Source organism: Chryseobacterium sp. DT-167 (assembly GCF_058310155.1).
In genome coordinates, this window is record NZ_JBZEEQ010000008.1 from 173015 (window position 1) to 229733 (window position 56719).

Consider the following 56719-nt stretch of genomic DNA (forward strand, 5'->3'; position numbering starts at 1 on the left):
CCTGAAATTTTCAACCGCTTTCAAGGCAGCTTTCTGGCTTAGTGAGTCTGCAATGCACTGTTCTTATTACAAAACGATGACAGAAGCTGATGACTGTAAGAAAATTATGATCAGCAGAAGTCAGTATAAAGAACTGGTGAAATTTATTGATGCTAAATTTGACAGAGATGAAAACGGTAATTTTATTTTAATTCCGACCGATGCTGTGTATAGTGATAATGATGCTTTTTACGATGCTCAGGGAAGATACAGCTTTCTCAACACGTGCAATACTTGGTCAAACAATGCTTTAAAAGCTGCCGGACAAAAAGCAGCATTATGGACTCCAACTGATTATGGGATTTTTCTACATTATAAATAGAGTAGTGAAAATTATTCATCTATTTTTCTTCATGATTATTTTTTCGTCTTGTAAATATGAATTGAAAAAAACTGGTAATACCATTATTTCTAACAATGAAATAGTCACAGAAATACAAAAGCCTGAATTAGGCATCACTAAAACAAAAAAGAAAGCGGAAGAAGCTTTGGAGTTTTGCAAAAACAAAAAGATGAATACTGATTTCTGTATCTTAATTGATATGAGTCTTCATTCCGGGGTGAATCGTTTTGTGGTTTGGGATTTTCAACAAAATAAAATTACAAAGAGATATCTGGTCGGTCATGGCTGCGGAACAAACTCGTGGAGTCGTGATGAATCAAAAGAAAATCCAGAATTTAGTAATGAAGACGGTAGTCATCTGTCTTCATTGGGAAAATATAAACTATCGGAACGAGGTCACAGTGATTGGGGAATCAATGTGAAATATCTGATGCAGGGTCTTGAAGAAACCAACAGTAATGCTTTGAAAAGGTTTATCGTTTTTCATTCGTGGGATTTAATGAGTGACGGAGAAGTTTTTCCAGATGGTTCACCGGAAGGATGGGGCTGTCCTACGATTTCCAACAATGCAATGCGGGAAATTGATCCGATGATTCAGAGATCTCAAAAGCCGGTTTTGATGTGGATTTATCAATAGTTCTGACAAATAAAAAAACCTTCTCAAAAAATGAGAAGGCTAAAAACACAAATGATGAAAAAAAATTATCTCGTATTGTTACGAATGACAAAAATAAAAAACTAAAACAGATATTAAATATGTTTTAAGTCATATATGTTATTTTCTTAGAAGAGTAAGTCAAACGACGATTGTAAATGTTTACATCACTTATGTAACAGAAACATCAGGCTAATTCAATAATTTATTTTTTTGTTTTGAGATTATAATAAATGATTATTCATAATATTCTTCCATCAGACTTTTTCTCACCTTAGTTTCGAGATCGATATAATCAAATTTTTTGTATTGACAGAATGATCCCATTTCTTTGTCACCATTAATGAAAACTGCCCCTACCAAAATCACGTATTTACAAGGATAATTGGTCTCTTTTACCAATACTTCTATTCTTTCATCAATAGCCTCATACATCACTTCTGTTGCTTCAAATATCTGATTGTCAGCATTCAGGATGCGGTTTTTCTGACGGAGGAAAATCTGCTCAATGGTATTCATCTGAAAGTCAAGAGAAGTTACATTTCCTTCAATAATTTGTCCTGCTGATAATTTGCCCAAAGCTCCTTTCGCTGCACCACAGCAAGCAGAATTTTCGCTTTGTCCTATTCTGTGAATTTCACCAATTATTCCATTTTTGGTAACGCCGATATGGGGAGCATAAAATATAATAACGGCTCCGTCCTCCGGAACGTGGTGTGCAAAGGCATTCATCCCCGTAATGCCTGCAAAAGGAAACCCGTCAAGACCTCCCAGATGAAAAGGTCCCAGCATTTCGTAAGCTCTTGGCGGATATTGTATCGCATTCACATCATCACAACACATACTGTCTGCGTGCATTAATTGGTTTGGTTTCAGACCTAAATGTTTTTCTATTGTGTCTAATAAGCGATTAACAGTATCGATAGAGGTCAATGCTTTCGGATACCATTTTTGAACTGTTTGTAAACTCATTTTTTTATTTTTAATTGTTTTTTGATTTTTATATAAATGTTTTCTAATGTATGTACAAATATTTTTAAGGTGATTGTAGTTTTATTTTGTACAATTTTATAAAACGACCGATAATATCGTGCATTGTGGCATATTTTATAAAACAATCCGTTTATAATTTAATTTTAATTCTCCAAAATTGATTATTAAAGCCAAATTGTTTTCTGATACTTTCAGGTAATTGATTGCCTGTGCTATATGTTCTTTTGCAATCTCTTTCGTTCCTTTTATTTCTAAAATAATTTCATCAAAAACTACAAAATCAGCATAAAATTTATGTGGAAGAATAATTCCTTTGTAATTTACAGGATATACCTTTTCTCGTTCATAAGTGATTCCTGCTTGTTGAAATTCAATTTCCAAAGCATCTTTATAAACGATTTCTGAGAAACCATGTCCTAAATAATTATGGACTCCCATACAGATACCGATAATTTGGTAAGCCTCTTCTTTGTAAATTAATTCCATATAAATTTTTGTGGTCAATAACTTTGTGGAGCGGATGTTTTTTGTAAAGTCTGTTCTGCCACGAATACTCTAATTTTTACTAATAATCTAATTGGTGCATTCGTGGTCAATAACTTTGTGGAGCGAATTTTTTTGCTAAAGTCTGTTCTGCCACGAATACTCTAATTTTTACGAATACTCTAATTGGTGCATTCGTGGTCAATAACTTTGTGGAGCGAATTTTTTTGCTAAAGTTTATTCTGCCATTAATACTCTAATTTTTACTAATAAATTTCATTAGCGCATTAGTGGCAATAATATCAACAATACACCCTCTACAACACAATATTATTCTGCGGCGCAATTGCCGATGGTACATCTTTCTCTCCCAGCATTTCTCTTAAATCAATTTCTATATTTCTGCTGATTTGTGTAATAGGAATATCGTTTGCGCTCCCCTCAAACGGATTTTCGGTGCTTTCACCAATTTGTTCCAGAACCAAAAATACCCAACCCAATATGATGCTGAAGGGAATAGTCAGCCAGACAATATTTTCGCTAAACTTTTCTGCCATTTTTGAAAATTCTCCCAAAAAGCCAAGTGGTAGCAGAATGCAAAATAAGTTGGTGAAATAAATATTAATACTGGAAAACTGTCGCGGATAAGGGAAATTTTTAATCCGTTCGCACTTGCCTTGCTGATCGTATAAATCTTTTAATTGGTTTTCCAGAGCTACATAATTATAATCAGAAATTACGTTTGTTTCATTCAATTTTTTAAATATGAATGATTGTTGGGCAATGATTTGAGTAGCTCTGTTTTTGGTCGATAAAATATATTGACGTTCTTTTTCGTTCAAAAACGGTTTTAATTCTTCATCTAAACTACTTTCCCATTCAGGAACTTTATAATAATTAAGATATTCCCGGTTGTAGCTTTTTGTTTTCACATTTTCCCAGCTTTTTGTTTCACGGAGTTGAAATCGCAATGCAGTAAGCCATGCAAAGTGTCGGTAAATGATTTCCTGATGCAGTTCTTTTTCGATACTTTTATCTTCTGAACGGATAAAATCTTTTACCATAATACCAAAAGCCCGGCTGTTGTTGATGATGGCACCATAAATTTGTCGGGCTTCCCAACTACGGTTGTAAGTTTGGGTATTTTTAAACCCCGAAATGAAAGCGGTTGCCGTACCCAACAACGCCACCGGGACCCACGGAATTGCTAACCATTTTATCTCTAAAAAATAAAATAATGCGGTTGGAACAATGCTCAATAAAAGCATTCTGTAAATCTTCGTTCTCGTCCACGGAATGAAGTGTAAGAGTTTGTAATGGCTTGATATATTCACGATTTTAATTTTTAATGATTAGTGTTTAAGCTTCTTGTTTTTTATTCCCAATAAAAGCAAAAGCCTGATTAAGCTGAATAGCAATAATGGCTACAATACTTAGATAAATATTGATAAAGCACAACAAAGCTCCGGCAAAATAAAGCACCTGCGACCAGATCATGCGTCTTTTTAAAGGGATGTATACTGTTTCTTTCATCTCTTCCGAAATAAAATTGTGCTTTCTGGCATATTCCCAATTGATGTATAGCATTGTTCCCAAAAGGAAAATATTTATCCAATACAAGAAGATTGAAAATTTAGAATAAATATAATCGCCTAAAAAAGCGGTGGAAAATGGCAAAACAGAGATGAAAAGCAGGAACAATAAATTAAACCAGGTGATATTCCTGTCGCTGTTTTTGATGTATTTAAATTGTGTTGCCTGACCCACCCAGAATATTCCGGCAGTAATAAAACTTAAAAAATAGACCAGAAATTTCGGCATCAAATCCAAAAAACCTGAAATCAGTTCTTTGTCGGTAATTTTTTCGTGAAACTCCGGCACTTTTATTTCCAGCACCAAAAGGGTCATCGCCACAGCAAAAACGGCATCGCTCAACGCTTCAATCCTACCTGTGCTTTGTCCTGCTAATTTATTGTACGATGTCATTTTTTGTAATTACTAATTGATTTAATCTACCTTGTTTGAAAATTTGCTTAAAAGGATACCCACCAAAATCACACTGTAAAACTGTCCGGCAATACCGATAAAAGAAGTGATGAGCTTAGTAATATGATTATTGGGTGTGATATCGCCAAAGCCAATACTGGTAAAGGTTATGGAACAGAAATAAACCAAATCTGTATAAATTGAAGCAGAAGAAGAGATATCCATTCCCTTAAAAGATTGCGGGTTTTGATACATAAAATATTGCAACAAGAAAACCGATATTTCGATTAATAAAAAATAACCGCAAACAGATGCCGAAATAATATCCGTATTAATGTATCCGGGTTTTAATAAAAAACGTAACAGTTCTATAAACAGAAAAGCAAAAAAAATAACATAATTGATATTCAGCAAAGTAAAATACCACGGAATATCTTTAAAAAACGGTATCCCGACAGGAAGTAAAAGCACTACGATAAACTGAATATTACGGAACCAATGCCTCCAACTGTGTTTTCCTGTAAACATAAAAATACTTCCCAATCCTAAAACCAACATATTGACGGGCCAGATTATTCGTGTATAAAAATCTAAATCAGTGACAAAAATGCCTACGAATAAATGCTGTGTCAATGCAAAAAGCAATAATTCGTACTTACGTTTTTGTAAAACAGCTATGGTTTTATTTACTTCATTCATTTGGTTTTTTTGTTTTTTTTTATGCCACGAATGCACTAATATTTTTTCTTAAATATTAATACAGTTTATTCGTGCATTCGTGGCAAATCTTTAGTTGGCTTGACCAATATCTAACTTGTCAAATTTTCCTTCGCTATTTTGATGGAATTTAAAAAAGACTGGAAAAGTGCCCCATTGTCCGGCTTTGAAGTTCCCTTTGATATCCTTACCTTCGTTTGTTACAGTGTCGATGGTTAAGAAAATTTCTTTTCCGCAGGCTTCTTTTACATAGCTTTGAAAATTTCTTGGGTTTCCGTCATCGGTCATTGTTGCATCTGCAGTAAATAATGATAAAAACGTTGTGTGGTCGCCACTTTGCCACGCATCAAATGCTTTTTTTACAGTTTCGTTTGTTAATTTACTTGTGTCCATTTTGTTGTTTTTTTGAATTGTTTTTGTTTCTGATTTTTGAGTTTTGTTTTGTCCGCAAGCTGTAAGCGATGAACAAATCAAGAATAAAATAATTGTTTTTAATTTCATTTTAGTAATGTTTTATATGCCACAAATGCACTAATAATTAATCTCTTAAGTATTAATTTTTCAGCGGATGCTGTAGGTAAATGATAACCATATTTAGCAATAGAAAAGGCAATTCGATTGCAACGCCTTTCAAATCCTTGTCCAGTAAATGAAGACAGATGATCAATAAAATTCCTGTTGCCATTAAGAAATTACCATAAACAAAGGTTTTAGGAAACAAAATTAAAATAGCTGAAATGATCGTGACTGCGCCGTTGATCATCAGTGCCGTTCTGGAAAAGTTCCATTTGCTGAACATTTCTACCATTTTAGGATCACCCGAAAGCATTGCATAGCCTTGTTTGAAGCCCATAAAAACGGCTACGAGAATTAATACGGAATTAATAATTTTTATCACCATAGTTTTGAATTTTATTGATTATGAGTTGTTTTTATTACATTAATGCTACGGATGCACGGATGTTTATAAAATCTAAAGTCTTGTTTAATCGTGACTAATTTTTTATTTTTTGCCACGGATGCACAGATGTTTATTAAATTTCATTCGTGCATCTGTGGCAATTTAATTACCCAAAAACACTTAAATTTTTAGCAATATCCTTTCCTTCATAAGGTGGAAAAACGTCTAATTCCAAATCCGGATTTCCTATCAGCATTGCTTTCGTATTGCTTAGCACATCAAAACCTGCTTTGCCATAATATTTCCCCATTCCGGCATAGCCAACTCCTCCAAAAGGCAGGCTGTCTATCCAGCAATGCAGATTTGTTTGATTGATGCAGCCACCTCCGAAAGAAACTGCATTGATGAAATAATCAATATTAGCTTGGTTTTTACTGAAAAAATAAGCTGCTAAAGATTTCGGTTTACGTTTGATGATTTCTACAATTTCTTTTAAATCGTTGTACACCAGAATCGGAAATACAGGTCCGAAAATTTCCTGCTGCATTGCAGGATCTTCCCAGGTACTCGGATATAGAATTGTAGGCTCTACATATCTTTCTTTCACATCATATCGTCCGCCCAAAACTACTTTTTCCGGAATGATATAGGATGCTACCCTTTCCGTGTCGTGTTCGCTTATCATCCTTGCAAAATCCGGGCTTTGGCTTGGATCTTCGCCGTACATTTTAACGGTTGCCTTTTTCAGTTTATCAAGAAATTCATCTGCGATGTTTTCGTGTACATATACATAGCCAGGAGCAATGCACCATTGTCCGGAAATTGCCATATGTCCCCAAAGAATGCGGTCTACTGCAATATCAAGATTGGCTGTTTCATCTACTACAGTCGGGTTTTGACCACCTAATTCTAAAACAATTGGCGTCAGATTTTCGGCAGCAGCACGCATTACTACTTTGCCTACGGCAGAACTTCCCGTGAAAAATATAAAGTCAAAAGGCAACTCCAGCAATGCGGTAATTTCCTCTCTTCCGCCGGTAACGATATTTACAGCTTCAGGTTCAAAATATTTTGGAATTAAATCCTGAAAAAGAGCCGCCACAGTAGGAGTGGTGTTTGCTGGTTTCAGAATAACCGGATTACCTGCTGCTAAAGCTGCAATTGCAGGGTCTAGCAACAGCAAAATAGGTGCGTTAAATGGTCCTATAACCAAGGTCACACCAAAAGGTTCTTTGTAGATAATGCCTTTGTTACCAGTTTCTTCCAAGCCTTTTGGGATTGCAACCTCTTCTGGAGCCATCAGTTTTTGCAGGTTTTCTTTGTAATATTTGATGTTGCCAAGCGGAACCGTTATTTCAAACAATTGCTCAAATGGCGGCTTGTTGAAATCGGTTTTTAAGGCCTGACAAAATGCTTCCTGATTTTCGGTAAGCATTTTTTCCAGCCTGTTCAACTGATCTATGCGCCATTCATAAGTTTTGGTGGTATCGGTATAAAAATATTCTTTTTGTATGTCGAAAATTGATTGGTACGTGTTCATAATGATATGTTTTTTGGTTGATATCCTAAAGTTTAGGTAACTTTTTGATTATTTAAAAATTCCGAAATTTTCTAACGGCACTGTCAATACCAGCCAGCCCAAAATTTTGTTGCCGGTTACTTTATCGTTTTGATACATACACATCACCTGCGGGGTGAGCCATTTAAAAAGCTTGATGTCACCACCCAAAATAATCCTGTTACGGGTAAGCTTTCCATTGTTATCAAAGCTTAAGTATACTTCATCTTGCAAAAAAATGCTTGCCTGCTTTTTAAAAACTTCGGTTTTATGGGTAATTCCCAATCGGTTTCTGTAAAATGATAAATCTTCCCCATTCCTGAAGCGATGGAAGTACATATTTCGATCGGCAAGAATCCAGTTCTTTGCTATTGGAAAAGCCAATGTCGCCATTGCAAGCAATTGATGTTCTTTAATTGTGCTTCCGTTATCCAGATCTACATTTACATAAGTATATCCGGGAGTAAGGGTCAGGTAATTATTTATCTTGAAGTTGGGCAACACCAAAAGAGCTTTTACCTTATCAGTAGGGCTAAAACCTGTGTAAATGAGCATTCTATTATTTTTCGGGATCTCCATACTTACTCCGGCTACTAAAAAAGAGCTGACGCCGTCGATGTCCTGAGCTTTCAAATGCTGTGTCAAAAAAACAAAAAGCATTATACAGAATGCCACTGTTTTAAATGGATTTAAATTTGTGTATAATTTCATTTTTAAATTGAGTTCTATGTACCACGAATGCACGAACTTTATTTTAATGAAAAACGATATTCATTTGCGCATTCTTGGCAATAAATTTTCATTCGCATAAACCATTTATGGCAAAATTTATTTCTAAACCAAAAAAGGAAAATAAAAAGCGGAAAAATCTCTGCTCTTTATTTTCCTTTAAAAATAGAACTATTACTTCGATAGTGCTTCTATTACCAGCTGAGAAGCCAGATAACTGCTGTGTTGCTGTTGTGCAGTAATTAAGTTACCATCCTTAATGGCAAAAGGTTCCAAGGCTCCTGCAACTTCAAAATTGGTATTGTTGTTTTTACGGGCTTCGGTTTCGATGGTATATTCGTTTACTTTTTTACCGAACATCTGGTTGATGATTTCTTCTTCGCTATCCGCAAATCCGGTCCAGGTTTTCCCATCAGCCAGAAGGCTTCCATTGCTTAATCTTGTCCACAAAAGCAGAGATGTTCCGTGGCAGATCAGACAGGTAATTTTTCCGGCTTCATAAAAATCTGCGATCAACTGATGCAGTTTTACATCATCCTTAAATGTAATTAATGGTGCGCCACCACCTGCTACACAAATAGCATCGTAATCGGCAACATTTATATCAGAAACAGGAATTGTATTTCCCATCCATTTGCCAAATGTCGTGTGATGCACAAAACCAATACTGATAAGGTCGTTTGGGTAAGCTCCGTTAGGATTTTCCGGATTGCTGTGTGCGTCAAAAACCACTGCGCCACCATTTGGTGATGCTACATCTACATCATAGCCGGCGTTGACAAAATCAAAAAAGGGTCTTGTCATTTCTTCAGCAAAAAAACCGACCTGCATACCTTCAAGCATTGCGGCATTTGAAACCAGACACAAAATTTTTTTCTTAGGATAGGTATGTTGTCCGTGTATTCTGGTTACATTTTGTTCACTCATATTTTTTGTTTTAATTAAATTGAAAATAAACCGCTATGATTTGAAATACATAGATTGGTTATAAAAGTCATTTTGCCATTAATACACGAATAAATGGTTTAGTATTTCTAAAATATTCGTACATTTTTGACGATTAATAAGTTAAATTGAAAAAAAATATAAAAGGGCAGCTAAACATTCTTAGCTGCCTTTTCAGGCTATTATTATCTGGTGGTATAGCCACCATTTGAGAAAATGGTCTGTCCTGTAATCCACCATCCATCTGTTACCAGGAAAGTAATTAATGGAACAATATCTTCAGGATCAGTGAGTCCAGTTTTACTGAAGCTACTTAGTGCAGCTGCCGATTTGTTGTAAGCAGCAGAATCATCAGTTTCCTGACCGTAGAAAAATGGTGTTTCCATTGGACCAGGACCAACGGCGGTCACAGAGATGCCTCTTGATCCAAATTCTTTTGAAGCTGCACGGGTGTAATGCTCAATAGGAGCTTTACTTCCCGGATAAATCGCGTAATCGTTGGTATAAGCTGCCAGCAAAGAACTGACGATCGTACAGATTTTACCATTGTCAGCTAGTTTTTTACCAGCTTCCTGTAAAAAGAAGAACGCAGCTTTTGAGTTCACGGCAAAGATCTTATCGTAATCTTCCTCAGTTACATTTACAATAGGTTTTTTAATCACCATACCTGTCGTATTTACAGCGATATCTACCTTTCCGTATTTTTCAATGGCAGCATCAAACAATTTTGTATTGTTTTCTACAATCGTCAGATCACCTTGAATAGCAAATGCTTCTCCACCTGCAGCGATAATGTCTGCAACAGTTTTGTCAGCATCGGCTTTAGTTTTATCACTGTTAAAATGCACTACTACTTTTGCCCCTTTACTTGCGAAATCAAGTGAAATTAGTCGGCCTAAATTTTTTGCACCTCCGCCAACTATGGCTACTTTGTCTTTTAAATCGTTTCTTGACATTTGTATAATTTTTTAATTATGTTTTATACAAAAGTCAGCAATGGAAATCATATTTGTATGGTGAACTTTTCTGCAGTTGTTAGAATTTCGGAATTTCTTTTGTTTTTGTTTGATTTTTATAGGTAGGAGAATTTGTTTAAATATATACTTTGATATTGTATTAATTAATTGATTGATTTCAAACTTTATTCGAATCAATTCAGCTTTATCTATATACATTTTTATTGCTAATTTTGAAATAATTAAAACTTTCAAATGAATAATAAAAGTATTTCTGACACTATAATAAGTTTGAAAAATGCCGATCTTGAGCTACGGGAGAAACTGATCTCATGCGGACGGCTTGGTGAGGGATATAACGAAGAAATGGCAACAATTCATACAAAAAATGCAGAGAAATTAAACCAAATTATCAGCACCATCGGATATCCTACTGTTAAAAAAGTTGGCAAAGAGGCAGCTTATGCAGCGTGGTTAGTTATTCAGCATTCTATAGGAAATCCTCACTTTATGAAAAAATGTGCTAAACTTTTAGATGAAGCGGTGACAAAGAATGAAGCAGATCCACGAAACTTGGCTTATTTAAATGACAGAATAGCGGTATTTGAAAACAGGCATCAAATGTATGGTACTCAATTTGACTGGGATGAAAATGGTAATTTAAGCCCGAATCCTATCGATGACCTAAATAAAACAAATGAAAGAAGAAAAGCAATCGGACTAAATACTCTTCAAGAGCAAACCGAAATTATAAGGAAACAGGCTGAAGATGAAAACCAGCAACCTCCTAAATATCTAGATTACAGGAAAAAAGAAATGGAAAAATGGAAAAAATCTGTAGGATGGATAAAATAATGGATTCATCAGAAGGCAAAAAATAATTTATTATTATAAAACCTTATACAAACTGTGATTTGTAATATAACCACAGTGAATAATACTGAAAATTTTTTAAAATTTTCATGGGAATTCGCCAAAATTATAAATCATTTTTACGGATGGAATTAGATAATTATTAACTAAAAACTGATATCTTAAGTTATTTTAATATTAATTTTTTTGTTATTCTTGTGCCTTCTGGAGTGATGATTACAATGATTACATTTTTAGATCCTTTTGCTGAATTACTGATGTTAAAAGATAGCTTATTATTACCTTGTGATACGGAAGCACTTTCAGCTTTTAAGAGCTTGCCATCCCAACCGTATAATTCAAATTTTGTGATTCCGGATTGAGAGGCTTTTAAAGAGATATGAATATTATCAACAACAGGATTCGGATAAAATTGTATAACAGGCTCATTTTTGACTTCATTATTAGCCAAAATAAGATTTGGAAGGTTAACAATCCAACCATATGCTACTACCGCCGGACCATCTTCAAAACCAGCTATATATTTGCCATTTGGCGAGATTGCATAAGCTGCACCCATAGAATTAGCCGTCGAGTTTACAGTAACTCCTAAATTGATAAGATAAGTTTTAAGATCAATAGGAGTTGTACCCAAAACAGGGTTATATATTATTGGATATCTGTTTGTATTAGATGGGGTATACCACATTCCTACAATAGTTCCGTCATTGGATATTCCTGCAAATGCACCTCCTGCGTAAAGTGACGGGTCAGGATTTGCAAATTCGGTATAAGAATCCGACACAGGATCATATATAAAAGGAAGACTGTCGAAGGTGCCTACTGCTTTACCACTTTCATTGATAGCACGGACTTCACTAGAAGTAGAGGTGGGTAAATTACCATTATGTGTAATATATTTAAACACACCAGTTTCACTAAACAATGTTGGGACACGTCTTGTAGAGGGTGTTGGAATATCCACCCATCCCGCTACTTTACCTTGATTGTTCACGGTATAGAAAGTTCCGTTTACAAAGTCACTGTTGCTGGCTCTGGTAGTTATACCGGTCTGTATATCGTGTACAAAGGGAATAACTTTGCTGGTATTTGTAATTTGATCCAGAACACCCATTTGTCCGGTTATATATCTGCCATTATCTGATATTTGGTATGGGACACTTTCTGTATATGTAGAGGTCGTAGTTGTATTAGGTGGAAAAGGAATATTTACCCAGGTGGTGGTGCCACTTAGTTTATAAGCAGGTAATCTAAAGCTTCCATTGGTTATACTGCCTACCAGATCTCCATTATTATTAGTTCCTCTAAGCCTGTAAACACTTGCTTCCTTTACAACATAAGTATTGGTTGACCAATTGTAAATAAGTCCAAATGAAACCGCAACACCATTGTCATTCACATCTTGGAAAGCCGAATTGTTAACTGCAAGTTTACGATATTCCTGCGCGCTTAAAAAATTAGAAATAAATACTAATACCGTAAATAGTTTATTTTTTTTCATAAGGAATAATATTTGGTTTGTTATCTACCAAAGTTGTGGTAATTAATTTGTTTATAAAATTTATCAGTGTGAGAAATTCCGAAATTATCTCTAGATAATGATGAAATTTATAACTCAGCTTCTTCTTTTTCACTTTTAATTTTTGATAAGAAAAAAGAGGGAGTAAATCCTGTTTCTTTCTTGAAAACAGTTGCAAATACTTCTCTGGATGCGAAACCGCAGACTTCTGCTAGATAGCTGATTTTGTATTCTCTGTATTTTGGATTTTTATAAAGCAATTCTATAATATAATGAATTCTAAGTCCATTAATATAACTGTTAAAGCTTTTCCCTTTATGTTGTTTGATTATTTCAGAAAGATATCTGGTATTGGTATTGAGAGAATTAGCGATATGACTAAGACTTATATCTTTTCTGATAAATTTCTGATCTGCCTCAAATTTGGATAATTTTTGCAATATAGCATTGGTAGTATCGTTTGCAATACCTATGTGTTTTTCTAAACTGTCTTTAGCAATTTCTGTTTTATTAATTTCATGTATGATCTTTACATCCTCTTTTTTGATAGATTCAATAATGTTTTTATATTTTTCGTGCAGTCTATGGTGGTTTCTATTCCAAAAGAAGCCTGCTATTATGATCAAACTTATCAGAATTGCTGAAACTGTTGTTAAAATATTTTTTACACTATTTGAATGAAGTACATTTTGTTCATCAATAATATGCTCTATAGGTGTATTTATGGTTTTTTTTTCTGCATTTACAAGACTGTCATTGAGTTTAGTATATAGATTCATATATTTTGAAGAAGCTTCTTTTCCTCCAGTTTCCACATAAGATTTAAACATCACTTCATAAACATCTCTCCTTATGTATGGCAGGCTGAGATGTTTTTCCAGTTGCTCAGCCTGTTTTGCAAAATCTATCGCTTTGTTATATTGTTTCTGATCAAAATATAGCCAGGCAAATTCGTTTAGCAGGGTAGTTTCAATATCTTTATTGATGTTATATTCTTTATTTTGACATATGTCCAAAGCTTTAGAAAAAAACATTTTTGCATTTTCGGCATGTTGTAATACAACGTTTGTCATTCCCAGATTAATATAATTTAGAGCCAATGTATTATATTTTTTGTCAATAAAATCTTTACTATTATCCAGTTTCTCTATTGTTTCCAGACTTTTCTTCTCATAATAAATTACAGAATCTATAGGAGCATTGATATGCGCAAAATAGGTAGCCAAACCTGTATAAATCATTGAAACCTGATAATTTCTGTAATTGTGGGATTTGATTTTTTGAGCAGCAGCCAGAGCTTTTAAAAATTCTTTATGGCTTTCATTGTTAAAACCCAATTCCGTATAAGAAGATGCTCTGAGTCTGTGAGTATTCGATAATATTTCATAGTCTCCTGTTTCCGTTGACAATTTTTCTGTCTCTTTACTTAGCTCAATAACCTTTTTATAATTTCCAATATCAAAATATTTTGCCATCAGAAGAGTATTACTTTCCAGCATACCTTTCTTATAATGTATGTTTTTAGAGTGTTTATAGATGTTTTTGGAAATTTCTATAGTCTTTTTAAGATCTTTTGCAGAAAGTTTTTTTGCAAGATCTATTTCTTGATTAATTTCAGATTCAGTATTTAAATGTTCAGGCTTTTGTGCGTGAGTAAATCCGAAAATTATGCAAAATAACAAGGGTATAAATTTTTTCATAAGTTGTGGTTTTAAAAGTTTGCAAATTAACTACTAATGTAGGAATTCATAGAAAATACTGTTGTTATATTTTCGTAATTCCTCACATTTAAAGTTAAGTATAATTTATTGATAATAAGCATGTTTGTAAACTTTATTATAATAGCTTTTGCATGCTTAATAAAAGTTATAAAAATGATCCGAAATTTTTCTTTAGCAAAAATATGTACTGACATTCTTATCAATGCGTTTATTTTTTTTAGTGCTGATTATCAGTATTATTAATTTGTAAAACAATTTCATTTATCTGTTTTTTTAAGAGAGGTATTCCGAAAACCTCACATGTAGTGTTTTTATAATAAAGATTATCTGTGTAACATTACATCAGCTTAATGAAATAATGCTAGCTATCAATTATATAGCAGTTAATTAAAAAAGCAGAACACAAATGATGAAATTTTATGATTTAAATCTTTTACTGAAAATAATGTCTGAGTTAATGATTGTTAGAACAGTATTTAAGAACACAAGAAACATATTTAGTACAGTATTTTAATACGAAATTCTCTTCCTGCAAAGAATTCTTAGAAATTTAAATAAGGTTTATTTAAATCATCAAATGGACTAAAATAAGACATAGTATATATTTTTGTTTAGATTGTGAAATGACAGAAAATATTAATATTTAATATGAATTTGTTGTAATATATTCTGAAAATCTCACACGTTGTTCTTTCTTCTGCAGAACTAAACATATAATTTTGTAGAAAATTCTGGATAGGTGTTGTAATATACTTCCAAAATAAATAAGAGAAACACAAATGAAGAAAATTAATTTATTAAACAGCGAAGCCTATAATCCCATTCGGGTAAAGGTTTTGCTGTTTTTATTTTTCTTCGCTTTCACAATGTTGGCATTTGCTCATCCGATAACAGTTATATCTGATGATTCCAAAAATGAGCCTCCAAAGTCCATACACGATTCTCTTTCTTTGAAAACAATTAATGCTGATACTGCAAAAGTTTATATTGCAGAAGGTACCGTTTTTTATAATACTCAGGAGATCCACGGAAATGTAGAGATTATACAAATACCAAAGATTTTAAAAGCTGAAAAAAATAAAGCAAACCGCCAGCTTGCGAAAGTTCTTCCCAAAAAAAAGGACATTATAAAGTCTAAAATAGAAGAATACCCACTTAAAGCGAGGTTCACTTTCACACATTTACCTTTTGAATCCCATACTGTTTTTTCAGTATGCGGCGAAAATAGTATAACAGTACCTACTACCAATTCACCAATCAGAATTGTAGCTTTAGCAGTACAATATCATATTTCTTTCTATGTTCCTTCTCAGGAAAAACACAATTCTAAATATATAATGTCTTTTGCCAATGAAATTAATCATTGGCAAATGCACATTCGCCCGCCTCCTGCGGTTTAGAAAACCTTAATTCTTTGCTAAAAAACAACACGATCATTTACTCTCAATTTTGTTCAGAACGAATTGAAGAAAAATGATTGCTTGCTCTGGCATATGAAATCTTAATAAAAATCAAAAAAACTATTTTGTGTATTTGCGTAAAAATATACGAGCAATACATGAATTAACAATTTTAAGAAAATAATTTAAAATGATACGAAAAATTTTACAAACTGTCCCTCTTTTTGTAGCTACAATCTGCTTGTACGGGCAAACTGGGCAAGCGGTTGGGGTTATAGCGTCAAGTGATGCGATTCCTACCGATTTTCCCCATACTTCATCTATTTTAGATGTACGGTCTGCAAATAAAGGATTTCTTGCACCTAGAGTTGCATTGACGTCACTTACCAATATAGCACCGATTACCACCACCAACGCTGCACTTAAAACAGGACTTTTGGTTTATAACTCTACCGATAATGCAGAATTAGATAAGGGCTACTATTACTGGGATGGGGTACAGTGGATTCCCTGGAGAAAAAGCTCAAATACGATCCAAAGCTCTACAGCAACAGATATTAGCACAGCAACTTTAGGATATATACCACAAGGAACAGGAGCTACAGCACCCGCTACGTTTATTTACGGAAATGTAAAAGGCACCAAAGTAGGATGCTTCAAATTTACAGCAGGCAACAACCACTCTTTCTGTGGTTATGACTTGAAAGATACTTCAAACGCTGCTATAGGGGTTAATTGGTCAACATCTTTTGCGATGGCAAAAAGCATCAATGGTTATCTGGCTACAGCTACAAGCACTGAGGAATGGGATTTCATCAAGACCAATCTTCTGCCAACCACTCTTCCTTCACAAAATCAAAGTAATGCTTGGTTAGGATTTAATAAAGTAACCTATCCAGGGAATCCCAAACAATTTACCTGGATTACGGGTGAGAAGTCTATGGTAGCTTGGGAGCGTGCAGGCTTATCGGCGGCACCGGATAATGCTAATGCAAGTTTTGAATTTAATTTCGCTGACAGCCAGCCAGATGATGCTGCTAATGCAGAAGGTTGCGTACATATATTTCCTGCATCCCATTCTGGTGGTGCTAACAGATATTGGAATGATGCTGCCTGTACCAGCACAACTGTCTCTGGGGCAATGGTATCTTATCTCATCGTAGAATTTCAAAATTAAAAACGACAAATTATGAAAAATTTTTATCTGGCTATATTCAGTATAGCTTTTAGCATAAGTACATCTGCTCAGGTTCAGGTCACAAATCTCACAACCCCACCTTTAATATCAGCGTCTGCGATGTTGCAGGTAGATGCTACTGACAAAGGTGTTTCTCTACCCAATGTGGCTTTGCTTTCCACTACAGATGTTGCAACTATTACTATACCAAAAGATGGCTTAGTAGTCTATAATACCAATACAATAGCAGACGTAACACCAGGCTATTATTACAGATATAACAATGCTTGGCAACCTCTTGGGAAGATTACTGATTCTTATATTTTCCAACAAAAAATAGACGTTGCTGTATTGGGGTATACCCCAAGTAATGTAGGGATTACTGCTGATAATTCTACAGGAAGTATCAATCAGCCGAGTAATGGCACTTGGACAAAAAATGGATGTGTAAAATGGGATGTAAGTGTCGGTGGTAACAATCATACGTATTGTGCTTACACGCGAAGTAGTGACCCAGAGTGGGAACAGGCTTTTAGCTTTGCACAGTACAGAGGAGGCTACTTGGTTACCATTACTTCAGATGCAGAAAGAAATTGGCTGAAGACTAATATTATTGATGCTAAAAATTTATTGAATAATATCTGGCTGGGTTATAACAAATATCAAAGCCGTTATATCCCATTGGCAGGGAATAACAATGATACGTATAATAGTGTAGATTATGCACGCTACAGATACAAATGGATTACAGGAGAAAAATGGTCAGTAAATTGGGAAGTCCCTACTGGAGCAACCGTACAAAATAATTTTGCCACTACGCCAAATATTGGGAGCTCCAATCGTTGTGCTTTTATAATGACAGGTGGAAGCAGACAATGGGGTGACAAAGACTGCGACGATACAGGAGGTACTAACAGTCAAGTAATCGTAGAATTTCAAGATACCTATTAAAAAAAATAAAATTTGCATAATGAGAAAAACAATATACATATCAATACTTACCATTTTATGCACGTCGAACTCTTTGTTTGGGCAGATTGGTATAGGCACGCAAACTCCCGATGGTTCTACGGTACTGGATGTGGTAGCTTCTGATAAAGGATTTTTGGCACCTCAAGTAGCTTTGATAGCTACTGGTACTTGGACCTTAACTGGTACTGCAACAGAAGGTATGCTAGTCTATAATACGACAGACAATGTTTCACTAGACCCAGGCTATTATTTCTGGGATGGTACCGCTTGGCAGCCAACAGGAATTGGTTCCAGAACCAATATAGTATCAGACGGAGTGATACCCTCTATTCTTGGGTACAATCCGAATGGTATAGCTTCTGCGGCGGCTAATAGTGTTACTGTAGATGGCGTAACATTTACAAAAAGAGGGTGTACACAATGGACTACTGGTTCGGGTTTTAATAACCACTACTACTGTGCTTATACTAGTGGTAATAATGGGAGTAGTAATGCTAACCCTGGAGCTAATGGCGTTAATTGGGGAACTGCATACAACGTAGGAAAGCAATTGAATGGCTATCTGGTAACCATTACTTCTGATAACGAAAGGATTTTTGTTACAAACAATATTATCAATGGCAGTAATGGTGGATATGGTCAGCTGAATAACAATCTTTGGATTGGAAATAATAAGGCAATCAACAGATCTTTCACACCTGCTAACCAGCCGGCTCCGGGGATTCCCATTGAATTTTATTGGATTACAGGGGAAGAGTCTAAATACGTGTGGAGCAATACAACAATTGTAGAGCAAAATTTTGCAACTAATTCTGGTGGCGTTCAAGACGAACCAAATAATCGCTTTAATAATGAAGGATGTACCCATATGTGGGCTGACGGTATGAGTAGTGGTTTGAGTGGTTTGAGACTTAAATGGAATGATGCACCTTGTACACAAACTACTTTTTATCCTGGAAATGACGATTTAATTGAAGAGCGTAGAGCATTTAACCAATTAATTATAGAATTTAATCAGTAATAATTTTTCTGTCCGCTGTTTCACTTTCCCACTAAGATAGTTGTAACAGCGGATTTTAAGATAGATTTTTGGTGGATTCAGTATAAAACTGGCAGACCAGAAATATTCAATATCAAATAACCTCAATCTGTATCATTTTAATAACCAATAGTGGACGAGTTAAAAAAATTACAGATACGTTTTCTCCTCATACATCCAGTCTGTAGAAGGCAGGGATTAGAAAGGAAAAAATAACCATAAGAAAACACAAGATAAACACAAATTTTAAAAATTAAATTAATTTCAAAATGAAAAAAAACATCATTCTTTTAGGAGCTTTAGTAATAAGCTCATTTGCATACTCACAAGTGGGTATTAACAACGAAAGTCCAAAAGCAACTTTAGACGTTTCTGCAAAAACACCTAGCACAACAGCAGAAGGAATTATCGCTCCGAGACTATCGGGTGACGATATTAAAGGAAAAGATGGACAGTATCTTGCAGATCAAAAAGGAGCTATTGTATATGCAACATCAGCTGTTGGTACACCTTCTGTAAAAACAGCAAATATCACTGCAGAAGGTTACTACTACTTTGATGGTGCAATTTGGATAAAGTTTGGGACTGGAACAGCTAGTGCTGGTGCGGAACCTTGGTACAATCAGGCTGACGGAACTCCGGCAACCGCAAATACCCAAAATATTTACCAAACTGGTAAGGTTGCTATCAATACACCAACAACAAACAAGCAATTTGAAGTAAAAGGGGATTTAAAATCTACTTATACAGCCACTGGTTTTTATAGCTCTATTGACAATAATGATACTACTACTTTCGGTGTACCAACTAACGCATTGGTGGTAGCAGATAATGCTGATTTTGCCAGTGCTACGAGAATTAATGCCTTATACGCAAATAATAATGTAGGTGCAGCATTGTTAAGTACTGATTTGGGTAGTGGATCTTCAGCACAAAATTTGAATACTGCTACTTCAGGTGTGGCTACATCTGTTATAACGACCGCCGCTGGCAACAGGACTACAAGCTTAAGGCTTGCTTCAGGAACTGGTGCTGAAATTACTGATGGGTTTTCTACAGGAACGGGATATAAATCTACATTACGAGTAGAGAGAGCTAATGGTATTAACTTTAATTTCCTTAATTCAAGCGGTACTACAGAAGGTAGCTATACTTTCCCAAGAAATAATGGCTCTGCCAACCAGGTGCTTACCACAGATGGTAATTCTACTTTGTCAACCCTATCCTGGAAAGACATTTCTTCACTTGTGACTGTTCCAACAGAACCATGGAATGTACAGGGTGGTACTACGGCGGCAACTACAAATACCCAGAATATCTACCAGGCGGGTAATGTTTCCATAGGTTCTCAAACACCTATTGCGCCATTTACATCCAACTCGGTTACCATTACACCAAAATTATCAGTATCAGGTGATGTTGCAACAACAGGAAGTTATTACACCACAACAGGTAAATATGCCGATTATGTTTTTGAAGATTATTATGATGGAGTGTCTAAAATTGACGAAACATACAAATTCAAATCATTAGCAGAAACAGCAGCTTACATCAAAGCAAACAAGCATTTGCCGGGCGTTACCGCTATCAAAGATATTTTGAAAACCAAAGACGGTTACACCGTTAATTTATCTGAGTTATCCATCCAGCAATTGGAAAAGATAGAAGAACTGTATCTGCACACTATCGAGCAGCAAGAAGAGATTTCTAAACAAAAAACAGAGATCAGCGACCTGAAATCCCGTATGGAAAAACTGGAGCAGCTTCTTTTGAAAAAAATAATAAGTAATTCAAATTCCTTTAAAATGAAAAATAAATATAAAGGAATCAACACAATATTGGCAATGTCAATATGTTGTTGCTCAGTCGGTTGGGTCTCTGCCCAGTCGGGGCAAACCGGCGTTGGCACCAGAAACCCTAAAGGTGCTTTGCACGTAGACGGAGCCAAGGATAATGATGCTACTGCGCCCACAGCACCTACGGCAACGCAGGCAGCCAATGATGTGATTGTAGATAAAACGACAGGCTTTATCGGTGTGGGTGTTTCAGCTCCTATAGTACCTCTCGATATGAGATCTACAGTAAATACAGATAATGCTTTGGGTATTGGTACTACCACAATGACAGCTGTTGCTGCTGCTGCTGGTGCTGTACGTTATGATGAAGTTAATGTACCGGTTGGTGCAAAAATTGAGGTGTCAGACGGCTCTGTTTGGAACAAATTATACATCGCTCCACAAAAAGCAGTAGTGGTGGCACGTAAAATTTCCACTAAAGCAATAGGAACATCAGCTACTGTTATTGACGGTTGGAATGAGGTATACGATTTGAGCAATAGTTTTACTCCTACAACAGGTGTTTTTACGGCACCACGGGCAGGAACGTACACCTTTCTATTGACGTTTAACCTTGTAAATACTGTGATTGCTGATGCTACTCGGGTAGAATCACAGATTTATAGAACTTCTGGAACGCCTGCTATTTTGGCTAGGGTGTATAAAACATTCGGTCAGTCGATGACGGGTACTCCGGATGATGCTAATGCAAGTAAACAGACACAGGCAGGAGGATCAAGTACTGTTACATTAACCTTGGCTCAAGGAGATACTGTAGTGCCTAGATTATTACATAATTTAACAGGAGGCAATATTAATTTGAGGGTAACCAGTAATGCTGCCGATCCTGCAAACCCGGATGACGGATTTAATAATTTAACCATTATAGAACATTAAAAATAGATTATGAAAAAGAAAATGATATATCAGTTGCTGGCTTGTACTCTTATTTTTTCTACAGGTACTATAGCGGCACAAACAGGAGTGCTTACCCAAAACCCGTCTACTCCCTTGCATATAGATGCGGCAGATGATAATGCGGCTACTGTGACTACTGGTCAGGCAGCCAATGATGTGGTGGTAACAGCGGCAGGTAATCTGGGAGTGGGAGTTTTGACTCCTGTAACCAAAGTAGATCTCCGCTCAGCAGATCAGAAAGGGATTATTGGTGTAGGGCAAAATACTGCACAAACTGCTGCCGTTGCAGGTGCAGGCGCCATACGTTACAATACTTCCGGTTATCTGGATTATTCGGATGGCGAAAAATGGATTGCTTTACCGTTAACACCACCAACCAAAGCATTGGTAAATGCCAATAAAAATACCGCTCTTGCAATTGCTAACAACACAGAAACTTATGTAACAGGCTGGACGAATGAAACTGTTGATACAGGTAACGATTTTGATTTAGCTACGGGTACATTTACAGCACCTCGTGCTGGGTTTTACCTGGTGGCTTTCAATATTACTTTAGATACTGGAACTATCAATAGAAACACCTTTATTGAAACGATAATTGAAAGCACAGGAGCTACCAATAATATTCCGGTGTATAGAACAATAAATTCTTTTCCGGCATTTCAGGCTACTATAAGAAGCAATTTTGTAAGTGGTAATTGTAATGCGATCTTTAACCTTGCAGCAGGTGAAACTATAAGGTTTAAAGTGAGACATACCTTGGGGAGTAGTAGAAACACCCTTAATGACGGAACTTTAAACAATATTAGCATTAGTGAATTATAAAAGTATAACAATGAGAATATTACAACATAAAATAAAAAGTTTGGCGACTACTTGTTTACCAATGGTATTGTTTATAACACAGGCAAACGCCCAGATGGGAGTAGGTACACTTAGCCCTTCAAATCCTGCAGAAATTGTTACTACTGCAGGTAATGTAATTGTAGACAATACAGGCAAGGTCGGCGTATTGGTCGCCGGTCCAAAGGTAGCAATTGATCTGCGAAGCGGCGGTACAAACGGTTCCGTTGCCATAGGAAATACTACCCAAACGGCGGCAGCTGCCGGTAAAGGTGCACTGCGATATGTTAATAGCCCCGCAATTGGCGTAAAGGGCTATCTGGAATATTCTGACGGTACCAACTGGGTAAGTTTTTTCCCAAATGGGAAACCTCGTATAGTGGTAATGGCGAATAAAACAACACAGGATACCGAAGTGTTTGAAGGAGCAGATTCAGGCCCGAAAGCAGGTTTAATGCAACGTCGTTCATCTTATTTAACGAACTGGACGGAGAAATTAGATTCTGATTCTGGTGTGCCAACAGCTAATTTCAATCCCATTACGGGTGAGTTTGTAGCGCCAAGAGCAGGGGTATATTTTGCCACGTTTACCTATGCGCTCTCAATCCAATTTGTACAATCAGGTAGTAGCAACCAAACAGAAGCTATTTGGGAAGTAAGGAACTCAGCCAATGTGATTACCCAAAGGGTAAAAACAAATAATGGGTATGCTTCAGATTCAGGAAATGCTGCCGCTAATACATTACCGGTAGGATCTGCCTGTACGGTAAGTGTTTATTTAAACCAAGGGGATAAGCTAAGACCTTTTTCTTGGATTTCGACAGAATTTGCCGACACTTATCTTAGCCAGTTCAATACTACATCAAGTGGGGTGTATAATGCCCTTACGATTGTGGAGCAATAAAAATAATTTTAAATGATTAGTGGTTAGTTATTAATCACTAATCTTTAATTATCAACCATTTATTAATAACCATTAAATAATTAATTTATGCCCTTTTTAAACTTTGAAAGCCGACATTTTTCTGAAGCAGAAAAAACGGCAATAAGTACAGCATTGTCGGGAAAGGTAGCGCCGCTAACGCCTGAAGAACGTCAACAGTTTGGAAGTGTCAACGAGCAAAACAAACTGATAATAAATAAAGTGAAGGATTATAGAGATAGTGATCCTCAGCTTTCCAGCCCCGAAGTAGATTGGGAAGAATTTGGCAATGATTTTGTCAGTCGCAACTTTTTGCAATCACTCACCAATAGCCTTACAGAGCTTAGCCGGGGACTAGAGAATGCTAAGATCTTACACGATTGGGACAACTATCAGGCTTCTTTGATAGATTACCAATATTCTGTATATCGCAATGATTCCGGCAGCACCGGTTTCCATACCAAAGTGGATGAGATCAGGCAATTTTTTAATCGTACAGGCGGTAGTAGTGGCAACTCCACTTCTCCTGAATCCAAGGAATAGCTGATCATCCTCCCTTTTGACGTCTTGAAGTGCAACGATGAGGTTGTATAGCCCCAAATTTGGGGTTCAGGACGTCAAAAATGAAGTCTAAGACCTGAAAAATGATGTGCGAGACCCCAAATTTGAGGTTACATAACCCCAAGCTTGAGTTTCAGGATGTCAAATTTGGCATCAATGACGTCAAAGATGGACTTTAAGACGTCAACAATGAAATATATAATTTGAATTGGTTATTCTTCCAGCCGGGTAGATCAGGTTATTAGTTTACCATAATTTGTGTTTTTAAAGGTTTACTCTGGCTGAAATTTTTTAATGCATTTCGATTGATAATCTTCTTCAACCGTGTAATTTATTTATTAGTGGTTCATCATAATTTTTTTTCTATTTACTCAGGTTGAAGATTTTTATAGAATATTCTTTATTAATAAGTATCAATATAATAACACTATACAATGAGATAAGAAAACAAAAAACAAAACTAAAGGTCTGTATATATAATAAATATGTATGAAAGACAGATTTGCAAATTATTGCAAAAAAGGGAAGTTCCTTCAAAAAAAAATTCACTTGGAAAAAAACAAAAACTAAAAACTTATTCTAATGAAAGCTATTTACAAATTAGTATTCTTGCTTCTGGCATCGGTTTATGGGATTGCTCATGCGCAATCCAACAATATACTGTATTTGTCGTCTGGAGCAACAGGGAAGATTTATGACATAAGTTCCCTCACCGGAGGAGATCTTATATCTGCAACGCCGATTGCAACATATTCACCAAGAGCATCCCTCGGTAACCTTGCTGTAGGGCCGAATCCTTCTGGTGGAGGATATGTGTTTACACACTCAGATACTTTTTCGGGTTCTGCCGTTTTTGTGAACGGTGTAGATACCGCAGGTGATCTGCCGGGAGATGTGGGAGGTCTTACGGCTAACCCTTCTGGAGGATATACCTATGGCATATCTTCAGGAAGAAGACTCCTGAGAGCCAACCCCACTCCCTTAGATTTGGGAGCCATTACTGGAGATTCCGTTTGGAATGGGAGCACACCGGGGAACGATTCGTTCTTTGATCCTCAGGGGAATATGTATGTTGTAACAACGAGAACGATAAACTCTACAACTACATCTTACATTTATAAAATTGATATTACTACCCGTACAGCAGCTTTGTACCTTCAGCTAAATGGCACACTTCCTACAAATTTTCAGGGATTGGCTTATTTTAATAATAAAATTTATGCTGCTCAGGCTTTTCAGACAACAGTGTCCGGGCAAAATTATTCTAATGTTCGGGTGTATGAAATAGATCCGGGTTCGGGTGCAGGAGCAGTGAAAGCAAATTATGTTCTGATGCAGGGAACGGTGGATGCAGGGAACAATCTGGATCTTGCAACAGGTGTTACATTTGTTGCTCCTACATCAGATCTTTCTGTTACCAAAACCGTAAACCCTAATAACCCAAAATATGGTAGCAATGTAACGTTCACTATTACTGCTACTAACAATGGTCCTAATAATAATACCAATGTTTCTGTTTCTGATGTTATTCCATCTGGATATACAACAGTAAATTATACACCAAGTACAGGAACTTACAATGCTACAACAGGTGTTTGGGCTATAGGAACACTTAATAATGGTGCTTCTGCCACACTTAGCATAGTCGCAAAAGTTTTATCTGCGGGTAGCTATACCAATACGGCTACTATTATAGGATCATTGTCAGATCCTGATACCTCTAATAATAGTGCATCAGCTACACCTGCTCCAATACAAAATACGATAGATGCGGTAAATGATTCTTACAATCTTGTTACAGGGTCTTCTAATGTAGAATCTGTATTGAGTAATGATACTTATAATATTGGTGCTGCGACAACGTCTAATGTTACGGTAAGCCAGGTGTCTACAACCAATGCAGGGGTAACGATCAATTCTTCCGGTATTATTTCCGTTGGGAATAGTGTACCTGCAGGAACTTATACATTGGTATATCAGATGTGTGACAAGTCGGATCCTTCGCATTGCGACACTGCTACCGTTGTTGTTACCGTTGTTACCAGCCCGTTGGCTTGTAATACACCTACCAATCTCATTACCTCAGCAACTTATCCTAATTTGTCTGTAACAACAACTAATGTTTTGGGACTTGGCTGGACGGGTACGGGAAATGTTATTGATTCAGATCTTAATAATTTTGCAAACAATTGTACACTATGCGGTACACTTAAATCATTAAGGGTAACGGATCCTGATCATACTTTCACGGTGGGTACTTATGCAGGTTTTCATATAGGTACGGCTACATCACCCCTGCCTTTTGAAATCAGATTATATAATAATGGCAGCCTTGTTCAGACTGGTGTTTTCAGTACGTTAGTCACTACAGGTTCTGATTTTGTTTTAAAATCGACAGTAGCCTTTGATGCTGTTGAAATATACGTAGCTTCAGGTGGTATTAATGTATATTATCCGATCCTTACCAGAACCTGCCCTACAGTTTTAGAATGTAATACAATGACAGCGTGGAAGAATAATGCTTTTTCTGATCTTACAGTAACATCAAGTGCTACAGGAAACACTTTCTTTAGAGAGAATTTGATTGATACTGACGATACCAATGCTGCTACAGCTACAGCGGGTCTTCCAAAATCTTTCCGGGTTTCTGATGACACCAATACCTATGGTGCAGGTACTTTTGTGGGATATAATCTTTCGTTGATTACACTTCCGTTAGACAATAATTTTACTATAAATACATATAAAAAGAATAATCTTGGTTTATCTGTACTTGCAGAATCCAAAACATTTACTGCAGACGGTTCGTTTCCTAGCGGAGCTCGTGTAGACGTAGGATTTGTCGCTACTGAAGACTTTGATTCTGTAGAAATAATATTTGCAGGAAGTTTGACTGCAAGTATTTATTATCCCATTTTGATGAGATCCTGTTCATCTCCTGACTTAGTGTGTAATACAGCAACAAATGCTAGTCAAAACAGCCATTCTGTAGTGGTGAATCCTGAAAGAACAGGGGCAGGAGGATTGAATGTTGGTGCTTCTTGGGCTCCTAATTTTGGAGCTGTAGTATCGCCAAGCACTGCTGATTACGCAAGTCTTTCTGCTTCCGGTGTTGTTGCAAGTGCCTTTGTATCTGTGAAAGATATATCTACGGTATATCCTGCCGGAACTTTTGCAGGATTTAAGATTCAAAATATCAGTATATTCGATGCCTCATTATTAAGTGGTATTACAATCAGAACTTATAATGGTGGTGTGCTGCAGGAATCACAAAGCGGAGCTTCTATCTTCGCATCTGTAAGTGCATTTGATATTACTAGCCCACAAACAATCGGCTTTGAAACCACAAAAACATTTGATGAGGTTCAAATAGTTGTAGATAATCCTTTTGGATTAAGTTTGGGGGAAACACGTGTATTTAATATGGTGCTTAAAAAACCATGCGAAGGAACTGTTCCTTTAGTATGTAATACACCTACCAACTATACCACACCAAATTATCCTGTAAATATAAGCTTACCAAGAACTGGACTTACAGGAGCATTGGCAGCTGGTAATTTTGTGCAGAACACAGAGAATGTAATAGATGCTGATACTAATAACTTTGCAAACATTACTTTGCTTACGGGTGTAGGAAATTCCGGAAGTATTTCGGTGAAAAAATCACTTTCTACATTCCCGGCAGGCTATTTTGCAGGCTTTACGATCAGAAATACATCTTTGATTAATGCTTCTCTATTGGGAGGTATCACTATCAGTACCTATCTGGATGGTGTAGAGCAAGAGAACGTATCCGGTACTTCGGTTATTTTCGGGTCAGGAAGTACTATTTTTGATGGAAGTACTAAACAAACATTAGGTATTGTTACCAAGTTCGATTTTGATGAAGTCAGAATCAGTGTAAACAATATTGTAGGATTTAATCTAGGAACTACGGAAGTATATAATCTGGTTATTACCAAAACCTGCCCGGGTATTATAGATTGTAATAATGAATATTATCTTGTAAATCCTGCATTCCCAGTTGTATTGGATATTGCATATACAGGAACTAGTGGTCTTTCTTGTTCCAATTCAGTAGTTAATCCTGGTAATGTGATCGATAATGACCCCAATAATTATGCGGTATTTAATCTTTCTGGAACAGCTTGTACTACTTCCATAGGAGTTGTGGATCCTTCAAATACTTATCCTAAAGGAACTTTTGCAGGATATACAGTTAGAAATACTACTTCTTTAGCTAATATAAATTTCTTTCAAAACACAACAATAAAAACTTATTTGGATGGGGTTTTACAAGAGAGCAAAACATCTTCAGAATTAAGTAATTTCTCATTGTTCTTTATTCCTATTTGGGGTACTGGTACTCAGAACATAGGTTTTTATACTACAAAACCTTTTGATGAAGTAGTAATAGAAGTTTCTGCACTTTTTGGTGCCAACACAGTACATGTCTATGGATTATTTATCAATACAAAAACATCAGATGGCGGCTCATTAAATTGCGCTGCAGGTGTTTGCTACAAGCCGGGAATTACAGGTGGTACAACACTTGAAACCAAGCATGGTATTACTACACTTGGAAGAGCCGGCGCTGATAATGATAATTGGCCAATGGTGAGAAAAGGTGCTTGGACCGTTCTGGAATCTAAGGAAAAAGGATTTTTACCAAACAGAGTGGCGTTGACAGCAAATCTATCTGCAATTACGAACCCAATAGAAGGAATGATGGTATATGATGAGGAAGCAGACTGCCTTAAAATATATACCACTAAAGAAGGAGATACTACTCCTGCTTGGCATTGTTTTAATACACAAACGTGTCCTGATTAATAGTAAACAAAAGATAACAGAGATGAGCTAAAAAGAATAGCTCATCTCTATATCTTCTTTATCAAAAATAAAATGCAATCTACCTAATAATAATTGTAAAAACTCAATTAATATAGGATGATAGCACATCACAATTGAAAAACAATAAATATTTACTTATGAAAAATTTTATAACAATACTATCAATGTTATTTGCGACTGTTGCGTTTTCACAAGTGGCAATAGGCAAAAATTCTACAACAGCAGGTTCGTCTGTTTCATTGGAGTTTTACGATGTTCCGGACAATGCAAAAGGCATAGTAGTACCTTGGGTATCTACAGTAGCCGACATCCCTGTAGCATACAACGCCAGTACCGGAGAAGGCTACAGAGGCATTCAGGGAACAATTACTGATGGCACTATTATTTTCGATCTTTCTGATAAGAAAATGAAATACAGAAAAGCAGGGGTGTGGTTTGATCTTACGGGAAGTCCTGTTTTTCCTTTGACAGTGAAGGACGGGTCTAATCAGGATGTTACTTTTACACAGTTCAACAACATAGACTCATCATTGCAAGATAGTAAAAAAGAGCAGGAAAATGCTAAAGTAGCATTAGGAGCAAATGCAGCTACAGATACCTTTAATGGAATTCTTGTGCTTACAGATACCAATAAAGCAATGGTTTTGCCTAAGGTTGCCAGTCCGCATCTTACTATTCAGGATCCTGCACCGGGAATGATGGCATATGACACCGTCAAAAAACAACTTGCAGTTTATAACGGAACTGTATGGAGCTTTTGGAAACCTTAAAAAATTATAAATAATTACAACAAGATAAGCCTCTGTTCTGATATTCAAGTAATAAATTGAATGTTTTGAATAGGGGCTTATTTTATTCTTTAAAATATAAGATCGTTATGCTCGAAAGCTTTACTTGCTAAATGACTGGTTATGATAATTGTATTAAAAATCGAGTAGTAAAGATCAAAATAAATCATCTCGTAATGCCACAAAATAGAATAAAAATTAATTTTAAAAACATTCACATAGGATCTTTAATTCTGAAAAAAGTAACAGAACTTGAGATAGAAATTGCAAGAATCTGCAATTTTTTAAAATGTACTGAAATTGAAATTCAACAAATGTATGAAGCACAAAGTTTAGATACCGAAATTCTTTTACCGTGGAGTAAGTTATTGGAATATGATTTTTTAGAATTTACAATCAACATCTTATATTGTATGCACCACAGGTAAGAGTACCCGATCATAGCTCGAATGAAAAAAAGTCTGTGTTGCCTCAGTTTAAAAAAAACATATATATGAAAGAAATAATTGACTTTATTCTGGAGCAGATCGAGCATGGAGAAATGACAAAAATGCAGGTAATTAAAGAATATAGAATTCCCAAAACCACATTATACAAGTGGTTGAAAAAATACAATACCAATAATACATTATAATGTTCATCAACAAATGCCGGTAAGAAAGATACATACAGCACTGAAAAAGAGAAAGGAATTGTGGAAAAAGTAACACCGGATTATAAACGTATTTATTCTGATATCATCAGTAAAAAATATCCCTACAGCGAGCTTGATTGCAGAAGTTTATTAGAAAAATCAGACCTGTCAGTGTTTGACATCATTGAGCTGAACCGTAAAATTTTTGGTTCAGATGGTCAGGAATTTAGTCAGAAACATCGTTCATATAAACAATCTGATATTTTGGAAATATTAAAGTATCAAAAAGAGCATATGATCAATAACACTCAATTGGCAAAACATTTCAATATAAGCAGAAACACGATAGCTAAATGGAAAAAACTATTTTGAATGCAGATCAGAGCTTTTTAGCTTAAAAAAGAACAATTAAGAAAAGAAAAGCAAATTTTTAATTATAATAAGACCGGCAAAAACCATCAAATCAAAAATAAATGTATATTTAGATCAAAGAGATTGTAGAGGTATATCAATTGCTCAAGGATAATAATCGATGCGGCAAGATAGTTGTATTCACACAGTCACCAATATCAAAATATACACTATGAATGTACAATTAGATACAGATTCTCAGATAATAAATGATCAGATAAACCTTGAAAAATTTCGTTCAGATATTATCAACGGTCTGAAAAGCGATCCAAAAAAATTATCATCAAAATATTTTTACGATAAGACAGGCGATCGCCTTTTTCAGGAAATAATGGCAATGCCGGAATATTACCTTACGAAATGTGAGCTTGATATATTTAAAAATAAAACAGAAAACCTTACCCGTCTTATCGATTCAGAAAATGAACCTTTCGATTTAATCGAGCTGGGTGCAGGAGATGCGATGAAGTCAACTTATCTGCTAAAATATTTAGTTGAAAAAGGAAAAGATTTCACTTATATGCCGATTGATATTTCAGGAAATATTTTGTCAGTTTTAAATGAAAAATTAAGCATTGAAATTCCTGATCTTGAGATTGTTTCTCTGGAAGGAGATTACTTTGAAATGCTTGATAAAGCTGCGTCAATGTCTTCAAAAAGAAAAGTAGTTCTGTTCTTGGGCAGTAATATAGGGAACATGAATCAGGATGAAGCAGAAAGTTTTTGTATTGATTTGAATAAAAATCTTAATTCGGGAGATGTGGTTTTAATTGGTTTCGATTTAAAGAAAAATCCACACACTATTTTAAATGCCTATAACGACCACACAGGAATTACAGCAGCATTTAACCTTAACCTTCTGACCCGGATCAATCGTGAATTAAATGCCAATTTTGCAGTTGAAAATTTTCAGCATTACCAGACGTATGATCCTGTAAGCGGAGCATGCAGAAGCTACCTTGTCAGCCTGAAAGATCAAAATGTTACGATTGATCATCATATTATTTCCTTTAGAGAAAATGAATTGATCGATATGGAAGTTTCCCAGAAATTTTCTGAGTCAGAGATCAGCAGACTAGCCGAGAAATCCGGATTTGAAGTTTTGGGAGAAATAAAAGATTCTAAAAACTGGTTTGTAGATTCAGTATGGAAAGTGATTTAATAAAAAACCAATACAATGATAACACAAACACTCACTAAAGATTTTGTTAAAAGATATTCAGAGATTCGAAAGCATTCGGAAGATATTTGTAAACCGCTGGAAATAGAAGATTATGTGGTGCAGCCCATTGTTGATGTAAGCCCGCCAAAATGGCATTTAGGACACACCACCTGGTTTTTTGAAACTTTTATTCTGAGTCCTAATGTCCCTCATTACGAAGTTTTTGATGCACAGTATAATTTTGTATTCAACAGTTATTATGAAACAGTAGGAGCGAGGGTGATTCGCACAGACAGGGGAAATTTGAGCCGTCCTTCTGTTTCTGATATTTATAAATACAGAAAATACGTTGACGAAAAAATGCACGATTTTCTCCAAAGCGAGCTTATCAATCAAAGCATTGAATCTTTATTAGAGCTGGGTTTAAATCATGAGCAGCAGCACCAGGAATTATTACTGACAGATATTAAATATATTTTAGGACACAATCCGCTTTTTCCCGTTTATAAAAAAGAAAATACTGAACAAGATGTTTCTGCTACTCCTTTAAAAATGATTAAATTTTCCGAAGGTGTTTATGAAATTGGTTTTGAAGGTGAAAGTTTTTGTTTTGATAACGAATTGGGAAGACATAAAGTATTTCTGAATGATTTTGAAATTTCAGATCAACTTGTGACTAACGGAGAATATCTGGAATTTATGAACGATAAAGGATATTCTGATTTCAGACATTGGCACGCCGAAGGTTGGGACTGGGTGAAGCTGAATAACGCAAAATCTCCTTTATACTGGCATTTTATCGATGGAAAATGGATGCATTATACATTAAATGGTTTGCAGGAAATTAACCTCTACGAGCCGCTTTGCCACATCAATTTCTTTGAAGCTTCTGCTTTTGCATCCTGGAAAGAAATGCGTTTGCCAACCGAAGCAGAATGGGAAGTTGCGTCTGATCATTTTGATTGGGGAAAACGCTGGGAATGGACAAATTCAGCCTATTTACCATATCCTGGATTCAAAAAGGAAGCAGGTGCGGTTGGTGAATACAATGGAAAATTCATGGTTAATCAGACCGTTCTGCGTGGTGCTTCAGTGGCAACACCGATCGGTCACAGCAGAAATACCTATCGCAATTTTTTTCCGACCAATCTGCAATGGCAGTTTACAGGAATTCGATTGGCTAAATAATTTCCTATGATTAAAGTAGAATCAGTTTCTAAAAGTTTTGACGGAAAACGGGTAGTTGATCATATTTCCTTTCAGGCTGATGATAAAGAAATTCTGGTTCTTTTGGGACCAAGCGGTTGCGGAAAAACGACAACGCTGAAGATGATCAACCGATTGATAGATGCAGATTCCGGAAATATCTGGATTGACGGAAAAAATATCTGTGACCAGAAAGTTGAAGATCTTCGGATGGGAATTGGTTTTGTGATGCAAAATTCAGGATTGTTTCCCCATTATACAATCAGAGAAAACATCGCAACAGTTCCTAATTTACTAAAATGGAACAAAAAGAAAATCGAAGATAGAACTCACGAACTTTTAACTAAATTAAATCTTTCAAGCGATATTCTTACCCGTTTTCCCAACGAATTGAGCGGCGGTCAACAGCAAAGGGTAGGAATTGCAAGAGCTTTGATTGCCAATTCTCCGATTTTATTAATGGATGAGCCGTTTGGTGCATTAGATAATATCACTAAAGCAGACATACATTCCGAATTTAAATCTCTGGAAGAATTAAAGAATAAAACAATTATTCTTGTAACTCATGATGTGCAGGAAGCTTTTGAATTAGGACATAAAATATGTCTGATGGATAACGGAAAGATTATTCAGACCGGAACTCCAAAAGAAATGCTGTACCAACCGAAAAATGATTTCGTAAAAGAATTTTTTGTTGCCAATAGATTATTGTTGGAATATAAAATTACCCTTTTGAAAGATTTAAAGCCATTTTTGAGTGATTTTAAATTTGATTTCCCTGAAGATTCTAATGTGTGGAACTCTTTGCAGCAATTAAGTTTTGACGGTCAGAAAACTGAGCATTATGAAAGCCTGGTCAAGGCATTTAACGATTACAGAAAACTTAAAGTCGTATGACGCAGCAAAGTTTTTGGCAGTTTGTCTCAGAACAGCATGAAAAATTATTGACTCAAATGATACAGCATTTGGGGTTGACGTTTTTGTCATTGCTTTTAGCGATTATCGTCGGTTTACCGCTAGGAATTCTTATTGCCAGAAAAAGGAAATTGTCGGCACCAATTTTGGGAATTGCCGGAATTTTGCAGACCATCCCAAGTATTGCTTTATTAGGATTTATGATTCCTGCATTTGGAATCGGTGCAACACCGGCAATCGTCGCATTATTGATTTATGCACTTTTACCGATTATCCGAAATACATACACAGGAATTACCGGAGTAAATCCGTCGATAATAGAAGCTGCAAAAGCAATGGGAATGAATCGAAAACAGTTGCTTTTTAAAGTTGAACTTCCATTGGCAATGCCTGTCATTATTGCAGGAATACGAACTGCAGCAGTAATCAATGTTGGTGTTGCAACTTTAGCATCGTTTGTTGCAGCAGGAGGTTTGGGAGAATTTATTTTTGGCGGAATTTCATTAAACAATACCAACATGATTTTGGCAGGTGCAATTCCTGCTGCTTTACTTGCTGTTTTGTTGGATAAAATAATCGCTGTTTTTCAAAAGCTTAAATATCATGACCTTCAAAAACTTAAATATATTATTCCCGCAATTTTCATTATTTCGGGAGCAATTTATTTCTTGGGTTCACGATCTGAAAATAAACTAAAAGCCGGTTTTACACCTGAATTTATGGGAAGACAGGATGGAGATTTAGGTTTGCGATCCGTCTATGGTTTAAATGTAAACCCAAAAGTAGTCAATGATGCTGTAATGTACAAAGCAGCTTATGAAGGCGAATTGGATCTGATCAGCGGATATTCTACAGACGGTAGAATCAAAGCTTTTGATCTGTATGTTTTGCAAGATGATAAAAAAATATTCCCACCGTATTTTGCTGCTCCGATAATAAAAACAAAAACTCTTCAGAAATTTCCTGAATTGGAAGAAACACTCAATTTACTGGCAGGAAAACTCAATGATTCGATCATGACAGATCTTAATTACAAATCAGATTATCTAAACCAAACACCGGAAAAAATTGCAAAAGATTTTTTAATTAAAAACAATTTGTATAAAATTTCAAATAATGGGAATTCAGGAACGGTAAGAATTGGATCAAAGATTTTCGGTGAACAATACATTCTCACACAGATTTATAAAATGCTGATCGAAGGTTATACAAACTATAAGGTAGAAACCAAAACCGGACTTGGGGGAACAAAAATTTGCTTTGATGCATTAATGAATGATGCCATCGATTTTTATCCTGAGTATACAGGAACCGGACTTTTAGTTTTGCTGAAGCCTGATGAAAAAACACTTTCCGCAGTAACCAAAAATGCTGAAAAGACGTATCAGTATGTCAATTCCGAATTCCGGAAGCAATACGGAATCCAATGGTTAAAGCCTCTTGGATTCAATAATTCTTATGCTTTGATGATGCGGAAAAAACAATCTGAAGAACTCAATATAAAAACAATTTCGGATCTGAAAAATTATCTGGATTCAAAGTAAATGAATATGAAATATAATTTTGATGAAATTATTCAAAGGAAAAATACAAATTCCGTGAAATGGGATTTAACTAATGATCAGGAAGTTTTGCCAATGTGGGTTGCCGATATGGATTTTAAAACCGCTCCTGAAATCACCCAGGCAATTTTAGATAAAATTGTAAAGGGAGTTTTTGGATATGGTATTATTCCGGAGAATTTCAATGACGCAGTTATTGATTGGTGGAGAGATAATCACGATTTTATCATCAAAAAAGATTGGTTGCTGCCTGTTCCGGGAATGATTCTTTCGCTCTTGGCAATTGTAAGAACCTTTGTAAAACCAGATGAAAATGTCATTTTGCAGACACCGGTTTACAATCATTTTTTCACAATTGTTGACAGTTGCAGTTGCAATCTTGTTGAAAATAATCTTATTTATGAAAACGGAAATTATTTTATTGATTTTAATGATTTAGAAATTAAAGCTTCTGATCCTAAAACTAAATTACTGTTAATCAGTAATCCTCATAATCCTGTCGGAAGAGTTTGGACAAAAGCTGAGCTTGAAAAAATGGCTGAAATTTGTGCGAAACATAATGTAATGATCGTTTCAGATGAGATTCATGCTGATTTGGTTTTTGAAAATCACCAACACATTCCTTTTGCGAAAATTGCTGAAAATTTTGATCTTTTGTCCGTTACTTGTGGCTCACCCTGCAAAACGTTCAATTTATCGGGGTTATCAATTTCATATATCATTTCTAAAGACAAGAACGTTTTAAATCAAATTTATAAGACTCTGGAAGTTCAGGAAACCAGTTACCCAAATCCTATAGCGGCAGATGCCTTGATCGCAGCTTACACAAAAGGAAAAGATTGGTTGGAGGAGCTGAAAATTTATCTTTGGGAAAATTATCAATACCTACTCAGCTTTTGCAAAGAAAATTTACAAAATATTACAGTTGTACCTTTACAGGCAACATATCTGGTCTGGCTTGATTGCCGTTTTTTTAATAAAACGTCAGATGAACTTTCAAAAATCTTGCTTGAAGAAGAAAAACTCTGGATCAATTCCGGAACAATGTATGGAAAAGCAGGAGAAGGTTTTTTAAGAATCAATATTGCTTGTCCGAGACAGCTTTTAGTTGATGGATTGAAAAGGCTGAAAAATTTTTATGTGAAAAATTAATACTATTCTTTGTTTAAACATTTGCATCAAATTTGCAACTTAAACCATTTATTTTAAAAATTTTTAAGAAACTATGAATATTGAAAACGGAAATATATATAAAAATCTATCAGCATATTTCAGGAACAAAAGGAAAACATTTTTTCTTTGTTTTTCAATTTTTTTTATTATTGTTTTTCTTCTTTTGAGCGTTTTTGTGATGAATTTTTCCCCGGAAGTCTGGGATCTTTCAGTCAGCCATGAAATTCAGGAAGATCAGAATATAATTTTAGATATGGCAATGAAAGCTTTCAGTTGGCTGGGAACAGTGTATGTAGCAGCAATTATGGTTTTCACATTTGCACTGATCTTTTTCATTTTTAAATATTTCAGGGAAGGTCTCTTTATGCTGTCCTGTATTTTATCAGGTGGAGTAAGTTATGTATTAAAAATGTTAATTGACCGTCCGAGACCGAGCGTTGATTTTGTGAGAATTGTGGAAGAGACTCATTATCAAAGTTTCCCAAGTGGTCATGTGCTTTTTTATACTGTATTTTTTGGTTCTTTGATAATCATTGTTTTGTATTCAAAAATTTTAAAAATATCTCTAAAATTTATGATCATCTTTATTTGTCTTACGATGATTGCTGTAGGAGCGCTTTCGCGTATTTACCTGGGTGCTCACTGGTTTACAGATGTGATCGGAGGTTTTATTGTGGGAATCCTTCTTCTAATGGGAACGGGAAGTGTTTATATCAGAAGCAAAAATAAAACATAAAAAAACTGTCAGAAATTCTGACAGTGAATATATTTTTCAGATTAAAAATTATTTTTATACTCGGTAAGTAAATGCATTGATATTCATTCCTGCTCCTACTGATGCAAAAAGTATGATATCACCTTTGGTGAAGGAATGTTCATCCATTTCGCCTTTCATAATCAAATCATATAAAGTTGGAATTGTTGCAACGCTGCTGTTTCCAAATTTATGAATAGACATTGGCATAATATCTACAGGTGCAGTCATATCGTATAAGCTGTAAAATCTTTCGATGATGGCTTCATCCATTTTCTCATTTGCCTGGTGAATCAGGATTTTCTTCAAATCTTTGATTTCAATTCCTGCTTTTTCAAGACAGGATTTCATGGCGAGAGGAACTTTTGTAAGAGCAAATTCATAGATCTTTCTTCCTTTCATTTTGATATAGCGGATGTCAGATTCGTCATCCTGCTTATAAGAAGTTCCGAAAAATAAATAATTCGCTTCGTCATAAGAATATGTAGCACTTTCGTGGGAAAGAATACCGTTTTCTTCTTCTGTAGCTTCCACAATTACAGCACCTGCACCATCTGCATAGATCATAGAATCACGATCGTAAGGATCAGTAACTCGTGATAAAGTTTCGGCACCGATAACGAGACAACGTTTTGCTATTCCTGCTTTTACAAAAGAACTTGCATGAATCATTGCTTCGTTCCAGCCAGGGCAACCAAACAGAAGATCATATGCGACGCATCCGGGATTTTTTATGCGTAATTTATTTTTTACGCGGGTAGCAATACTGGGAACAGTATCTGACTGAATTTTTCCTTTCTCGATATCTCCGTAATTGTGGGCAACGATTATATAATCTATTGTCTCACGGTCAATGTCTGCATCTTCAATGGCTTTTTCTGCAGCAAAAAATGCGAGATCAGATGTCACATGTTGATTATCAGCATATCGTCTCTCTTCGATCCCTGTAATATCTTTAAATTTTCCTATGATCGATTCAGGAAATTTAATAGCTAAACCTTCTTCATTCAAAAATACGTGATCTGTAAAATCGGCATTTCTCATTACATTTTCAGGGGTGAAACTGCCGGAACCTATTATTCTTATATTCATCATAAATTTCATTAATACATACCCACTGAAAGTCTTTTTTACGGAGTAATGTTCAAAATTATGATAATTCCCTGTCTTATTGTCTATTTAGACAGATTATTATAAACTTTTTTTTAATTCTCGGCATAGTAATTTCAAAAGCTATTGATTTTCAATTGTTTAATAAATAGTCTGGAAATTAAGATTTCTTTTTATAATCTTCGATATTTTTGAATTTTGTATAAGAATCTCTGAGTTTTCTTAATTGATCTGAAACTAGTTTTGCGCTTTCATTACACAGTTCACCGCTTGTAAGAACATCTTCATAAGTTTTGATTGCATTTTTCTCACCATAGATTACGTTTTCTAATGTAGATTTTTCTTTGCTGCCTCCAATAAATGAATTTTTCAGATCTATCCATGTACGATGAACTGCTCCTGCCATAGAAGCAGAATCATCTGCTTTCCCGCCTTTTTCCTGGATAAGATTGATGAGTTCATTTTTCATGATTTTAGATTCCGAAATCATATGGTCATATTCATTTTTCAGATCAGAATAGGATTCCCAAACCTGACCTTCAACACTTTCAAAGCCTGCAATTCTGTCGTTGGTGATGTGCAGAAGATCATTTAAGACGACTGCAACTCTTTCATTATTCATAATAAATTGTATTTTGGTTATTTAATTTTTGTACAAGAAGTATGCCCATCAAGATATCAGAGATTTAATGGGAAATAAATTAAGAAAAGACCGATGGTGTAAGATTTGCATCTTTTGTGTAATAATTTTTGAATGAGTAAGATTAATATTTTTTGGTTCCGCAGAGATTTGAGACTGGATGATAATGTAGGATTATATTATGCTTTAAAATCACAATTGAAAGTATTACCCATCTTTATTTTTGATAGTGAAATTCTTGATAAGCTGAGTGATAAATCTGATAAAAGGGTAGATTATATTCATCAGGTTTTAACGGATATCAACGATGATCTTAAAAAATATAAAAGTTCATTGAAGACTTTCTATGGAAAACCTCTGCAAATATTTGAACAGCTAGTTGCAGATTTTGACATAGATACAGTTTTCTGTAACAGCGATTATGAACCGCAAGCGATTGAAAGAGATGAAGCGGTAAAAAATTTTCTAAATAAAAAAGAAATAAAATTTTCAGATCATAAAGATCAGGTGATTTTTGAAAAAAATGAAGTATTGAAAGATAACAATTCTCCCTACACCGTTTTTACTCCCTACTCAAAAAAATGGAAACTTAATTTTAATCATATTAAAATTAAAACATATAATGGTGATTTTATGAATTTTATTGAGCTGCAAAATGAAGAAATTATCAGCCTTAAAAAAATTGGTTTTAAAAAAACTGATCTTGAATTTAAAAAACCAGTTTTAGAACAAAAAATCATTGATTCTTATGACAAGTACAGAGATTTTCCGGCTTTAGATCATACCACACATTTAGGAATTTCTTTGCGTTTCGGTACACTATCTGTGCGAAAATGTGTAGAATTTGCCACAAAACATAACGAAATCTGGCTGAATGAATTAATCTGGCGTGAGTTTTTTATGCAGATCTTGTTTCATTTTCCATATGTAGTTCAAAAGTGTTTCAAAAAGAAATATGAAAATATCGAATGGAGAAATAATGAAAAAGAATTTAAACTCTGGTGTGAAGGAAAAACAGGTTATCCGATTGTTGATGCAGGAATGAGACAGCTTAATCTCACAGGATTTATGCATAACAGAGTGAGAATGATTACGGCAAGTTTTCTTACAAAACATCTTTTGATCGACTGGCGATGGGGGGAAGCTTATTTTGCAGAAAAACTTTTGGATTATGAATTATCTTCCAACAACGGAAACTGGCAATGGGCGGCAGGTTGCGGTTGTGATGCAGCTCCTTATTTCAGAGTTTTTAATCCTGAAGCTCAGACTGAAAAATTTGATAAAGATTTTGAATACATTAACAAGTGGCTTCCTGAAAATTATAAAGAAAAACAAATTGTTGAGCACAAATCGGCACGAGAAAGAGCTTTGAAAGTGTATAAGAAAGGTTTGGAACAGGGAGATTAAATAATATTTAAATAAAATTAAATATTCATTCTTCGGAAGAATCTTTAGAATTGGAATCAATGATTTTGGTAACTACACCGTGACCAATCAAATTTTCACCTTCAAAAAAATCAAAATCCAGCCCTTCATAGATTTTTCCTGTCACATATTCACTTTTTAACAGGGCAATTTCAGCAGTGACAGTATCTCCGGGAAAGACCAGATCAGTTCCTACAAAATTCTGCATACCTGTATATAATTCCAGATCAAAAGGAAATTTGATTGAAGGTCTGTAGCCAGAGGAAACGGGGGTCGTTTTCACTGCGTCTTTTGCTGGTAAGTAGGTGAGGAGTGCGATGAACTGCGGTTTGATTTTCATTCTCGTAAAGCAGATTTTATTGAAACGAATGTATGAAAAATTAAATGTATTCTAGTCTATATCTCAGATAATTCGATTAAACACTTTTGTTACGATTAATTTCATACTCAATAGTATAATCACTTTTATTTTTACCAATTTTCAAAAATTATTACGAAATAAAAATTATAGAAAATCATTTAAAAATATTATATCAGCAGAAAAAAGAATAAGATTTTACGGTTATTTATAGATTGTCGGTAAAGAAATGTGAAATACAAAAATACACGAGAAAAATTAGTGATTTATGAATTATCAACTAAAGAATTATTTTGTCAAATAAATTTATTAAAAAAAGCAAAACTAAAAAACAGTTTTGCTTTTTTTAATATTTGTTTTAATTTAAAACATGTTGATTCTTAAATTGTATTACCTGTTTTTATAATGTGTTCCATTTTTAGGAGGATTAGTAATTTCTTCATCAGAATTTAAGGAGTCATTAGTAATTTTATAATGAGTTCCATTTTTAGGAGGATCGTTAGGATCTAAGCCAGATTGTGTAGAATCTGATTTTTGCATTGGATCTCCTTCAGTAATTTGTTTTTGCAAAAGACTGTTATCTTCACGCTGAGTGTTAGGTTCATTATCCTGACGACAAGAGACAACTATAATACCTATTAATATTATTGCGACATAAAAATACTTTTGTATCATGCTTACAAGATTTAAAATGTTGACTAATTCAATTTCATACAAAGATATTAAGGCGGAGCACATCACGCAAATTAATATATATGAAATTTATAAATACTACGTAAATATTTATAAATTTTTACGTAGTATTTAGTTTTAACTGATTGTAAATTAATATTATGTGGTTTAATAATAAATATGTTAATTATTTATTACTGTTCATTGTGGTAATAGATGATTTTGCTTATTTTTGATTATGATTTTTATAGAAAGATATCCATTGATAAAAAGGGCGTTCATAATGTACTGCTGTCTCTTTGCATCAATTTTATTTTCTCAGAATATTTCTAAGGATCCAACTTATGAAAAATTCAGAACGAAGTATTGGGAGTATGAAGAAAATGATAAACGTGCATTTGTTTATCTTGATCAATACATCAATTATGCTAAGACCAAAAAAAATTATTCCGAGTTATTTCAAGCATATAAAGACGCAATACTATTTTCAGAAGATCAAAAAATGCAGTACGCCGACAGTGCAATTGCTGCTGCAAAAAAATCCGGCAATAAAGATCTTATCGGAGATGCTTATTTAAGTAAAGGTGCTATTTATTATTTCAATCACAGAAAATTTCAACTGGCTTTGAATGAATATTTGACAGCTTACGAGTATCTTGAGAATTCTAAAGATGAATTGCCTAAATATCAAAACCTATATCATATCGGTGTGGTTAAAAGTTATTTAGGGTATTATGAGGAGGCATTAAAGATTTTTAAAGAGTGTATTGAGTTTTTTAAAATCAATATTAAAGGTGATTTGCATGAGAATATAATTTACAATAATACCAAAGGTTATCTTAATTCATTACATCAGGCTATCATCTGTTATCAGGCATTAGGAAAAAAAGATGAGGTCAAAAAACTGCTTAGTATGGCGGCTGCATCTACTCCGAAAACAAAAGATTTTATCCTTGAGAACAGTTATTTTGAAAAAAGTAGAGGAGTTTCTGATTTTTCTGATAAAAAATATTTGGATGCTATAAGAGATTTTGATCAAGCTTTACCAGGTCTTATGAAAGTTAATGATTTTACTTGGATATCATATGTGTACTTTTATAAAGGAGAAAGTTATACAAAATTAGGTAAGCAAGAATTGGGAGTAGAAAATTATAAAAAAGTCGATTCTATTTTCAATAAGCATAAGTTTATACTTCCTGAGCTAAGGAGTAATTATGAAAAACTTATTACTTATTACAAAAAGAAAAACAGTCCGGAAAACGAGCTGTATTACACCAATCAGCTTTTAAAAGTTGATAGTGTTATTTCTTCTGATTTTAAATACCTTTCAACCCGTATCTATAAGGATTATGATACAAAACAATTGCTTGAGGTAAAAGAAAATCTTGAAAAAACTAATTCGTTTGGTTTTGTGTTGCTTATTGTATCAGGAATCATTATTATTTTATTGGGCTTTATGATGTTTTACAGAATCAGAAAGCAAAAGCAGATTCAGGATAAGTACAACCAGTTACTGGTGAAAATAGAAGAAGAGAAATTCTCTGAAGCCGAGCCAGAGCCGTTAAAGTTTGATCTTAATAAAAACATCAGACTCGATCAGAATATTGTAGAAAAGCTGCTGAAAGACATCAGTAATTTTGAAGCCAATGAAAAATTTCTGGAAAAGGGTCTGACTTTGAAAAAACTTGCCGAATATTTTAAAACCAATACTTCTTATCTTTCTCAGGTTATCAATGAATATAAAGGAAGCAATTTCAGTGTATACATCAATGTATTAAGAATCAACTATGCAACGCAAAAAATCTATCACGACAGAGAGTGGAGGAAGTATTCCATAGAGCATATTGCTTCTGCTTCAGGTTTTAGCAACAGACAGAGTTTTTCAAATATTTTTCTTGAAATAAACGGAATTCGACCGGTAGATTTTATCAAGAAAAGAATAAAGGAAGTTGAAGGTGGAGAATAATACCATTACAACATTTTATTTAGCGATATAAAAAGTAGATGCCAGAATTGAAAAATTCTGGCATACTACTAATAGAAACTAAGTGATGAAACAATATATTTTAATGTGATAATGATGAATGTTTTTTAAATTAATTTAATTGAGTGATAAATTTTGTTTCTCAATTATTATACTGCTAAAGTATAGACTTTCGAATTCATCCGCAAAGTATCATTGGAGGCATTTATAAATATTTACGTAATAATTTATAAATTTTAACTTAAAAAATAGAATGTAAAATATTGTATATCAGTTATTTGTAAATATCATCCATTTTAAGTTCAATAACCATTTTTATTTTTCTTAAAAGTTGAAAGCTTTATTCAACAATATATTTTATCAATAAAATTCCTGTATTTTACCTAACTTTAGTAAAAATAAATTTATGCAGATAGAGACAAGAGCACTCAATATTGATGACTATGATGAGTTGGTTTCGGCAATGCGCAGAGCCTACCCGAAAATGTCTGAATATGTTTGGTCTAAAAAGAGTATTGCCAAACTCACTAAAATTTTTCAGCCGGGACAAATCTGTATTACAGTAGATGGCAAAATTGCAGCGGTAGCTCTTTCAATTGTTGTGAATTACGAAGAATTTGATGACGAGCATACTTACAGTGATATCACAGGAAATTATACATTCAATACTCATTCAGCTACAGGTAATGTACTTTATGGAATTGAAATTTTTGTAGACCCGGTTTATCGGGAACTCAGATTGGGAAGAAGACTATATGATGCAAGAAAAGAACTTTGCGAACAGCTAAACCTGAAATCAATCATTCTGGGTGGCAGAATTCCTGATTATCACAAATACAGCCACGAGATCTCACCAAGAGAGTATATCAGAAGAGTCAGAGATAAAGAAATCTATGATCCTGTGCTTTCTTTCCAGCTTTCTAATAATTTTTTACCGATCAGGGTTCTGAAAAAATATCTTCCGGAAGATGAAGCTTCCCGTGAAAACGCAGTTTTGCTACAATGGAATAATATCTATTACAGCAAGAAACCCAATACGATGCAGGACAGCACCATCAGATTGGGGCTTGTGCAATGGCAGATGAGGCATTTCAAAGACATCAATGCATTTTATGAGCAGGTAGAATTTTTTGTGAATGTTATGGGAGACTACAAGTCGGATTTTGTTTTGTTTCCCGAACTTTTTAATACGCCTTTGCTTGCGCCTTTCAATAATCTTTCTGAACGTGACAGTATGATCGAGTTGGCAAAGATTACAGATCAGATTAAATCTAAAATTTCTGAACTCGCAATCAGCTACAATGTCAATATTATATCGGGAAGTATGCCTGTTTTTGAAAATAATGATCTGTATAATGTTAGTTACTTGCTTCATCGCGACGGTCGTATCGATGAGTACCGGAAAATTCATATCACTCCCAATGAAAGAAAATATTATGGAATGAAAGGTGGTAGTGAGATCAGAGTTTTTGATACAGACTGTGGTAAGATTGGTCTGGTCATCTGTTACGATGTTGAATTTCCGGAACTACCAAGACTTTTAGCGGATCAGGGAATGAAAATTTTATTTGTACCTTATCTTACAGACACGCAGAATGCTTATATGAGAGTTCGTCATTGCGCTGCAGCAAGAGCAATTGAAAACGAGTGTTATGTTGCAATTGCAGGCTGTGTAGGAAATTTACCGGGTGTAAATAATATGGATATACAATTTGGGCAGGCTGCCGTTTTTACTCCTTCAGATTTTGCTTTTCCGTCAAATGCTGTAAAAGGTGAGGCAACACCAAATACAGAAATGACCCTTATCGTAGATGTAGATTTAAATTTATTAAAAGATCTTCACTATCACGGCTCGGTACAGATTCTCAATGACAGACGAAAAGATCTTTATGAAACTTATCTTAAAGAAAAACCTGATATACTGGATAACAGAATTTAATTAAAATCCCCATCTGCAAATGCGAATGGGGATTGTTTTTATTCAAAAATAATTCTTCCGTCAAAAGATTCTGTCGTTGCAATAAAAATACTTTCGTCAAATCTCTTTATTGGAACCTGAATTACCGAATAAGTTCCGTCATCGTTTTTTTCTTCAACGATCAGATTGCTTCCTTCACCGATTTCAGATTTTGCATATTCCAGTTGGTACTCATTATCTTTTTTTACAAAATCTTCTTTTTTAAATTCTTTATGTGCCATAATAATGGTTTTTTTAGTGTAGAACTAAAGTATAAATAAATCTCCGGATTAATTAGAAATTATTTATGAATTCTTCCAAACAAAATTAGATGGAGTTTATTAATCTGCTGATTCTGTTGGTGTATTCTGATCATATATAAAAATCTAAGTCTTATTTGAATATATCATGTTAAATAATTGTAAAATATTCGTTTTGCTAAAACCAAGGCATACAAATTGTAAATATGATTACACCAAAACAAGATTTTATTATGGATAATCAAAGAACAGTAGAAGTACTTAATGATTTGCTGAAAATAACGAACGACAGAATTACAGGATTTTCTAAAGTGGAAGCAAAAGTTTGGGATACCCATTCCCACCTGAAAGCTGATTATGACAGAATGGTGTCTCACTCTCAGGATATGAAATCTGAACTGATAGGAATGATCAGAGAGCGGGGTGGAGAGGCAGAAGACGTAACAACTGCAGCTGGTGCAATTCACAGAGCTTGGATCGATATTAAAAACTCCTTTTCCGGAAATAAAGATGAGTCAACTCTCGAAAATGTTGTTTTTGGTGAAGATGCGGCTATCAAAGCTTATCAGGATGCTTTAGACAGTGGTGATCTTACCGGTGAGTGCTCAAGAAAAATACAGGATCAGCTTCATCATCTCAAAGCATCCTACAACAAATTTGCAAACATTGAAAACTAAATGAATAGGTGTAAAGCTGTTTTATCTAAATTAAACAGTTTATTATATAAAGCTAGTGGTGAAATCTATGTGATTCAAATCATAAACGGTTAATGTACTTTGTTATACATTTGATGAGACACCAAACGCCACAATATGAAATTATTATTACTTCTGCTTATTAATGATCTTTAATGCAATCTGCAAAAATAAATCATAAATAATCCTTACAGCAAATATGAAACAATTCGTAGAGAATTATTGCAAGATTCATAGCTGCTATTTTAATAATTAACTTCAGAACTACGATTTTTTAGAAAATATAGTATTATGGAATAATCATTGATCAGATATATTCTGTTAATAATATATTTTGTTCAGATAAGTTTGGCTTGTCATGCAATTTACGTCACCCGTTAAAGATTTTCCAGAGTGGCGGTTAAACGTTTTTTAGGATCTAAATTTTGTCAGAATATATTTGATATTCAATGCATTATGTTTCGTAAATTTTGATACATAATATTTGAATTATTAATCTCTGAACTTGAAGTGTAAACAATGTTCAGAATATTCAGCAATAAACATATTGTCTGGTAATCAGATCATTATTTTCATATCTATTATCGACTGAAGAATCGGAAATATTACATCTTTAAAGAATTATTGAACTAAATTAAATCATACTATATATATTATGGAAAATAAAGACTCACAAAAAAATGACAAGCTCGATCAGCTCCAGGATCATATTACAGATAATCAGAACGAAAAACTGACAACAAATCAGGGTCTGAAGATCAATAACAATCAGGATTCTTTAAAAGCAGATGAAAGAGGAGCAACTTTACTGGAAGATTTTATCCTTAGAGAAAAAATTACCCATTTTGATCATGAAAGAATTCCTGAGAGAATCGTTCATGCAAGAGGTTCCGGTGCTCATGGTGTTTTTAAACTCAATAAAAGTTTAGCAAAATATACGAAAGCAAAATTTTTAAATGAAGTCGGAAAAGAAACGCCGGTTTTCGTTAGGTTTTCTACCGTTGCAGGAAGTGCAGGAAGTACAGATCTTGCGAGAGATGTAAGAGGTTTTGCCGTAAAATTTTATACTGACGAAGGAAATTACGACCTTGTAGGAAATAACATTCCTGTCTTCTTTATTCAGGATGCGATGAAGTTTCCGGATCTGGTACATGCAGTGAAACCTGAGCCTGATAATGCGATTCCACAGGCTGCTTCTGCTCATGATACGTTTTGGGATTTCATTTCACTGATGCCGGAAAGTATGCACATGATCATGTGGGCAATGAGCGACCGTGCAATCCCAAGAAGTTATAGAATGATGGAAGGTTTTGGTGTTCACTCATTTAAATTTGTCAATAGCGAAGGTGCAGTTCATTTCGTTAAATTTCATTTTAAACCCAAATTAGGTGTGCATTCAGTTGCATGGACCGAAGCACAGAAAATTTCAGGAACAGATCCCGATTTTCACAGAAGAGATCTTTGGGAGTCTATCGAGAACGGTGCTTTTCCTGAATGGGATTTTGGGGTGCAGATCATTCCTGAGGAAAACGAGCATGATTTTGACTTTGACCTTCTAGATCCCACCAAAATAGTTCCCGAAGAACTCGTTCCGGTACAGCTTGTTGGAACTCTAACCTTAAATAGAAATCCGGATAACTTTTTTGCGGAAACAGAGCAGGTAGCTTTCCATCCGGGACATTTGGTTCCGGGAATTGATTTTTCAAACGATCCGCTTCTACAGGGGAGGTTATTCTCTTATACAGATACTCAATTGTCAAGATTAGGTTCTCCAAACTTCCATGAAATTCCGATCAACCGATCAATCAATCCTGTGCACAATAATCAGCGTGACGGTCATATGAGACAACAGATTGTAAAAGGAAAAGTGAGTTACGAACCAAATTCTATCGGTGGCGGTTGTCCGTTTCAGGCTATGATGAAAGAAGGCGGCTTTACTTCAAACAATGAAAGAGTCGACGGACACAAAGTGAGAGCAAGAAGCAAAAGTTTTGTTGATCATTATTCTCAGGCAAAAATGTTCTTCAACAGTCAATCTGAGCCGGAAAAAACTCATCTTCAGAATGCTCTGGTTTTTGAGCTTTCAAAAGTTACTATTCCTGAGATCAGAGAAAGAGTAGTGGGACAATTGAATTTTATTGATAAGAAACTGGCTTCTCATGTCGCCGAAAAAGTAGGTGTTAAAGTGAAGAAATTAGATACTCCAAATGGAAGTATTCCTGCGGACGCAGATCCTGCAAGTTTACAAAGTGAGGAAAGAGAGCCTGCAACAAAAAGTTCTGAAGCTTTAAGCATGGAAAATACCGTAAAAGATACCATCGAAAGCAGAGTAATCGGTTTTGTAATGGCAGACGGAGTAAATACTCAGGCGGTAAAATCTTTGAAAAATAAACTTGAAAGTAAAGGAGCTGTTGTACAAATCATTGCTACAAGTGTTGCGCCGGTAACTGCAGATGATAAAACTGCATTTGAGCCTAAACATTCCATCTCAAGTGTTGCAAGCGTAAGTTTTGATGCGCTTTATATTTGCCAGGGAGAAAAATCTGTGCAGCAATTGATGCAGCCTGATGTAAAACCTATTGTTACAGAATTTATCAATGAGGCATACAAACACTGCAAGGCGATTTATTTCGGGAAAGATACAGACGATATTTATAATGCGACTCATATCGCTAAAAAGAAGCATGAAGACCGTGCTGTCATAAAAGCAGGAAGCGGAAAATCTGATGAAGAATTTATTTCTGCTGTTGCTGCTCACAGAGTTTGGGATCTTGAGAAAGACCGAAATTCGATGGCATAAAATTCGATGATAATGTTTTACACCAAATCAATATAATAATCAGAAAAGCAATTTTTTTGAGGTTAGATTTAAAAATCAATATAGCTGAAATTGCAGATTTTGAAATTATATAAAATAAATTTACTATTATGGAATTTCAACAAAAAATACTTCACTACATCAGCGAATATCTGATCACAAATAACGAAACAATATCTGTTGCGGAAAGTGTGACTTCGGGAATGCTGCAGCTGGCTTTTTCACAGATGCCTAATGCTACAATGTTTTATAAAGGCGGAATCACCACTTACACATTACCGGAGAAAGTGAGATTGCTTGATATTGATCAGAATGAAGCTGAGGACTGTAATTGTGTTTCAGAAAATATCGCAGAAACGATGGCATTAAACGTTGCTAAAATGTTTGAAAGCGACTGGTCAATTGCAACTACAGGATATTGTACTCCGGTAAGGAACTCTATATTCAGTGTTTTTGCACATTATTCAATAGCGTATAAAGGTGAAATAATTTTGTCTAAAAAGCTTGAGCTTCATCCAAAAACACAGGCTCTGAATGCGCAGCTTTATTATGCAGAATTTATCTTAGGATGTTTCAAAAGTGAATTGAATAATCTTTTGATCTTAAATAACTAATAGCTGATAAAGCATTTCACTCTTAAAACTAGAAAATCCTCAATGAAAATTGAGGATTTTTTAATGAAATAAATTGAAAGATTATTTCGCTTTACTGTTCAATGCAGTATCAGCAATTGTACTTAATAATTTATCGCAATTTTTTTCTTCTTTTAAGGTTGCTAATAAATTGCTAAGACATTTTTTCTCGCCCAGAACTTTAGCATAAGCAGCTAAACTTCCATAAGTGGCAATTTCATAATGTTCTACCTTTTGTGAAGCAGCGATAATTCCTACATCACGGATCGCCCCTGCTTTTGTTTCTTCCATAATGCTTTTGCCTTCATCCAGTAATCCCTGCATGGCATCACATTTTTTAGCTTCTGGTTTTAAACCTAAAGATTTGAAGCATTCTTCCAATCTCATTACGTGAACTTCAGTTTCTTTTAAATGAGTTGCGATAGCTTCCTTCAAATCAGGATGGGTAGCATTTTTTTCCATTTTTGGAAGTGCTTTTGTTAAGGCTTTTTCAGCCCAATAGATGTCTTTCAATGCATCTTCAAAAAAGTCTTTCAGATCAGATGCTGCATCGCTTTTCGCAGGTGCTTTGGGTGAAGACTTTGAAGCTGTACTTTTTGAAGCAGCTGTTTTTTTAGGTGTTTCGCTTTTTTTAGGCGAAGCAGTTTTGTTAGCGGTTGCTGTTTTAGTTGCCATATTGTTTATTTTTTGATTTAAGTTATGTTCTACAATTCAATTTTAAGACCAAAGACTCGTAAAATCTATTTTAAAAGAAAGTTTTTATAAAGATTTTATTGGCAGGTGTTTTGTAATTTAAAAGAAAAATAAATCCTATGAACAATAAAATAAAAGTAGCATTGGCATTCTTAGCGGGAGGAACTTTATTGCTCCTTAATGAAAGAAGAAAAAGACTTAGTAAAAAGGCTAAAACATTCACAGCGCCGGACGGGAATATCTATAAAGAAAATCAGCTTTATCGTACTTCAGAAGGCAAAGCTTACAGAAATGGGAAAGTCGTACATTTTGATCATTTAGAATTTGAAAATGAAAATCATTCAACAAATGCATTCAATCATCAGCATGACGATAAGTTTCCAAAAAACTATCAGGTAAAGCCGCAGAATGTTGATTATCATCAGAGAGGAAAAAGACATCGTTAATCTTTGTAAATAAAATAATATGAGCGGTTGTGATTATGGTCATAGCCGCTTATTGGTTAATTAAAGTAATTTTGAGTATGGATGTAAATATTTTAGGAATTATAGCAGGATGTATCACATCGGTATCAATGATTCCACAGCTTATTAAAGTGATCAGGGAAAAAAACGTAGAAGACCTTTCGTGGGTTATGATCATGATTTTGGTATGTGGATTATCTCTATGGGTGTGGTACGGAATTCTCAAAAAAGAATGGCCGATCATTCTCTCAAATGCCTTTGCTGTTCTGGTGAATCTCACCTTGCTGATTTGTTTGATATTATTCAGAAAAAAATCATGAACAATGTTTTTTAATTACTTTTCTTTAAAAAGAATTATTCTAAGTAAGAAAATTCAGTATTGAAAATAACTGATAATTATCATTTTAATATTAAATTATAAATAATAATCATAATATTACGTTAATAATACATCAATTTTAATTTTTAGATTGATAACAAGTTTGAAAATTTGTATCTTGGTCGCATATTTGTGAAGCTGCTGATTTAAAAATAAGTTGTGCCATTCGCTTCATTTCGTAATACCGTTGTATCGATGGCATACAGCACATATTTTTTTTATTTGTATGAATGAATCTTCTTACAAGACATCAGGGGAAACTTACCCTGAATTTCTTGATCATTTTAAAACTTCACTCCACCATCTTTTTCAGAGAGAAAACATTGACCAGCTTTGTCAGCAGAGAGGTTTGCCGCCAAGTGTCTGGAAAGAAATAATGAATCTGAAACCGCTCTCTGTTGCAGTGCCTTCAGAATTTGGAGGAAGAGGATTGAAAGTGAAAGAATGTTTGGGGATTTTATCAGCTGCATCGTACGAATCTCTTCCTTTATCACTTACTTTCGGGATCAATATTGCTCTCTTTCTGGAGCCTTTAGCCAAATACGGAAACGAATCTATTAAAGAAAATATATTTAAACATTTCCTAAACTACGGTGCAATGGGCGGTCTTATGATTACTGAGCCGGATTTTGGAAGTGATGCTTTAAATATGAAAACCCAAAATGTGCAGAATGGTGATTCTTACGACATAAAAGGCACAAAACACTGGCAAGGATTGACAGGATTGGCAAATTATTGGTTAATCACTTCAAGAAATGCAAATGCTGAAGGAAATCTTTCCAGAGACGTAGATTTTTTTATTGCAGATACACATCAACCGCAACAGAATATTGAGGTTTTAGAATATTATGATAATCCGGGATTATATATGATTCCTTATGGTCTTAATAAAATAGATATTAAAGTTCCTCAGGAAAATAAACTGGTTCCTGAATCTACAGGTCTTAAAATGATGCTTGATATTCTTCACAGAAGCAGATTTCAGTTTCCGGGAATGGGAATGGGCTTTTTGAAAAGAATGCTTGACGAGGCTCTAGATCATACGAGAAACAGAATTGTAGGAAATTCAAATTTGTATGCACTGGATCAGGTGCAGTATCAGCTGACAAGATTAGAATCTTTCTTTACATTGTGTTCGGCAATGTGCGCAAAAAGTTCTAAGATCAGCGGAATTGATCACAATCTTTCCTCAGAAGGAGTTCATGCCAATTCTATGAAAGCTTTGGTGACCGATATGATGCAGGAGGCTGCACAGATTTTGGTTCAGCTTTCGGGTGGTAAAGGCTACAGGATTAGTCACATCGGAGGAAGAGGAATTATGGACAGCCGTCCGTTCCAGATTTTTGAAGGGTCAAACGAAATGCTTTACACTCAGATTTCAGAAGGAATTTTAAAGGACATGAAGAAAAAGAAACTCGAAAATGTAGGTGAATATCTTCAGCAAAATATTTTGAGTGAAAACGCTGCAAAATTATATACTCAGAATTTAGATTTCACGATCAATACAGCAATTTCTCAAAGAAAAATGATCGACTTAGGAAAAGTTGTTGCCAGAATTATCACGGTAAACGATCTTTTAGAATTAAGTAATGCAGGATTTAATCAGAAGCTGGTTGATAATTCGGTAGAAATGACAAGACAGGAGATTGTTTCTCTTCTTGCGTCGATGAATCATCATCAGGATTTAAAGCCTTTGGATGATTACTCAGAAAACAGCAATTGGATTTCTTTAGTTTAATTACAACAGTTTAAAAACATATTTCTCCGCAGACTATCTGTGGAGATTTTTATTGCTAAAGATTTATCAGTTGTTTTGGTCAGAGCGATTGTTGAGTTCTTTATCAATATCACTGATTTCCGGCAAGGGTAGATGGAAATTTTTGTCAATATACTGTAAGAGTTCCTTATGATCTTTATACTTCAGTTTCCGTATAAAAAGATGACTGTTTGACCGCAGATAATTTTCGAAAATAAAAGGAGCAATATTGATCTCTAAAGCATTAAGGTTGATAATGGCACGTTTGTCATCATTCACAATGACCTGATGAAAAGAAGTATTCATCAGTACCGTCTGGAAAAAAGAATCTGCGGGTAGATAGGTATTCAGATAATAATCTTCAAAAGCCATTACCGTCTCGCTGTTGCTCAAAAAAGAACATGTATCTCTGGTGAGGATCATCCATTTTCCGCCAATGTAGGGAATAACGTCTTTCATGAAGTCTCTTTTATAAATAAATGAAGAGATCTTAAATGCCAATTCCGTAAAATGATTTTGAATTCTTCTCAGCGTATCGGGTCTGTAAAATTTCTGATCATAATAGAACAGATAATTTTTTCCGTTTTGAGCCGTGAGAAATTTTCTTATAATCACCTGAGATCTCAGAGGATAATCTTCTCCGCTCAGATTGATAAAGTATTCCCACTCTGTGCTTGCATTCAGTAGAAATTCTATGGCATTCAGTTGTATCTGAACCATATTAAAGCCTCCTGAAGTAATATTCATGCTTTCAAGAATATAAACATTCGGATATTGAATTGTAAACCCCTGAACCATTTCTGTTACTTCCTCATTAGCCTTTCTGTCAATATGAATAAGATAGAACTGATCTCGGGTGTAAATCGTCTTAAACATTCTTATAAATTGCTCAGGCTCATCATGTACCATGATAAAATAGGCAATACGCACCGAAGCAGAAGAATTTATCGCTGAAGTCTGAGTCTGGGGAAGAGTTTGTGAAAATGTTGTCTGCATAGCTTTAATTTTATCAGTCATTCACCGAGGCAAACAAGTTGATTAAAGGTAGTTATAGTTCAGATAACAAATGATAATTATTTGTAAATATTTGATTTGTTATAAGATTGAGGTAAAATAGATTACGAAAATGAGATATTACTTTATCAGCATGAAAATTTATTGGTCATTTTAAATTTAAATTGTGTATCTTACCCTATTATAAGGTCATCGTTTTAATTATGTAATGCAATTTTTTCAGATTACCATAAAACAAAAACGTATGAGAGTATACATCAAATATATGGTCAGTCTGCGATGTAAAATGATGGTGCAGGAAGAGATTGACAGGCTTGGTCTGGAACATGCTGTTGTTCAGTTGGGAACTGTAGATTTTGCCGAGATTATCGATAATGAAAAACTTGAGATTTTCAGATTACGATTGTCACATTTGGGTCTGGAATTGCTGGATGACAAAAAAAGTATTTTAATTGAAAAAATTAAAAATACCATCACAGAGATGATTCATAATGCCGATGAGCAGCCGAAAGAGAATTACTCATTATATCTGAGTGAAAAATTAGAATATGACTACACTTATCTTTCCAATGTTTTCTCAGAAGTCAACGGATATACAATACAACACTTTATTATTTTAAATAAGATTGAAAAAGTAAAAGAACTTTTACTCTATAATGAACTGAATCTCACTGAAATTGCTTATAAGCTCAATTATAGCAGTGTAGGACATCTCTCTTATCAGTTTAAAAAAATCACCGGATTGGCTCCCTCTTTTTACAAACAGCTGAAGCTGAAGAGAAAAAAGAATCTTGAAGATTTATAAATGTGTGATTTATGTAAATTCAATATTTATTTATATAAACAAGTTTCCGTTTTTTAGTCCATCTTTGTCAAGTGAAATAAATACCTGAATACTGCCTGAAAAATAAAAGACAGTTTTCTTAAAAAGTATTTAAAAACATAGAGTTATACGTTTGCATTAAGTCTCGATGCTATTAGAATTGAAAAGTTCTTCTGAGAAAAATCCCCTTTTTCTTTATTGAGTTCAAAAATAATAATTCCAGTGACAAATAATACGGTTTCATCAGCTTCATAAGTTGTCACATATTTTGGATGATTATAATGTAAAATGAATTTAAACAGATAATAAACAGAGAATATTAAAATTCCCATAAAAAAGGATCTTACCGGATCACAAACTATTAAAATAAAGTTTCCCGATCAATATTGAAAAAGGAAAGCCGTTACTCGGTAAAGAAATACCATGAGTTTTAAGAATCTAAACTTAATCAATCCCATCATTCGCGCTGCTACAGAAGCAGGATGTCCGATGCCTACAGAACTGCAGATCAAAATGATTCCGCAGATCCTAAGCGGCAAAGACGTTCTTTGTCAGATTGCCCGCGGAACAGAAAGGATGACCTCTTTTACAATGCCTGTCCTTCAGATGTTGAAAAAGAACAATCCCGATCACAATGATACAAGAGTTTTGGTTTTGACTCCTACTAAAGAAACTGTTTTACAGATAGAAGAGAATTTTAAAATATATACCAAATATCTGCCGTTGTCTCAGCTTTCAGTATACGAAGGAATTTCAAACGGAACGCAGCTTTCTTCGCTCAGGAGAAGATTAGATGTGCTTATTGCAACACCAGAGAAACTGCTGGAATTAGATGATCAGCGACACATCAGTCTTTCAAAGATAGAAGTATTGATTATAGATGACATTGAAATTCTGTTGGAAAAAAATACAGATGAGCTCAAAAGGCTTATAAGCAAGCTTCCTGGGAAAAGACAAAATATAATTTATTCGTCTACATTATCTAAAGAGGTCAGCAATTTTGCAGAAAAGATAAGTAACGACAGAATGGAAACGATGAAAGCTACAGAATATTCTGCAGTTTCATAAATAAAAAAAGAAAAAAAGGTTTAATTTTTTAAATTAAACACAACACATAAAACAATTTTTAATACCAATACAATGCAACAAGGCACAGTAAAATTTTTTAACGAAACAAAAGGTTTCGGATTTATTTCTCCAGCAGAAGGAGGACAAGACATTTTTGTACATTCTTCAGGATTGAACACTAAAATGATTCGCGAGAATGATAAAGTAGTTTTCGACGTAGAAAAAAGCGAAAAAGGATTAAATGCAGTTAACGTAAGACTTGCATAATCGATATATATCGTTACATGAAGCTGCCTCGCAAGAGGCAGCTTTTTTTTTGCTCCAGCCTTTTGAATCTCATTCTTACCCATTATCGTAGAATTACTACAAAATGTGAAAAAGTTTTAATTTTTTTTCAGAATAATTTTAGGTGTAATTATCTTTGAGC

The 56719-nt window shown here is 34.7% G+C and carries 54 protein-coding genes (1 of these 54 only partly in view); 34 read left to right on the forward strand and 20 right to left on the reverse strand.

Annotated elements, in window-relative coordinates; genetic code table 11:
• Together AC4FQ5_RS12330 and AC4FQ5_RS12335 are read left to right on the forward strand one after the other, a co-directional pair.
• Nucleotides 1-361 carry the 3' portion of a TIGR02117 family protein gene (locus AC4FQ5_RS12330; protein ID WP_491143706.1) on the forward strand. 323 nt of this gene lie to the left of the window's left edge, so the window shows 361 of its 684 coding nt (coding positions 324-684); the start codon falls outside the window, past its left edge; its stop codon occupies nucleotides 359-361.
• Between the two features lie 61 nt (nucleotides 362-422).
• Complete coding sequence (locus AC4FQ5_RS12335) at nucleotides 423-1019, forward strand: murein L,D-transpeptidase catalytic domain-containing protein (RefSeq protein ID WP_491143708.1); 597 nt, start codon at nucleotides 423-425, stop codon at nucleotides 1017-1019.
• A 255-nt stretch (nucleotides 1020-1274) separates the two neighbouring features.
• Here AC4FQ5_RS12335 and AC4FQ5_RS12340 read toward each other — a convergent pair whose 3' ends face one another.
• The 11 genes from AC4FQ5_RS12340 to AC4FQ5_RS12390 form a co-directional block, all read right to left on the reverse strand.
• The gene (locus AC4FQ5_RS12340; protein WP_491143709.1) at nucleotides 1275-2009 is read right to left on the reverse strand and encodes a hypothetical protein; all 735 of its coding nucleotides are present in this window, start codon (nucleotides 2007-2009) and stop codon (nucleotides 1275-1277) included.
• Nucleotides 2010-2144: 135 nt separating this feature from the next.
• A complete protein-coding gene (locus AC4FQ5_RS12345; RefSeq protein ID WP_491143711.1) occupies nucleotides 2145-2516 on the reverse strand; it encodes a GxxExxY protein in 372 nt (123 codons plus the stop codon).
• A gap of 314 nt (nucleotides 2517-2830) precedes the next feature.
• Nucleotides 2831-3847 (reverse strand): bestrophin family protein, encoded by a 1017-nt coding sequence (locus tag AC4FQ5_RS12350; protein ID WP_491143713.1) that lies wholly within the window; start codon nucleotides 3845-3847, stop codon nucleotides 2831-2833.
• A 25-nt stretch (nucleotides 3848-3872) separates the two neighbouring features.
• Nucleotides 3873-4499 carry a TMEM175 family protein gene (locus AC4FQ5_RS12355; RefSeq protein ID WP_491143715.1) on the reverse strand — a complete coding sequence of 209 codons (627 nt, stop codon included), beginning with the start codon at nucleotides 4497-4499 and terminating at the stop codon, nucleotides 3873-3875.
• A gap of 21 nt (nucleotides 4500-4520) precedes the next feature.
• Entirely contained in the window at nucleotides 4521-5198 is a 678-nt protein-coding gene (locus AC4FQ5_RS12360) for an ion channel (RefSeq protein ID WP_491143717.1), read from the reverse strand.
• A 90-nt stretch (nucleotides 5199-5288) separates the two neighbouring features.
• Complete coding sequence (locus AC4FQ5_RS12365) at nucleotides 5289-5609, reverse strand: hypothetical protein (protein WP_491143719.1); 321 nt, start codon at nucleotides 5607-5609, stop codon at nucleotides 5289-5291.
• Between the two features lie 160 nt (nucleotides 5610-5769).
• Entirely contained in the window at nucleotides 5770-6117 is a 348-nt protein-coding gene (locus AC4FQ5_RS12370) for a DoxX family protein (RefSeq protein ID WP_491143721.1), read from the reverse strand.
• Nucleotides 6118-6283: 166 nt separating this feature from the next.
• Nucleotides 6284-7657 carry an aldehyde dehydrogenase family protein gene (locus tag AC4FQ5_RS12375; RefSeq protein ID WP_491143723.1) on the reverse strand — a complete coding sequence of 458 codons (1374 nt, stop codon included), beginning with the start codon at nucleotides 7655-7657 and terminating at the stop codon, nucleotides 6284-6286.
• 48 nt (nucleotides 7658-7705) lie between these two features.
• Nucleotides 7706-8386, reverse strand: coding sequence for a DUF2490 domain-containing protein (locus tag AC4FQ5_RS12380; RefSeq protein WP_491143725.1), 681 nt, complete (start codon nucleotides 8384-8386; stop codon nucleotides 7706-7708).
• A 192-nt stretch (nucleotides 8387-8578) separates the two neighbouring features.
• Nucleotides 8579-9331: a type 1 glutamine amidotransferase domain-containing protein gene (locus AC4FQ5_RS12385; RefSeq protein ID WP_491143727.1), complete on the reverse strand. Its 753-nt coding sequence runs from the start codon at nucleotides 9329-9331 to the stop codon at nucleotides 8579-8581.
• Between the two features lie 203 nt (nucleotides 9332-9534).
• Nucleotides 9535-10305: an SDR family oxidoreductase gene (locus AC4FQ5_RS12390; protein ID WP_491143729.1), complete on the reverse strand. Its 771-nt coding sequence runs from the start codon at nucleotides 10303-10305 to the stop codon at nucleotides 9535-9537.
• Between the two features lie 255 nt (nucleotides 10306-10560).
• Between AC4FQ5_RS12390 and AC4FQ5_RS12395 the strand changes: the two genes are divergently transcribed.
• On the forward strand, nucleotides 10561-11160 hold the full coding sequence (locus AC4FQ5_RS12395; RefSeq protein ID WP_491143731.1) for a DUF6624 domain-containing protein: 600 nt from the start codon (nucleotides 10561-10563) through the stop codon (nucleotides 11158-11160).
• A gap of 184 nt (nucleotides 11161-11344) precedes the next feature.
• On the opposite strand, the gene AC4FQ5_RS12400 is transcribed toward AC4FQ5_RS12395, so the two are convergent.
• Nucleotides 11345-12577 (reverse strand): T9SS type A sorting domain-containing protein, encoded by a 1233-nt coding sequence (locus AC4FQ5_RS12400; RefSeq protein WP_491143733.1) that lies wholly within the window; start codon nucleotides 12575-12577, stop codon nucleotides 11345-11347.
• 209 nt (nucleotides 12578-12786) lie between these two features.
• Complete coding sequence (locus tag AC4FQ5_RS12405; RefSeq protein WP_491143735.1) at nucleotides 12787-14397, reverse strand: helix-turn-helix domain-containing protein; 1611 nt, start codon at nucleotides 14395-14397, stop codon at nucleotides 12787-12789.
• Between the two features lie 800 nt (nucleotides 14398-15197).
• Here AC4FQ5_RS12405 and AC4FQ5_RS12410 point away from each other — a divergent pair.
• The 19 genes from AC4FQ5_RS12410 (at nucleotide 15198) to AC4FQ5_RS12500 (ending at nucleotide 37526) form a co-directional block, all read left to right on the forward strand.
• Complete coding sequence (locus tag AC4FQ5_RS12410; RefSeq protein WP_491143737.1) at nucleotides 15198-15818, forward strand: hypothetical protein; 621 nt, start codon at nucleotides 15198-15200, stop codon at nucleotides 15816-15818.
• 190 nt (nucleotides 15819-16008) lie between these two features.
• Nucleotides 16009-16995 (forward strand): C-type lectin domain-containing protein, encoded by a 987-nt coding sequence (locus AC4FQ5_RS12415; RefSeq protein ID WP_491143739.1) that lies wholly within the window; start codon nucleotides 16009-16011, stop codon nucleotides 16993-16995.
• Nucleotides 16996-17007: 12 nt separating this feature from the next.
• Nucleotides 17008-17946, forward strand: coding sequence for a C-type lectin domain-containing protein (locus AC4FQ5_RS12420; RefSeq protein WP_491143741.1), 939 nt, complete (start codon nucleotides 17008-17010; stop codon nucleotides 17944-17946).
• 19 nt (nucleotides 17947-17965) lie between these two features.
• Entirely contained in the window at nucleotides 17966-18988 is a 1023-nt protein-coding gene (locus AC4FQ5_RS12425; protein WP_491143743.1) for a C-type lectin domain-containing protein, read from the forward strand.
• Nucleotides 18989-19275: 287 nt separating this feature from the next.
• Nucleotides 19276-21738 carry a phage tail-like protein gene (locus tag AC4FQ5_RS12430; RefSeq protein ID WP_491143744.1) on the forward strand — a complete coding sequence of 821 codons (2463 nt, stop codon included), beginning with the start codon at nucleotides 19276-19278 and terminating at the stop codon, nucleotides 21736-21738.
• A 9-nt stretch (nucleotides 21739-21747) separates the two neighbouring features.
• A complete protein-coding gene (locus AC4FQ5_RS12435; protein WP_491143746.1) occupies nucleotides 21748-22584 on the forward strand; it encodes a hypothetical protein in 837 nt (278 codons plus the stop codon).
• Between the two features lie 10 nt (nucleotides 22585-22594).
• Complete coding sequence (locus AC4FQ5_RS12440; protein WP_491143748.1) at nucleotides 22595-23506, forward strand: hypothetical protein; 912 nt, start codon at nucleotides 22595-22597, stop codon at nucleotides 23504-23506.
• Nucleotides 23507-23593: 87 nt separating this feature from the next.
• Nucleotides 23594-24067 (forward strand): hypothetical protein, encoded by a 474-nt coding sequence (locus AC4FQ5_RS12445; RefSeq protein WP_491143750.1) that lies wholly within the window; start codon nucleotides 23594-23596, stop codon nucleotides 24065-24067.
• A 600-nt stretch (nucleotides 24068-24667) separates the two neighbouring features.
• Nucleotides 24668-28918 (forward strand): phage tail-like protein, encoded by a 4251-nt coding sequence (locus AC4FQ5_RS12450; protein WP_491143752.1) that lies wholly within the window; start codon nucleotides 24668-24670, stop codon nucleotides 28916-28918.
• Nucleotides 28919-29076: 158 nt separating this feature from the next.
• On the forward strand, nucleotides 29077-29709 hold the full coding sequence (locus tag AC4FQ5_RS12455; protein ID WP_491143754.1) for a phage tail-like protein: 633 nt from the start codon (nucleotides 29077-29079) through the stop codon (nucleotides 29707-29709).
• Between the two features lie 194 nt (nucleotides 29710-29903).
• Nucleotides 29904-30155 (forward strand): hypothetical protein, encoded by a 252-nt coding sequence (locus AC4FQ5_RS12460; protein WP_491143755.1) that lies wholly within the window; start codon nucleotides 29904-29906, stop codon nucleotides 30153-30155.
• Between the two features lie 65 nt (nucleotides 30156-30220).
• Nucleotides 30221-30361: a hypothetical protein gene (locus AC4FQ5_RS12465; protein WP_491143757.1), complete on the forward strand. Its 141-nt coding sequence runs from the start codon at nucleotides 30221-30223 to the stop codon at nucleotides 30359-30361.
• Between the two features lie 60 nt (nucleotides 30362-30421).
• A complete protein-coding gene (locus tag AC4FQ5_RS12470; protein ID WP_491143759.1) occupies nucleotides 30422-30733 on the forward strand; it encodes a helix-turn-helix domain-containing protein in 312 nt (103 codons plus the stop codon).
• Between the two features lie 211 nt (nucleotides 30734-30944).
• Complete coding sequence (egtD, locus tag AC4FQ5_RS12475; protein ID WP_491143761.1) at nucleotides 30945-31934, forward strand: L-histidine N(alpha)-methyltransferase; 990 nt, start codon at nucleotides 30945-30947, stop codon at nucleotides 31932-31934.
• 15 nt (nucleotides 31935-31949) lie between these two features.
• Nucleotides 31950-33122: an ergothioneine biosynthesis protein EgtB gene (egtB, locus tag AC4FQ5_RS12480; RefSeq protein WP_491143762.1), complete on the forward strand. Its 1173-nt coding sequence runs from the start codon at nucleotides 31950-31952 to the stop codon at nucleotides 33120-33122.
• A gap of 6 nt (nucleotides 33123-33128) precedes the next feature.
• The gene (locus AC4FQ5_RS12485; protein ID WP_491143764.1) at nucleotides 33129-34037 is read left to right on the forward strand and encodes an ABC transporter ATP-binding protein; all 909 of its coding nucleotides are present in this window, start codon (nucleotides 33129-33131) and stop codon (nucleotides 34035-34037) included.
• Nucleotides 34034-35599: an ABC transporter permease/substrate-binding protein gene (locus AC4FQ5_RS12490; protein WP_491143766.1), complete on the forward strand. Its 1566-nt coding sequence runs from the start codon at nucleotides 34034-34036 to the stop codon at nucleotides 35597-35599. The genes AC4FQ5_RS12485 and AC4FQ5_RS12490 overlap by 4 nt, the downstream gene beginning before the upstream one ends.
• Nucleotides 35600-35605: 6 nt before the next feature.
• Nucleotides 35606-36769, forward strand: coding sequence for a MalY/PatB family protein (locus AC4FQ5_RS12495; protein ID WP_491143767.1), 1164 nt, complete (start codon nucleotides 35606-35608; stop codon nucleotides 36767-36769).
• Nucleotides 36770-36968: 199 nt separating this feature from the next.
• On the forward strand, nucleotides 36969-37526 hold the full coding sequence (locus AC4FQ5_RS12500) for a phosphatase PAP2 family protein (protein ID WP_491143769.1): 558 nt from the start codon (nucleotides 36969-36971) through the stop codon (nucleotides 37524-37526).
• Nucleotides 37527-37580: 54 nt separating this feature from the next.
• Here AC4FQ5_RS12500 and AC4FQ5_RS12505 read toward each other — a convergent pair whose 3' ends face one another.
• Complete coding sequence (locus AC4FQ5_RS12505) at nucleotides 37581-38636, reverse strand: 3-oxoacyl-ACP synthase III family protein (RefSeq protein WP_491143803.1); 1056 nt, start codon at nucleotides 38634-38636, stop codon at nucleotides 37581-37583.
• Nucleotides 38637-38814: 178 nt separating this feature from the next.
• Nucleotides 38815-39276, reverse strand: a complete 462-nt coding sequence (locus AC4FQ5_RS12510) for a PA2169 family four-helix-bundle protein (protein ID WP_491143770.1) — start codon at nucleotides 39274-39276, stop codon at nucleotides 38815-38817.
• A 132-nt stretch (nucleotides 39277-39408) separates the two neighbouring features.
• On the opposite strand from AC4FQ5_RS12510, the gene AC4FQ5_RS12515 reads away from it, so the two are divergent.
• Nucleotides 39409-40701: a cryptochrome/photolyase family protein gene (locus tag AC4FQ5_RS12515; RefSeq protein WP_491143772.1), complete on the forward strand. Its 1293-nt coding sequence runs from the start codon at nucleotides 39409-39411 to the stop codon at nucleotides 40699-40701.
• Nucleotides 40702-40726: 25 nt separating this feature from the next.
• Here the strand turns inward: AC4FQ5_RS12515 and AC4FQ5_RS12520 are convergent, their stop codons facing one another.
• Together AC4FQ5_RS12520 and AC4FQ5_RS12525 are read right to left on the reverse strand one after the other, a co-directional pair.
• On the reverse strand, nucleotides 40727-41059 hold the full coding sequence (locus AC4FQ5_RS12520; protein ID WP_491143773.1) for a hypothetical protein: 333 nt from the start codon (nucleotides 41057-41059) through the stop codon (nucleotides 40727-40729).
• 408 nt (nucleotides 41060-41467) lie between these two features.
• Entirely contained in the window at nucleotides 41468-41752 is a 285-nt protein-coding gene (locus AC4FQ5_RS12525) for a hypothetical protein (RefSeq protein WP_491143775.1), read from the reverse strand.
• Nucleotides 41753-42032: 280 nt separating this feature from the next.
• Between AC4FQ5_RS12525 and AC4FQ5_RS12530 the strand changes: the two genes are divergently transcribed.
• The gene (locus AC4FQ5_RS12530; protein WP_491143777.1) at nucleotides 42033-43715 is read left to right on the forward strand and encodes a helix-turn-helix domain-containing protein; all 1683 of its coding nucleotides are present in this window, start codon (nucleotides 42033-42035) and stop codon (nucleotides 43713-43715) included.
• Nucleotides 43716-44139: 424 nt separating this feature from the next.
• On the forward strand, nucleotides 44140-45672 hold the full coding sequence (locus AC4FQ5_RS12535) for a carbon-nitrogen hydrolase family protein (protein ID WP_491143779.1): 1533 nt from the start codon (nucleotides 44140-44142) through the stop codon (nucleotides 45670-45672).
• Between the two features lie 38 nt (nucleotides 45673-45710).
• Here AC4FQ5_RS12535 and AC4FQ5_RS12540 read toward each other — a convergent pair whose 3' ends face one another.
• Nucleotides 45711-45932 carry a glutathione synthase gene (locus AC4FQ5_RS12540; protein ID WP_491143781.1) on the reverse strand — a complete coding sequence of 74 codons (222 nt, stop codon included), beginning with the start codon at nucleotides 45930-45932 and terminating at the stop codon, nucleotides 45711-45713.
• Between the two features lie 224 nt (nucleotides 45933-46156).
• Between AC4FQ5_RS12540 and AC4FQ5_RS12545 the strand changes: the two genes are divergently transcribed.
• The 3 genes from AC4FQ5_RS12545 (at nucleotide 46157) to AC4FQ5_RS12555 (ending at nucleotide 50077) form a co-directional block, all read left to right on the forward strand.
• Nucleotides 46157-46627 carry a ferritin-like domain-containing protein gene (locus tag AC4FQ5_RS12545; protein ID WP_491143783.1) on the forward strand — a complete coding sequence of 157 codons (471 nt, stop codon included), beginning with the start codon at nucleotides 46157-46159 and terminating at the stop codon, nucleotides 46625-46627.
• Nucleotides 46628-47300: 673 nt separating this feature from the next.
• Nucleotides 47301-49445, forward strand: a complete 2145-nt coding sequence (locus tag AC4FQ5_RS12550; RefSeq protein ID WP_491143784.1) for a catalase — start codon at nucleotides 47301-47303, stop codon at nucleotides 49443-49445.
• 128 nt (nucleotides 49446-49573) lie between these two features.
• Nucleotides 49574-50077, forward strand: a complete 504-nt coding sequence (locus AC4FQ5_RS12555; RefSeq protein ID WP_491143786.1) for a CinA family protein — start codon at nucleotides 49574-49576, stop codon at nucleotides 50075-50077.
• 81 nt (nucleotides 50078-50158) lie between these two features.
• Here the strand turns inward: AC4FQ5_RS12555 and AC4FQ5_RS12560 are convergent, their stop codons facing one another.
• A complete protein-coding gene (locus AC4FQ5_RS12560) occupies nucleotides 50159-50770 on the reverse strand; it encodes a YciE/YciF ferroxidase family protein (protein ID WP_491143787.1) in 612 nt (203 codons plus the stop codon).
• 137 nt (nucleotides 50771-50907) lie between these two features.
• Between AC4FQ5_RS12560 and AC4FQ5_RS12565 the strand changes: the two genes are divergently transcribed.
• From AC4FQ5_RS12565 to AC4FQ5_RS12575, 3 genes are all read left to right on the forward strand, one after another.
• Nucleotides 50908-51234, forward strand: coding sequence for a hypothetical protein (locus tag AC4FQ5_RS12565; RefSeq protein ID WP_491143789.1), 327 nt, complete (start codon nucleotides 50908-50910; stop codon nucleotides 51232-51234).
• Nucleotides 51235-51311: 77 nt separating this feature from the next.
• Nucleotides 51312-51572, forward strand: coding sequence for a SemiSWEET transporter (locus tag AC4FQ5_RS12570; protein ID WP_491143791.1), 261 nt, complete (start codon nucleotides 51312-51314; stop codon nucleotides 51570-51572).
• 285 nt (nucleotides 51573-51857) lie between these two features.
• Nucleotides 51858-53369 carry an acyl-CoA dehydrogenase family protein gene (locus AC4FQ5_RS12575; protein ID WP_491143793.1) on the forward strand — a complete coding sequence of 504 codons (1512 nt, stop codon included), beginning with the start codon at nucleotides 51858-51860 and terminating at the stop codon, nucleotides 53367-53369.
• Between the two features lie 66 nt (nucleotides 53370-53435).
• Here the strand turns inward: AC4FQ5_RS12575 and AC4FQ5_RS12580 are convergent, their stop codons facing one another.
• The gene (locus tag AC4FQ5_RS12580; protein WP_491143795.1) at nucleotides 53436-54383 is read right to left on the reverse strand and encodes a beta-1,6-N-acetylglucosaminyltransferase; all 948 of its coding nucleotides are present in this window, start codon (nucleotides 54381-54383) and stop codon (nucleotides 53436-53438) included.
• 262 nt (nucleotides 54384-54645) lie between these two features.
• On the opposite strand from AC4FQ5_RS12580, the gene AC4FQ5_RS12585 reads away from it, so the two are divergent.
• From AC4FQ5_RS12585 to AC4FQ5_RS12595, 3 genes are all read left to right on the forward strand, one after another.
• The gene (locus AC4FQ5_RS12585; protein ID WP_491143797.1) at nucleotides 54646-55206 is read left to right on the forward strand and encodes a helix-turn-helix domain-containing protein; all 561 of its coding nucleotides are present in this window, start codon (nucleotides 54646-54648) and stop codon (nucleotides 55204-55206) included.
• A 441-nt stretch (nucleotides 55207-55647) separates the two neighbouring features.
• Nucleotides 55648-56292 carry a DEAD/DEAH box helicase gene (locus AC4FQ5_RS12590; protein ID WP_491143799.1) on the forward strand — a complete coding sequence of 215 codons (645 nt, stop codon included), beginning with the start codon at nucleotides 55648-55650 and terminating at the stop codon, nucleotides 56290-56292.
• Nucleotides 56293-56364: 72 nt separating this feature from the next.
• Nucleotides 56365-56559, forward strand: coding sequence for a cold-shock protein (locus AC4FQ5_RS12595; RefSeq protein ID WP_047445827.1), 195 nt, complete (start codon nucleotides 56365-56367; stop codon nucleotides 56557-56559).
• The last annotated feature ends 160 nt before the right edge of the window (nucleotides 56560-56719 follow it).

What these genes read in the sequence shown, in the direction of transcription:
- AC4FQ5_RS12460 (WP_491143755.1), top strand. Translation starts at nt 29,904, where the DNA reads ATGCCACAAAATAGAATAAAAATTAATTTTAAAAACATTCACATAGGA.
- AC4FQ5_RS12525 (WP_491143775.1), bottom strand. Translation starts at nt 41,752, where the DNA reads ATGATACAAAAGTATTTTTATGTCGCAATAATATTAATAGGTATTATA.
- AC4FQ5_RS12455 (WP_491143754.1), top strand. Translation starts at nt 29,077, where the DNA reads ATGAAAAATTTTATAACAATACTATCAATGTTATTTGCGACTGTTGCG.
- AC4FQ5_RS12570 (WP_491143791.1), top strand. Translation starts at nt 51,312, where the DNA reads ATGGATGTAAATATTTTAGGAATTATAGCAGGATGTATCACATCGGTA.
- AC4FQ5_RS12435 (WP_491143746.1), top strand. Translation starts at nt 21,748, where the DNA reads ATGAAAAAGAAAATGATATATCAGTTGCTGGCTTGTACTCTTATTTTT.
- AC4FQ5_RS12555 (WP_491143786.1), top strand. Translation starts at nt 49,574, where the DNA reads ATGGAATTTCAACAAAAAATACTTCACTACATCAGCGAATATCTGATC.
- AC4FQ5_RS12590 (WP_491143799.1), top strand. Translation starts at nt 55,648, where the DNA reads ATGAGTTTTAAGAATCTAAACTTAATCAATCCCATCATTCGCGCTGCT.
- AC4FQ5_RS12530 (WP_491143777.1), top strand. Translation starts at nt 42,033, where the DNA reads ATGTACTGCTGTCTCTTTGCATCAATTTTATTTTCTCAGAATATTTCT.
- AC4FQ5_RS12360 (WP_491143717.1), bottom strand. Translation starts at nt 5,198, where the DNA reads ATGAATGAAGTAAATAAAACCATAGCTGTTTTACAAAAACGTAAGTAC.
- AC4FQ5_RS12445 (WP_491143750.1), top strand. Translation starts at nt 23,594, where the DNA reads ATGCCCTTTTTAAACTTTGAAAGCCGACATTTTTCTGAAGCAGAAAAA.
- egtB (WP_491143762.1), top strand. Translation starts at nt 31,950, where the DNA reads ATGATAACACAAACACTCACTAAAGATTTTGTTAAAAGATATTCAGAG.
- AC4FQ5_RS12465 (WP_491143757.1), top strand. Translation starts at nt 30,221, where the DNA reads ATGAAAGAAATAATTGACTTTATTCTGGAGCAGATCGAGCATGGAGAA.
- AC4FQ5_RS12365 (WP_491143719.1), bottom strand. Translation starts at nt 5,609, where the DNA reads ATGGACACAAGTAAATTAACAAACGAAACTGTAAAAAAAGCATTTGAT.
- AC4FQ5_RS12375 (WP_491143723.1), bottom strand. Translation starts at nt 7,657, where the DNA reads ATGAACACGTACCAATCAATTTTCGACATACAAAAAGAATATTTTTAT.
- AC4FQ5_RS12595 (WP_047445827.1), top strand. Translation starts at nt 56,365, where the DNA reads ATGCAACAAGGCACAGTAAAATTTTTTAACGAAACAAAAGGTTTCGGA.
- AC4FQ5_RS12550 (WP_491143784.1), top strand. Translation starts at nt 47,301, where the DNA reads ATGGAAAATAAAGACTCACAAAAAAATGACAAGCTCGATCAGCTCCAG.
- AC4FQ5_RS12415 (WP_491143739.1), top strand. Translation starts at nt 16,009, where the DNA reads ATGATACGAAAAATTTTACAAACTGTCCCTCTTTTTGTAGCTACAATC.
- AC4FQ5_RS12370 (WP_491143721.1), bottom strand. Translation starts at nt 6,117, where the DNA reads ATGGTGATAAAAATTATTAATTCCGTATTAATTCTCGTAGCCGTTTTT.
- AC4FQ5_RS12575 (WP_491143793.1), top strand. Translation starts at nt 51,858, where the DNA reads ATGAATGAATCTTCTTACAAGACATCAGGGGAAACTTACCCTGAATTT.
- AC4FQ5_RS12540 (WP_491143781.1), bottom strand. Translation starts at nt 45,932, where the DNA reads ATGGCACATAAAGAATTTAAAAAAGAAGATTTTGTAAAAAAAGATAAT.
- egtD (WP_491143761.1), top strand. Translation starts at nt 30,945, where the DNA reads ATGAATGTACAATTAGATACAGATTCTCAGATAATAAATGATCAGATA.
- AC4FQ5_RS12495 (WP_491143767.1), top strand. Translation starts at nt 35,606, where the DNA reads ATGAAATATAATTTTGATGAAATTATTCAAAGGAAAAATACAAATTCC.
- AC4FQ5_RS12490 (WP_491143766.1), top strand. Translation starts at nt 34,034, where the DNA reads ATGACGCAGCAAAGTTTTTGGCAGTTTGTCTCAGAACAGCATGAAAAA.
- AC4FQ5_RS12390 (WP_491143729.1), bottom strand. Translation starts at nt 10,305, where the DNA reads ATGTCAAGAAACGATTTAAAAGACAAAGTAGCCATAGTTGGCGGAGGT.
- AC4FQ5_RS12560 (WP_491143787.1), bottom strand. Translation starts at nt 50,770, where the DNA reads ATGGCAACTAAAACAGCAACCGCTAACAAAACTGCTTCGCCTAAAAAA.
- AC4FQ5_RS12395 (WP_491143731.1), top strand. Translation starts at nt 10,561, where the DNA reads ATGAATAATAAAAGTATTTCTGACACTATAATAAGTTTGAAAAATGCC.
- AC4FQ5_RS12515 (WP_491143772.1), top strand. Translation starts at nt 39,409, where the DNA reads ATGAGTAAGATTAATATTTTTTGGTTCCGCAGAGATTTGAGACTGGAT.
- AC4FQ5_RS12505 (WP_491143803.1), bottom strand. Translation starts at nt 38,636, where the DNA reads ATGAATATAAGAATAATAGGTTCCGGCAGTTTCACCCCTGAAAATGTA.
- AC4FQ5_RS12585 (WP_491143797.1), top strand. Translation starts at nt 54,646, where the DNA reads ATGAGAGTATACATCAAATATATGGTCAGTCTGCGATGTAAAATGATG.
- AC4FQ5_RS12500 (WP_491143769.1), top strand. Translation starts at nt 36,969, where the DNA reads ATGAATTTTTCCCCGGAAGTCTGGGATCTTTCAGTCAGCCATGAAATT.
- AC4FQ5_RS12425 (WP_491143743.1), top strand. Translation starts at nt 17,966, where the DNA reads ATGAGAAAAACAATATACATATCAATACTTACCATTTTATGCACGTCG.
- AC4FQ5_RS12340 (WP_491143709.1), bottom strand. Translation starts at nt 2,009, where the DNA reads ATGAGTTTACAAACAGTTCAAAAATGGTATCCGAAAGCATTGACCTCT.
- AC4FQ5_RS12385 (WP_491143727.1), bottom strand. Translation starts at nt 9,331, where the DNA reads ATGAGTGAACAAAATGTAACCAGAATACACGGACAACATACCTATCCT.
- AC4FQ5_RS12430 (WP_491143744.1), top strand. Translation starts at nt 19,276, where the DNA reads ATGAAAAAAAACATCATTCTTTTAGGAGCTTTAGTAATAAGCTCATTT.
- AC4FQ5_RS12380 (WP_491143725.1), bottom strand. Translation starts at nt 8,386, where the DNA reads ATGAAATTATACACAAATTTAAATCCATTTAAAACAGTGGCATTCTGT.
- AC4FQ5_RS12405 (WP_491143735.1), bottom strand. Translation starts at nt 14,397, where the DNA reads ATGAAAAAATTTATACCCTTGTTATTTTGCATAATTTTCGGATTTACT.
- AC4FQ5_RS12545 (WP_491143783.1), top strand. Translation starts at nt 46,157, where the DNA reads ATGATTACACCAAAACAAGATTTTATTATGGATAATCAAAGAACAGTA.
- AC4FQ5_RS12420 (WP_491143741.1), top strand. Translation starts at nt 17,008, where the DNA reads ATGAAAAATTTTTATCTGGCTATATTCAGTATAGCTTTTAGCATAAGT.
- AC4FQ5_RS12580 (WP_491143795.1), bottom strand. Translation starts at nt 54,383, where the DNA reads ATGCAGACAACATTTTCACAAACTCTTCCCCAGACTCAGACTTCAGCG.
- AC4FQ5_RS12535 (WP_491143779.1), top strand. Translation starts at nt 44,140, where the DNA reads ATGCAGATAGAGACAAGAGCACTCAATATTGATGACTATGATGAGTTG.
- AC4FQ5_RS12520 (WP_491143773.1), bottom strand. Translation starts at nt 41,059, where the DNA reads ATGAAAATCAAACCGCAGTTCATCGCACTCCTCACCTACTTACCAGCA.
- AC4FQ5_RS12565 (WP_491143789.1), top strand. Translation starts at nt 50,908, where the DNA reads ATGAACAATAAAATAAAAGTAGCATTGGCATTCTTAGCGGGAGGAACT.
- AC4FQ5_RS12345 (WP_491143711.1), bottom strand. Translation starts at nt 2,516, where the DNA reads ATGGAATTAATTTACAAAGAAGAGGCTTACCAAATTATCGGTATCTGT.
- AC4FQ5_RS12440 (WP_491143748.1), top strand. Translation starts at nt 22,595, where the DNA reads ATGAGAATATTACAACATAAAATAAAAAGTTTGGCGACTACTTGTTTA.
- AC4FQ5_RS12450 (WP_491143752.1), top strand. Translation starts at nt 24,668, where the DNA reads ATGAAAGCTATTTACAAATTAGTATTCTTGCTTCTGGCATCGGTTTAT.
- AC4FQ5_RS12485 (WP_491143764.1), top strand. Translation starts at nt 33,129, where the DNA reads ATGATTAAAGTAGAATCAGTTTCTAAAAGTTTTGACGGAAAACGGGTA.
- AC4FQ5_RS12410 (WP_491143737.1), top strand. Translation starts at nt 15,198, where the DNA reads ATGAAGAAAATTAATTTATTAAACAGCGAAGCCTATAATCCCATTCGG.
- AC4FQ5_RS12355 (WP_491143715.1), bottom strand. Translation starts at nt 4,499, where the DNA reads ATGACATCGTACAATAAATTAGCAGGACAAAGCACAGGTAGGATTGAA.
- AC4FQ5_RS12510 (WP_491143770.1), bottom strand. Translation starts at nt 39,276, where the DNA reads ATGAATAATGAAAGAGTTGCAGTCGTCTTAAATGATCTTCTGCACATC.